Consider the following 56,781-nt stretch of genomic DNA (forward strand, 5'->3'; position numbering starts at 1 on the left):
GCTGGAGCGCGCGCCTGGCCTGGAACTGGCGCGACGAATACCTGATCGCGGCCAACCAGAACGGCTCCAGCCGCAACCCGTACTACGTCGAGCCGTACCGGCAGCTGGACCTGAGCGTCAGCTACGCGATCACCGACAACCTGTCGGTGGGCTTCGAGGCGATCAACATCACCGCCGAGGACGTGCGCTGGCACGGGCGCTCGGAGAAGCAGGTGATCAAGGTGATCGACCAGAGCCCGCGCTACACGCTGGGGGTGCGCTACAACTTCTGAGCCCGGCAGGCCGCGCGCGGCGGCGGCCGCGTGCGGCAACGGCAGGTGCGCCGCACCGCGTCTTGCGGGCGCGGCGCTTTGCTGCAATGGTCGCGTGGCGCGGCGCCTGCCGGATTCGCCACCGACCCGCTGGAGGACAGATGGCCCGATACGAACTGCTCAACAACGTCGCCCACCAAGACCTGCGCGTGATCCTGCGCTTCGGTCCGGAGTTCGGCGACGCCACCGGCGTGGTCCAGGCGTTCCCGACCGAATTCGCCGAGCTGCAGCGCGAATACCCGATCCTGCTGCGCAAGGACCCGGACACCGGCGCCTTCCAGTCGGTGGCGCTGCTGGGCTTCGAGCAGCAGGAAAACCTGTTCCTGCAGGGCGCGCACTGGAACGCGGCGTACCTGCCCGGCATCGTCGCCAAGGGGCCGTTCCTGATCGGGTTCCAGGAACGGCACGAGGGCGGCGAACTGCGCCGCGAACCGGTGATCCACGTCGACCTGGACCACCCGCGGGTCAGCTTCGGCGAGGGCGAGCGGGTGTTCCTGCCGCAAGGCGGGCACAGCCCGTACCTGGAGCACATCATCACCGTGCTGCGCGGCATCCGCGACGGCGTGGAAGGCGGCAACGCCATGTTCGCCGCGTTCGACGCGCTGGGCCTGATCCAGCCGCTGCGCATCGACGTGCAGCTCGGGCAGGCGCACAACGTGCACCTGGCCGGCCTGTACGGCATCGATCGCGAACGGCTGGCCGCGCTGGATGCGCCGTCGCTGCACGGGTTGCACCGCGCCGGCTACCTGGAAGGGGCCTACCTGCTGCTGGCCTCGCTGCACAACATGCGCCGGCTGATGGCTGAGAAGCAGCGCCGCCTGCAGCACCTGGACGCCGCCGCGGCCACCGCCGGGCAGGCCGCCTGAGCGGCATGGCGGCGGTGGCGGCGATCGCCGAGCGCAGCGACTGCCGGCCCGGCGCATTGCCGCTGGCCGACCTGCTCGCTGCCGGCGAGCCGGTGGTGCTGCGCGGGCTGGTGCGCGACTGGACGCTGGTCCAGGCCGGGCTGCGCGGCACGGGCCAGGCGATGGACCTGCTGCGCAGGCACGACAACGGCCGCGCGCTGCACTATTCCTACGGCGCGCCGGAGATCGCCGGGCGGCCGTTCTACGACGACACCTTCACCGCGCTCAATTTCGAGGTGCGGCGCGGCGACCTGCCCGGCCTGCTGGACGCGATCGCCGCGCACCTGGACGATCCGCGGCCGCCGGCCTACTACCTGGCCTCGCTGCCGGTGGACGACAGTCTGCCCGGGCTGCGCGCCGGCAACGACGTGGACTTCGCCGCGCACGGCGTGCAGACCCGGCCGAGCATCTGGATCGGCAACCGCATCACCGCGTCCTGCCACTACGACGCGCCGAACAACCTGGCCTGCTGCGCGGTCGGCCGGCGCCGCTTCACGGTGTTTCCGCCGGAGCAGATCGGCAATCTCTATCCCGGTCCGCTGGAGCCGACCCCGGGCGGGCAGGCGATCAGCGTGGTCGACTTCGACGCGCCCGACTTCGCGCGCCATCCGCGCTTCCGCGAGGCGCTGGCGCATGCCCGCAGCGCGGTGCTGGAACCGGGCGATGCGCTGTTCCTGCCCGCCATGTGGTGGCACCACGTGCAAGGGCTGGAGGCGTTCAACGTGCTGGTCAACTACTGGTGGAGCAGCGCCCCGGCCTGGCTGGCGGCGCCGCTGCCGGCGCTGTACCACGCGATGTGGGCGCTGCGCGACCGCCCGCAGGCGGAGAAGGCGGCCTGGCGCGAGGTGTTCGAGTACTACGTGTTCGGGCCGTCCGAACGCGCCGGCGAACACCTGCCGGCGCCGGCGCGGCAGCTGCTCGGGCCGATCGACGACACGCGCGCGCGGCAGCTGCGCGCGATGCTGCTGGCCAAGCTCAACCGCTGACCACACGCCGGGTCCCGCGCGCGCCGGCGTGCGCGCCCAACATTCACGACTGCAGGAGAGACGACGCAATGGGCCAGATACGCAAGGTGGTGATCGCAGGCGGCGGCACGGCGGGCTGGATCGCCGCCTGCGCGCTGTCGCACCAGTTCCGCGGCCTGCTGGACATCACCCTGATCGAATCCGAGCAGATCGGCACGGTCGGCGTCGGCGAATCCACGGTGCCGCCGATCCGCAGCTTCCACCGCTTCGTGCAGATCGACGAGCAGGAGTTCCTGCGCGCCGTGGCCGGCACCTTCAAGCTCTCCATTTCGTTCGAGAACTGGCCGCGGCATGGCGAGCGCTACATCCACCCGTTCGGCCTCACCGGGCAGAGCACCCTGGTCTGCGCGTTCCACCATTTCTGGCTGGAAGCGCGGCGCCGCGGGATGGGGTCCGAACTGGGCGACTACTGCCTGGAAACCGTGGCCTCGCGCGTGGACCGCTTCGCGCTGCAACAGTCGCCGCCGGTCAACTACGCCTACCACCTCGACGCCGGGCTGTACGCGCGCCTGCTGCGCAGCCATGCCGAGCGCTACGGGCTCAAGCGCGTGGAAGGCAAGATCCAGCAGGTGCGGCAGCACGCCGAAAGCGGCTTCGTGGAGGCACTGCTGCTGGAAGACGGCACGCTGGTCGAAGGCGACCTGTTCATCGACTGCACCGGGTTCCGCGGCCTGCTGATCGAGCAGACGTTGCACAGCGGCTACGAGGACTGGAATCAGTGGCTGCCGTGCGATCGCGCGGTGGCGGTGCAGACCGAGGCGGTGGCGGCGCCGGTGCCGTACACCCGCGCCATCGCCCATGCCGCCGGCTGGCGCTGGCACATCCCGTTGCAGCACCGGGTCGGCTGCGGGCTGGTGTTCTCCAGTGCGCACATGTCCGACGACGAGGCGCGCGCCAAGCTGCTGCACGACGCCGCCGCGCCGCCGATCAAGGATCCATGGCTGGTGCCGTTCCGCAGCGGCCGCCGGCTCAAGGCCTGGAACAAGAACGTGGTCGCGTTGGGCCTGGCCAGCGGCTTCATCGAGCCGCTGGAATCCACCAGCATCCACCTGACCATCGCCGCGGTGATGCGGCTGATCACCCTGTTCCCGACCGACGGCATCGCCCCGTCGATGGCGGACCTCTACAACGACGTCAGCCGCGCCGAGATGGAACACGTGCGCGACTTCATCATCCTGCATTACCACGCCAACCAGCGCGACGAACCGATGTGGCGGGCCTGCCGCGAGATGGCGCTGCCCGAGTCGCTGCAGCAGCGGCTGCGTGCCTGGCGCGAGCGCGCGCATGCCTGGCAGGGCAGCGACGAACTGTTCCGGGTGGATTCGTGGATCCACGTGCTGCTCGGCCAGGGCATCGTGCCGGCGCAGCACCACCTGCTGGCGCGCGCGCTGCCGGACCAGGAGCTGCGGCGCTTCCTCGACGCGATCCGCCAGCCCATCGACCGCGCGGTGGCGCAGATGCCGTCGCAGGAGGCGTTCATCGCCGGCTACTGCCAGGCCGGGCCGGAGGTGTGGGCGGGACGCACGCCCGCCAGGGCGGCGGCGCCGGCATGACGCGGCGTGCGGCCTGCGTCGGCCTGCGGCCGCTGGCGCGGCGTGCACGCCGCATGCGCACGGCCGACCGCATCCCCCGAATCCGCGCGGCCTGACCCGGCAGGGCGGCAAGCGTCGCCGTCCCGATATGCGTCCCTGCCCGCGTGGCATGGCCCGGCGGACGCGGCATGGCCATCACATGGCTATCATCGGGACGCCGCCCTTTCGAGAACCCGCGCATGACGCTGCACACCCTGTGTCTTTCCGTGTCGCTGGCGCTGGCCGCGGCGCTGCCGGCGCACGCCGTCGACTTCAGCAAGGCGGAACTGGCGCGCGCCACCGCGCTGCAGCAGCGGCTGCTGACCCTGGATTCGCACCTGGACACGCCGGCCAACTTCGAGCGCGGCGACTTCGACATCATGACCGCGCATGCCGGCAACCGGCTGGCGCAGGTGGACTATCCGCGCATGGTCGCCGGCGCGCTGGACGGCGGCTTCTGGGCGATCTACACCGACCAGGGCGACCGCAGCGCGCAGGCGCACCTGCACGATCGCGACGCCGGGCTGCAACGGTTGATGGCGATCCACGCGCTGCTCGCGGCGCACCCGCAGCAGTTCGGCCTGGCCACCACGCCGGCCGACGCGGCGCGGCTCAAGGCCGCCGGCAAGCGCGTGGTGTACCTGAGCATGGAGAACGCCAGCCCGCTGGTCGCCGATCCGACGCTGCTGCGCTTCTACCACGCGCAGGGCCTGCGGCTGATGGGCACCGCGCATTTCCTCAACAACGAGTTCGCCGATTCGGCCACCGACCCGAAGGGGCCGGAATGGCACGGCCTGAGCCCGGCCGGCCGCGAACTGGTGCGGCAGGCGCAGACGCTGGGCATCGTCATCGACCAGTCGCACGCCTCCGATGCGGTGTTCGACCAGCTGATCGCGCTGTCGCCGGTGCCGATCCTGCTCTCGCACAGCGGCGCGCGCGCGCTGCACGACCATCCGCGCAACATCGACGATGCGCGGCTGAAGGTGCTGGCCGCGCACGGCGGGGTGATCCAGCTCAATTCCTACGGCGGCTACCTGATCGACAACGGCGCCAGCCCCGAGCGCAAGGCCGCCGAGCAGGCGCTGCTCGCCAGATACGGCGGCTGGGAGCACCTGCAGTTGGCCGACGGGCTCAAGCTCGGCGAGGAGATAAAGGCGCTGGACGCCAGGTATCCGGTGCGGCAGGCGACGCTGGACGATTTCTTCGCGCACCTGGAGCACGTGCTGGCGCTGGTCGGCCCCGAGCACGTGGGCATCGGCATGGACTGGGACGGCGGCGGCGGCGTGGCCGGCATGGAGGACGTCGCCGACCTGCCCAAGATCACCGCCTGGCTGTTGCGCAAGGGCTACAGCGAGCGGCAGATCGCCGCGATCTGGGGCGGCAACGTGTTGCGGGTGATGCAGCAGGCGCAGGACTGGGCGGCGGCGCAGGCGCGCGCCGGAGCGCCCTGAAGGCCGCTGGGTGCAGGCCGCCTGGCGCCATGGCGTTGCGTCGTCGCGCCGCTGCCACCGCGTCTGGCCTGGCGCCGGCCGGCGGCCGAAGAACCATCCCGGCCATCGAACGGCGCAGTGCGGCATGCGCTGAACCGGCGGCACGGCATCGGCTAGCATCGGGGCGGCCATGAAGATCGTCATCGCACCGGATTCGTTCAAGGAAAGCCTGTCCGCGCTGGAGGCGGCCACGCAGATCGAGGCGGGGTTTCGCGAGGTGTTCCCGGCGTGGACCTACGTCAAGGTGCCGGTCGCCGACGGCGGCGAAGGCACGGTCGCGGCGCTGGTCGCGGCCACCGGCGGGCGCGTCGTCGGCCGCACCGTCAGCGGGCCGCTGGGCGCGCCGGTCGAGGCCTTCTTCGGCCTCGCCGGCGATGGCCGCACCGCCGTCGTCGAGATGGCCGCGGCGAGCGGGCTGGCGCTGCTGCCGCGGGCACGGCGCGACCCGCTCGCCGCCACCAGCTACGGTGTCGGCGAGCTGATCCTGGCGGCGCTGGACGCCGGCGCGCGGCGCATCGTGGTCGGCCTCGGCGGCAGCGCCAGCAACGATGGCGGTGCCGGCATGGCGCAGGCCCTGGGCGTGCGCCTGCTCGATGCGCAGGGCCATGCGCTCGCCGCCCGCCTCGGCGGCGGCGCGCTGGCGGCGCTGGCGCGGATCGATGCGAGCGGCCTGGATCCGCGCCTGCGGCACTGCGCGATCGAGGTCGCCTGCGATGTCGATACCCCGCTGACCGGGCCCGCCGGCGCCTCGGCGGTGTTCGGCCCGCAGAAGGGCGCCACGCCGGCGCTGGTCGCGCAGCTCGACGCCAACCTGCGCCATTACGCCACGGTGATCGAAGCCGACTTGGGCATCGCGGTCGCCGACGTGCGCGGCGGCGGGGCCGGCGGCGGCCTGGGCGCGGCGCTGGTCGCGTTCCTGGGCGCGCGGCTGCGCCCGGGCGCGGACCTGGTCGCCGACGCGCTGGGGCTGGAGGCGTTGGTGGCCGGCGCCGACCTGGTAATCACCGGCGAGGGCCGCCTCGACGGCCAGAGCGCGCACGGCAAGGCGCCGCTCGGCGTGGCCCGGGTCGCCAGGCGCCACGGCAAGCCGGTGATCGCGATCGCCGGCGGGCTGGGCGCCGGTGCGGCGTCGCTGCATGCGCATGGCGTCGCTGCGATGTTCGGCGCGGTGCAGCGCGCCTGCACGCTGGAGCAGGCGCTGGCCGAGGCGGCGGCGAACCTGCGCATGGCCGCCCGGAACGTGGCCGAGGCGATCCGGATCGGCCGCGACCTGGGGAACTGAGCGGCGCGCAAGCGCATGGCCGCCCCAGGCCGATGCGCGGGGCGGCGCCTGCCCTGCCTGCGCAGGACATCGGCCACGGCCCGATGCGCAATAGCTCCGCTGTGGCGCATCGCCGCCGAGCAGGCATGCCGACGGCGCCATTCGGATGCCGGCATGGCGGGGCTTCGCGCGTCCAACGCATCGTAGAAGGGTGTGCGGGTCGCAGCGTGCCGACCGGCGGACATTGGCGCTTCGGAGCCCTATTCAGCTACAATGAAAACGATTACAAAAGGGAATTGACCTCCATGAGCACCCAGAATCTCCCCGAGCGCGCGCCGCTCAGCCCGAAGTGGCAGTTCCGCTTCGATTTCTTCGACCGCCACGGCGGACCGACCTCGCCCGACTTCAAGCCGGCGTTCAAGGCCCTGTCGTTCGGCGAGCGGCTGAAGGTCAACATGAACTTCTTTGCGTTCTTCTTCGGCTGGATCTACTTCTTCATCCTCGGCCTGTGGCGCAAGGCGATCGTGCTGATCGCCATCTCGGTGCTGATCGGCGTGCTGTCGTTCTTCCTGCCGAAGGTCGTGGTCAACGGCCTGGGCGTGGCCTATTCGGTGCTGGTCGGCATGATCGCCAACTACGCCTACTACCTGGAAGTGAGGAAGGGCAGCACCAGCTGGAACCCCTTCGAAGGCATGCGCTGGTGGTAAGCGGGACGTAGCCGGGACTCGGGACTCGGGACCCGGAAAAGCGGCGCGGCGTTTGCCTTATGCTTTGCTCTTCCGGGCCCCCACTCCCCAGTCCCGAGTCCCCGCTTCAGGCTCTCCATGTCCCCACTCGCTTCCCAGGCCGATGCGGCACCCGCGGGCCTGTCCTCCGGCCTGATCGCGCTGTTCGCCGCCGCCTGCGGCCTGGCGGTGGCCAACATCTATTTCTCGCAACCGCTGATCGGCATCATCGCGCCGGAACTGCGCCTGCACGCGGGCCTGGCCGGGCTGATCGTGGCGCTGACCCAGCTCGGCTACGGCGCCGGCCTGCTGTTGCTGGTGCCGCTGGCCGACGTGGCCGAGAACCGGCGCCTGGCGATCGCGCTGCTGGGCGGAGTGGTGCTGGGCCTGCTCGGCATCGGCCTGTCGCAGTCGGCGGCCGGTTTCCTGATCGGCTCGTTCGTGGTCGGCGTGTGCGCGGTGGCCACGCAGATCCTGGTGCCGTTCGCCTCGCACCTGGCGCCGGAGGCCAGCCGCGGCCGCGTGGTCGGCACGGTGATGGGCGGGCTGCTGGCCGGCATCATGCTGGCGCGGCCGTTCTCCAGCTTCGTCGCCGCCACCCTGGGCTGGCGCGCGGTGTTCTTCCTGTCCGCCGGCATGATGCTGCTGCTGATGGCGGTGCTGCGCTGGCGCCTGCCGCAGCGCCGGCCCGCGCAGCGCGCGTCCTATGCGGCGGTGCTGGCCTCGCTGCCGCGCCTGTATGCCGCCACCCCGCTGCTGCGCCGGCGCGCGTTCTACCAGGGCATGATGTTCGCCGCGTTCAATGTGTTCTGGACCGGCTCGCCGCTGCTGCTGGCGCAGTCCTTCGGCATGGACCAGCGGCACATCGCGCTGTTCGCGCTGGCCGGCGCCGCCGGTGCCCTGGTCGCGCCGCTGGCCGGGCGCATGGCCGATCGCGGCTGGACTCGCCCGGCCACCGGCTGGGCGCTGGCCGCGGCGGCGCTGTCGTTCGGCATCGGCGCCTGGGCCGCGCACGCGCATGCGCTGGCGTGGCTCGTGGTCGCCGCGCTGGTGCTGGATGCGGCGGTGCAGGTCTGCCAGGTGCTCAGCCTGCGCAGCATCTACATGCTGGCGCCGGAGCAGCGCGGCCGGCTCAACGGCCTGTTCATGACCTCGGTGTTCCTGTGCGGCGCCACCGGCTCGGTGCTGGCCGCGGCGGTGTTCGCCTACGCCGGCTGGCCGGGGCTGTCGCTGCTCGGCGCCGGCTTCGGCACGGCCGCGCTGCTGTTCTACTTCAGCGAGTTCAGGCGGGCAGCGGCGCCGGCGCATTGAGCGCGTGCCGGTGCCTTCTGCTTGGATCGGATGAAGCTCGCATCCGTTCCGAGGCATGCGTTTATCGCAACCGGCAGGCCGCGGCCGGGAAATTTGTCCCTTCTCCCACCGGGAGAAGGTGCCCCGAAGAGGCGGATGAGGGCACGGGCGAAGCCTCGGGCATCCCGATTCCGCGAGACGCTTCGTGCCGTACCCTCACCCCAACCGCTCTCCCGGGAGAGGGGCTGAGCGTGGCGGTGTTACCTCTTCCAGAACTGCCATTTCGGCGCCGGCTTGGCCGCCGCCGCCGTGGCGGCTTGCTGCGGCGCCAGGCTGCCTTGCAGTCGGGCCAGGCGGCCCAGCGCATCGAAGTCGAGCGTGATCCGGCTGCCGTCGCGCATGGCGACGGTCTGTCCGGGCTCGCGCCGCAGCGCATACCCCTGGTCCTCGAGAAAGCCCTCGGCCATCGTCCGGTGGTCGAGCGGGAACTGCGCGACCAACTGCCCGAGCAAGCGCAGCACGCGCGCATCGTCGCAGGGCGCGAACACGGCGGCGGGCACGTCCTCGAGCAGGAAGAACAGCGCGCCGCCTCGATACGGGCCGCGGTAGTAGCACCGCGCGCTCAGCGCGGCGGCGAGCAGGGCCAGCATGTGGCCGTCGTCGTCCAGCGGCAGCGACGCGGTGGCCAGCTCGGCCGGTCCCTCGCGCTCGCCGCGTTCGCGCAAGGCATTCGCCGCGACCAACAGGTTGTCCGGCAGATTGCTGGCGGTGTTGGCCCAGGCCCACAGCCAACTGGCACTGTCCTCGGCGGCGCTGCCCAGCAACTGCACCGGGAAGTGCAGGTCGTCGCCGAAGTGCGCGATCCCTTCGGCCAGATCCAGGCTCCAGCCGCGCTCGCCGAGCAGGTCGGCCAGCGCCAGTTGGCGGGCGAAGGCGGTACCGATGTGGCGCGCCAGGGTGGTCTGGAAGGCCGGCGTCACGGCCGCGGCGCCTCGCGCTGCAGCAGGCTGTGGCGACGCCCGTACAGCAGATAGGCGGCCACGCCGATCGCGTTCCACAACGCGAACCATTTCTGCGTGGTGTGTGGCAGGCTCCAGAAGAGGTACAGGCAGCCGCCGATCGCCAGCGGCGCGACCACCCAGGCCAGCGGCGTGCGGAACTTGCGCACGCGGTCCGGTTCGCGCACGCGCAGCACCAGCAGGCACGCGGCCACCGCGATGAACGCGGCCAGGGTGCCGGCATTGGCCAGTGCGGCGATCTCGTCCAGCCGCGCCACCCCGGCCAGCGCCGCCACCAGCAGCGCGGTGAACAGCGTGGTCGCCACCGGCGTGCCGGTGCGCGCGCTGACCTTGGACAGCCCGCGCGGCAGCAATCCGTCGCGCGACATCACGAAGAAGATCCGGCTCTGCCCGTACAGGAACGCCAGCAGCACTGTCGGCAGCGCGATCACCGCGGCCGCGGCGATCAGCGTCGCCGCCTTGCCCTGGCCGAGTTCGCGCAGGATCAGCGCCAGCGGCTCGGCGCTCTGCCCGAACACCGTGTAGCTCATCGCGCCGACTGCCGACAGCGCCACCAGCACGTAGATCAGCGTGCAGCCGACCATCGAGCCGAGGATGCCGATCGCCAGGTCGCGCTCGGGCTTCTTGGTCTCCTCGGCCGCGGTGGAGATCGCGTCGAAGCCGTAGAAGGCGAAGAAGATGATCGCCGCGGCGGCCATCACCCCGCGTTCGACGCCGTCGGCGCCCATCGACTTGGCGAAGCCGAACGGCATGAACGGCTCCATCCGCGCGCTGTCGAAATGCGGCAGCGCGATCACCACGAACACGGTCAGGGCGATGATCTTCACCGCCACCAGCACCGCGTTGACCGTGGCGCTGGCCTGGGTGCCGAGCATCAGCATGCCGGCGACCACGAAGGTGATCAGCACCGCCGGCAGGTTGACCACGCCGCCGGCGTGCGGCCCGGCGGTCAGCCACAGCGGCAGGTCCACGCCCACGCCCTTGAGGAAGCCCACCGCATAGCCGGACCAGCCCACCGCCACCGTGCTGACCACCAGCGAGTACTCCAGGATCAGGCTCCAGCCGACCACCCAGGCGATGCTCTCGCCGAGCGCGATGTAGCTGTAGGTGTAGGCGCTGCCGGCGGCCGGCATCAGCGTGGCCATCTCCGCGTAGGCCAGCGCGGCGCAGGCGCAGATCGCCCCGGCCACCGCGAAGGACAGCAGCACCGCCGGCCCGGCCAGGTGCGCGCCGACTCCGATCAGGGTGTAGATGCCGGTGCCGACGATCGCGCCGATGCCCAGCGCCACCAGATGCGGCCAGCTCAGCGTAGGCACCAGCCGGCGCCCGGCTTCGTGGACGGTGACCAGATCGAGCGACTTGCGCCGGAACAGGAACGACATGCGGGCCTCGGGGAACGACAGGACAAGCCCGCGAGTGTCGCCGAATGCGGTGCAGCAAAGCTATGCCCGGCGGCCTTGCCCGGCCGGCCGGTCGCGCGGCGGCAGACAACGCGCGCCATGCGGCCTGCGACAGCCGCCGCCGCGCGACCGCCCGTTCCGCGCGGTTACGGGAGGCCGTTGCGCCCGTGCGCCAGAAAGCCCGGGCGTGCCGACAGCCGTTCGTAGTAGGCGGCCACCGCCGGCAGCGGCGGGCGCTGCATGGGCGTGGCCATCCAGCGCTGGGTGGACAGGCCGAGCACGATGTCGGCCAGGGTGAAGTCCGCGCCCGCCGCATAGGCGCCGGTGCGCTGCAGCTGCGCGTCGAGGATGCCCATGTGCCGGTGCCAGCCGGCCACGCCCTGCGCCAGCGCCTGCGCATCGCGATGTGCGGGACTGTCGCGGACCAGCGCCATGAACGCGTAGCGCCAGGCGTTGTTGAGTTCGGTGGCCTGCCAGTCCATCCACTGCTCGACCAGCGCCCGCGCCTGCGGCGCGGCCGGCAGCAGGTCCGTGCGCTGCTGGCGCGCCGCCAGGTAGCGGCAGATGCTGTTGGATTCCCACAGCACGAAGTCGCCGTCGCGCAGCACCGGCACCAGCGCGTTCGGGTTCAACGCGCGGAACGCCGGCGTGTCCACCGCGGCGAAGCCGGCGCCGTAGGGATGCTGGTCGATCGCCAGGTCCAGTTCCGCGCACAGCCACAGCACCTTGCGCACGTTGATCGAAGAGGACTTGCCGTAGAGGGTGAGCATGGCATTCGGGTCGGGGGCGAGCATGCAGCGTGCATCGGCGCGCGTCCCGGCGCAATGCGGCCATGCCTGGCAGGGATTGCGCAGGGGCATGGCTCCGGCGCAGCGCCTGAGACACGGCCGGCTACACTGGCGGCATGCAAACCGATTTCCATTTCCTGATCCTGGCCGGCCTGCTGTGCGTCGTCGTCGTGCTGCTGGTGGCGCTGCTGCTGCGCCGGAACGACCCCGCGGCGCTGGAACAGGCGCTGCGCGAGGAACAGCGCAACGGCCGCGGCGAACTGCGCGAGCAGCTCGACAGCCTGGCGCGGCAGCAGGACGCGCGCAGCGAGGGCTTCGCCCGCCATCTGGCCGACCTGTCCACCCGCACCGACCAGCGCCTGGACCTGCTGCGCGAGGCGCTGACCGAGGACGCGCGGCGCGGCCGGGCCGAGGCCGGCGAGGCGCAGCAGCGCGTGGCCGAACTGCTGAACCAGCGCCTGGTCGAGATGCGCGGCCAGCTCGACGCGTTCGGCCAGCAGCAGGACGCGCGCATGCTGCACTTCGGCCAGCAGCAAGCCGAACTGATCGCGCGCATCGACGCGCACCTGGGCGCGCTGCGCGAGACCCTGGTCGAGGACGCGCGCAAGGGCCGCCTGGAAGGCGCCGAGTCGCAGCAGCGCTTCGCCGACACGCTCGGCCAGCGGCTCAACGAACTGATCCAGCGCAACGAGCAGCGCATCGGCGAGATGCGCGCCACCCTGGAAGAGCGGCTGAAGGAACTGCAGGCCGACAACGCGGCCAAGCTCGAGCAGATGCGCGGCACCGTCGACGAGAAGCTGCAGACCACGCTCAACACGCGCCTGGACGCCTCGTTCAAGCTGGTCTCCGAGCGGCTCGAGCAGGTCCAGCGCGGGCTGGGCGAAATGCAGCAGCTGGCTACCGGCGTGGGCGATCTCAAGCGCGTGCTGAGCAACGTCAAGAACCGCGGCGGCTGGGGCGAGGTGCAGCTGGAGAACATCCTCGAGCAGACCCTGACCCAGGAGCAGTACGCGCGCGGCGTGCGGGTGCGCCCGGAGCGCAACGAAATGGTCGATTTCGCGGTGCGCCTGCCCGGCCGCGGCCACGAGGACACGCCGGTATGGCTGCCGATCGACGCCAAGTTCCCACGCGAGGACTACGAGCGGCTGCTCGATGCGCAGGAGCAGGGCGAGCCGGACCAGGTGCTGGCGATGGGCGCGCAGCTGGAGCGCGCGATCCGGGTACAGGCCAAGTCGATCAGCGACAAGTACATCGCGCCGCCGCACACCACCGATTTCGCGGTGATGTTCCTGCCCACCGAAGGCCTGTACGCGGAAACCCTGCGCCGGCCCGGCCTGGCCGACCTGCTGCAGCGCGAGCACCGCATCGTCGTCGCCGGCCCCACCACCGTCACCGCGCTGCTCAACAGCCTGCAGATGGGCTTTCGCACGCTGGCCATCGAGAAGCGCTCCAGCGAGGTGTGGGGCGTGCTGGCGGCGGTCAAGAGCGAGTTCGGCAAGTTCGCCGGCATCCTGGAAAAGGCCGAGAAGCAGATCAGCACCGTCGGCAAGAGCCTGGGCGATGCCAGCCGCAAGACCCGCACCATCGAGCGCCGCCTGCGCGGGGTGGAGACGCTGGCCGAGGCGCAGCTCGCGCCGCTGCTCGATCTGGAGCTGCCGATGGCCGATCCCGATCCGGACGAGGATGCCGCGCGCGACGAACAGGAGTGAGCGCATCGCGCACGGCCATGCATCTGCTGCAACACGCGCGCTGCGATACTGGGCGCCGCCGCCCTGCCCGAATGGAGATGCCGATGTCGATGCGATGGTGCACCCTGTTGTCCTGCCTGTTGCTGGCCGCCTGCGCCAGCGGCCCCGCCCCGCAGGCGACGCCCGCCGCGCAGTCCGGCAGCGCCGGCGCCGAAGCGGCGCCCGATGCCGCGGCCTGCACCGCGCAGGGCGGCAGCCTGCGTCCGCTCGGCCGCCGCGGCCTGCTCAAGTGCGTGGTCCCGTTCGCCGACGCCGGCAAGACCTGCAGCGACGGCGACCAGTGCCGCGGCGATTGCCTGGCGGTGACGCCGGTGGCCACCGGCACTGCCGCCCAGGGCGTGTGCCAGCGCGACATCAGCGAGAACTTCGGCTGCCGGCAGCAGGTGCAAGGCGGCGTCGGCGCCGCGCAGATCTGCATCGACTGATGCACGGCGCGCAATGGCCGCCGTGCGGCCATTGCGCCTATGCTTGCGCTCCCCATTCTCGTTGCAGGAGCCGCGCATGCACCAGTCGATCCAGGACATCCCGCTGACCACCATCGAAGGCCAGCCCGCGTCGCTGGCCGGGTATCGCGGCAAGGTGCTGCTGCTGGTCAACGTCGCCTCCAAGTGCGGGCTGACCAAGCAGTACGAAGGCCTGGAGGCGCTGTACCGCGAAAAGCGCGCCGACGGGCTGGAAGTGCTGGGTTTCCCGGCCAACGACTTCAAGGGCCAGGAGCCGGGCAGCGAGGCGGAGATCCAGCAGTTCTGTCAGCTCACCTACGACGTGACCTTCCCGATGTTCGCCAAGATCGCGGTCACTGGAGAGGCGACGCATCCGTTGTACCGCGCGCTGATCGAGGCGCAGCCGCACACCGAGGGCGAGGGCCCGATGCGCGAGCGGCTGCTCGGCTACGGCATCGCCCCCAACCCGGTGCCGGGCGTGCTGTGGAACTTCGAGAAGTTCCTGGTCGGCCGCGACGGCCAGGTACTCGGCCGCTTCGCCCCGGACGTGACCGCCGAGGACCCGCGCCTGCGCACGGCGATCGAGACGGCGCTGGCGTAACGGCTTGCGGCGTTCGGGTGCCTACGCGGCGATGCCTGGCGATCCGGATGCGCTGTGGAGGCTCCGGGTGGCTTGGCCATCGGACCGAAAGGCTTCGAGGCCGTGGCGGTTCCGGGCTCCGTTCGTCTCGGTTAATGGCCCAAGGCCGCCGAAGCCGCTCCTACAAAAGGCGCACAGCTGACTCGATGGCTGCACCGTAAAAGTGATCTGATGGCCTTGAGCCATCGGTTTTGGCAGAGCGTCGAAGCGTTAGGACTCCCACTCCGTTCGTCGCGGCTGAAGCCGCTCCTACAGGAGGCGGTTGGCTTGCGTAGTGCGCTGTAGCAGGGCGCCGGCCATCAACACCGGCATAGCCGGGCGGTGCCATTCGCGCGCCGCGACGGAAGGTCCACGCATCTGGAGTCGTTCCACGGCGGCTGGGCCAATGTCATGGCCGGCAATCTGGTGCGAAGGCGTCCCGATGCTGCGAGCACGCAGTTGGCTGGATTCTTGCCGCGGCCGCCACCGTCACCATTGCCTGTAGTTGTAGTTGTAGTTGTAGTTGTAGTTGCAGTTGCTTTGGCTTTGGCTGTTGCCGTTGCCGTTGCTTTTGACTTACCGGGTTCCCTTCCGCAGCGGCGGATGGACCGGGGAAAAACCCCGAAGGGGCGGCGCACAGGGATGTGCGCCGTTCGCGGCAGGGGCAGGATGCCCCTTCCGCGAATCCCCGGTGCATCCGCGGACCCGGAGCGCGCAGCGCGGAGGGCGCAAGGCAGGGCGCGCTTTCTTTTGGTTACTTTTCTTTGCGCGAGCAAAGAAAAGTGACCCGCCAAAGGCGGAAGCCTTTGCTTTGGTGCCTTTCTGTAGGAGCAGCTTCAGCCGCGACCGAGACATTCCCGTGAGGCCCCGGTCGCGGCTGAAGCCGCTCCTACAGTGATTCGGCTGCCGCCACTGCAGCAAGTACAAGTGCAAAGCTTTCGCCTTGCGGCGAGTCACTTTTCTTTGCTTGTGCAAAGAAAAGTAACCAAAAGAAGCGCTTTACCACAGCCGAAGGCTGGTCAAGCACACCCCGCAGCGCGCCCTCCGCGCTGCGCGCTCCGGGTCCGCAGGCACGACGGGAATTTTCGATGGCGCATCCATGTGTCAACGAAAAACGTCGCGCATCCTGCGCGCCGCCCTTCGGGTATTCGCCCGCCCGCCTGCCGCGCTGAGGGGGGCCGGTAAATCAAAAGGAAAGCAACGGCCAGGAGCAACAACCAAGAGCGACAGCAACAACAGCAACAGCAACAACAGCAACAGCAACAGCAACAGCAACAGCAACAGCAACAGCAACAGCAACAGCAACAGCAGGGGGAGCCTGCTGCGTGCGTGACGTCCGCTGCGGCCAAGGGAGCGCGCCCGCATGTGTCGGGCGGCGAGGCTAGCCCACGATCACGATGCTCCTACGGTGGGCATGGCGGGAAAAACCCAGCCAAAAAAAACCCGGCCGACGCCGGGTTCTTTCGTACCGCCGGAAGCGCGCCAGACTCAGCGGCTGCCGCCGCGCCATTCCGGGATCGGCATCGCGTCCACCGGCACGGTCGGATTGGTCTCTTCCTCGCGCAGATAGTCGGGCAGATCGTTGTCCTGGCGCTTGTGCGTGTGCAGGTCGCCTTCGATCTGGTAGGTGCGGCGCTGCATCCACGCGTCGCGGGTCAGCTGGTACTCGTCCGGCGCCTCGTCGCGCAGGCTGTCCAGCGACAGCAGCTGCGCGCGGGTGTCGACCAGCTGCAGGCCCTGCAGGCCGACGCGCACGGTGTCTTCCTCGATCTGCCGCAGCGGCGACAGCGGCGCGTCGCCGGCCAGGCCGAACACGTCGCGTACCGTGCGCGGCCCGAACAGCGGCAACTCCACGTAGCGCGAACGGCGCCAGCCCCAGGCGCCCAGGGTCTGGCCGAAGTCCTCGCTGCGCCGCGGCAGCTTGGCGTCGCTGGCCGGGTCGAAGATGCCGGCGATGCCCAGCGTGCTGTTCATCAGGAACCGGCCCAGGGTCTGCCCGGCCTGCAGCGGACGGCCCTGCAGCAGCTGGTTGACCATGGTCAGCGGCGAGCTGAGGTTGTCGAAGAAGTTGGTCACGCCCAGCCGCACCGGCCGCGGCACCACGTTGACGTAGGCGCGCGCCAGCGGCCGCGCCACGGTGCGGTCGACCACGTTGTTGAACTTGTGCACCTTGCGGTTGAACTTCTCCCACGGATCATAGCTCTGCGGCACGGCGACGCCGGCCGGCAGGGTCGGATCGGCGACCGGGTTGTACGGGTCGCCGCCGTACAGGGCGGCGTAGTCGTCCTCGGCCGCGGTCGCCGCGCCGCCGGTCGGCGGCACGCTGGCCGGTGCGGCCGTCGCCTCGCCAGGGACGGCCGCGGTCTCGGGCGAGGCCTGCGCAGCGGCGGCCGGCGCGGTGTCGCCGACGGCGGCGCGCGTGTCGTCCGCAGCGGCGGCATCGGCAGTGGGCATCGCCTCGGTCGTGGCGACCGCGGGCGGCGGCGGCGTGCGCTTGGGGGCGCCGGCGCAGGCGCCCAGGGCGGCGGCCAGAGCCAGGGAGGTGAGGATACGCAACACGTTCATGGGGTCAGCTCGCCGCCGGGGGAGATTGGAAATCCAGGGTCGAGGCCAGCCGGTAGGCGGCGCTCAATTCGGTCAGGCCGGCCGGGGCGCCGTGAATGGCGACCTCGGCCTGGCCCTGCGCACGCAGGCGTGCGGCCAGTTCGGCAAGCAGCGCCAGGCCGGCGCTGTCCACCCGCGACACCTCGCGCAGGTCCAGCGCGCGCGCGCCGGCCAGCAGCGGCAGCGCCGCCGGCCACAGCGCGGTGGCCGCGGCGCGGTCGAGCGCGCCGCTCAGCGCGAGCGTGTCGCCGTCGCGACGCAGGCGTGGCTCACTGCTTGCCACTGCTGCTCGCCGGTGCGACCTGCAGCGCGCCGTTGCGCAGGTCGGCCGCGACCTGCGGGATCGACTTGGTGCGCAGCGGGGTGTCGAACTGGTTGCGGAAGGTCTGCACGTACGACACGCCTTCCACCATCACGTCGAAGATCTTCCAGCTGCCGCCGGTATTGCGCACCAGGTAGTCGACCGGGATCGGGTCGCCGCCGCTGCGCAGCAGTTCGGTGGAGACCTTCGCGCCGCGGCCGCCCGGCAGCGGGGTTTCCGACTTCACCCGCACCTGCGGCTTGCCTTCGAAGGTCAGCAGCGAGCTGCCGTAGCGCTGCATCAGGTTGTCGGCCATCGCATCGGCGAACAGCTTGACGTCGGCATCGGAGGCGCCGCGGCCGTGCACGCCCAGCACCAGGCGCGCGGCGTAGTCGCGGTCGAAGGACTTGTTCATCTCGCTGTCGATGAACTGCTTGAGCGCGGCGTTGTTGCTCTTGAACTCGGCGCGGCGCTGTTCCAGCGTGGCCAGGATGCGGGTGCTGTTGTCGAGCACGACCTTGCTGGCCGACCCCTGCTGGGCGGCGGCGCCGGCGGGCGCGGCCTGGGCCAGCGCGATGGCGGGGGCGGCGACGGCCAGCGCGGCGGCGAGAGCGGCGGAGAGCAGTTTGTTGGTCATGGCTTGGGTTCCGTTTCCGTAGAGGGAGTGGGGCTGTTCGCGGAGGATGCGGCAGCGGGTGTCGCGCCGGTGTTACTTCCGCCGCTGCCGCCGCCGAACATGTACTTGCCGACCAGCTGGATCAGGTCCACCGCCGGCTGGGTGAAGGCGATCTCCTGGCCGGGCTTGAGCGTGTCCGGATCGCCGCCGGGCTGCAGCCCCACATAGCTTTCGCCGAGCAGGCCGCTGGTCAGGATACCGGCCGAGGTGTCCGCCGGCAGGTCCTTGTAGCGGTCGTCGATGGCCAGGGTCACCACCGAGTCGAACTTGGCCGGGTCCAGCTCGATCTTCGCCACCTGGCCGATGATCACCCCGCCGATCTTCACCGGCGCCTGCTGGCGCAACTGGCCGATCTGCGAGAAGCGGGCGGTCAGCTCGTAGCGCCCGCCGCCGAAGCCCCACTGGCGGTTGGTGGAGGCGAGCGCCAGCACCAGCAGCGAGGCCAGGCCCAGCAGCAGGAAGGCGCCGACGGCGAACTCGAGACGGGGACCACGGATAGCCATAACGTGTCTACCTTGTTGATTCATCCGGGCCGCGGCGACAGTGCCGTGGCCGTAAAACGCGGCCCGCCGGCGACGGCAGGCTTCGCTGCGGCGTGCGGTCCCTTACTGGAACAGCAGCGCCGACAGCACGAAATTGAACATCAGCACCAGCAGCGAGGCGTTCACCACCGCGCGGGTGGTGGCCACCGAGGTGCCCTCGATGGTCGGCTCGGCATGGAAGCCGACGTACGAGGCGACCAGCGCCGCGGTCCCGCCGAACACCGCCGACTTCAGCATCGCCACGCCGAAGTCGTCCCAGAAATCCACGCTGCTCGACAGCGCCGACCAGAACGTGCCGCGGTCCAGGCCCAGCACGTGCACCGCTTCGAAGTAGCTGGCGCTGATCGCCAGCGAGCAGAAGATGCCGGTCAGCAGCGGCACGGTCAGCACCGCCGCCCAGAAGCGCGGCGCCACCGCCTTGGCCACCGGATCGATCGCCATCAGCTCCAGCGCCTTGATCTGGTCGGTGGCGCGCATCAGCCCCAGTTCGGCGGCGATCGAGCTGCCGGCGCGGCCGATGAACAGCAGCGCGGTCAGCACCGGCGCCAGTTCGCGGTACAGCGACAGCCCCAGCAGCGTGGACAGTGCGTCGGAGGCGCCGTAGGTCTGCAGCGTGCGGTAGCCCTGCAGGGTCAGCACCAGGCCGACGAAGGCGCCGCCGACGGCGATGATCGGCAGCGAGCGCGCGCCGACCTTGTAGATCTCGCGGACCAGCTCGGCCAGGAAATCGCGGGTCGGCAGCGAGCCGCGCAGCACGGTCAGCGAGAACAGCCCGGCGCGGCCCAGCGCGCGGATCGAGGCGACGGCGCCCATCAGGCGGCGCTCCGCGCGCGTGGCGGCGCATCGAACGGGATCGGGCCGTCCGGGCGGCCATGCAGGAACTGCTGCAACAGCGGGTCGGCGCTGGCCTGCAGCGCGTCCGGGGTGCCGGCGAAGACCACCCCGCCGTTGGCGATCGCCACCGCCTGGTCGCAGATCGGCAGGGTCTCGTGGACGTGGTGGCTGACGATGATGCTGGTCAGGCCGAGGGTGTCGTTGAGGCGCTGGATCAGGCTCATGATCACCCCGGAGGCGATCGGGTCCAGCCCGGTCAGCGGCTCGTCGTAGATCATCAGCGGCGGGTCCAGGGCCAGCGCGCGGGCCAGCGCCACGCGCCGCGCCATGCCGCCGGACAGTTCGCGCGGCCAGGCGTCGGCGGCGGCGAGCAGGCCCACCGCGTGCAGCTTCAGCGCCACCAGCCGCTGCAGCACCGGCTCGGGCAGGCGGGTGTGGGCGCGCAGCGGCAGCGCCACGTTCTCGGCCACGCTCAGGTCGGTGAGCAGGCCGTTGCCCTGCAGCAGCACGCCGATGCTCTTGCGCGTCTCGCGCAGCGCGCGGCTGCCGCGCGGCAGCGGCTGGCCGAACACCTCGACCGTGCCGGCGACCGGGACCAGCTCGCCGGTCAGCGCCGCCAGCAGCGTCGACTTGCCGCTGCCCGACGGGCCGAGCACGGCGGTGATGCTGCCGCGCGGCACCGCCAGCGAGACGTCGCGCAGGATCGCGCGGCCGCCGCGGTCGATGCGCACGCCGGACAGCTGCACCACATTGGATTCGGAAGACGCCATCGCGGCCTTTAACGAAAAATCAACACAGGATTGAACCAGTCCGCTGAACTTAACCGAACTGGGCCGTGCAGTATTGTCGCATCCGTGACGCCCGCGTGCGCGTGGTCCGGGAACGCCGTACATGCAACAGCGTGTCTTGGGTCTGGAGGGACCGGTTCCCTGGCGGCGCCGGCCGGTACGGCACGCGCTGCGGCCTTGTGCTGGCGGCGGCTGGACTGCTCCAGTGCCGCGGTTCAACCTGGCGCGCGCCCGCGGCGTTGCGCAGTGCCGCTTGTATGCGCTGCCGCGCACCGCCACGATGCGCAGGGGCGATGGCGCCGCGACAGGGAGTGGTACATGGAATTGCTGACCTTGGAACATTTCGCCGGAAGCGTGAACGAGACCTTCGCCGCGGCCCTGAACGACGGCGAGGTGCCCTTCGTGCTGGTCGAGGCGCGGCCGCTGCCGGCCAAGACGGCCACACACCGCGCGCCGTTCTCGCTGCTGTTCCGCAACACCTCCGCGTTCCTGTTCCCGCAACAGACCTACCGCATGCGGCATGCGCGGCTGGGCGAGCTGGGCATCTTCCTGGTGCCGGTGGCGCGCGAGCGCGACGGCTTCCTGTACCAGGCGGTCTTCAACTGACCGCCGGCGCCGCGCAGGCGGCGCGCCAGTGCATTTCCAGGTGGGAGTCGCCGGCGTCGCCCGGCACGAAGCCCAGGCGCGCGTACAGGCGCTGCGCGGCGGGATTGGCATGCAGCACGTGCAGCGACAGCGGGCATCCGGCCGCGGCGGCCAGCGCCTGCGCCTGCGCGATCAGCGCGGTGCCCACACCCTGCCCGCGCCAGACCGGCAGCAGGCTGATGTCGACCAGCACGTGTCTCGCTGCGCCGCGCTGCAGGTACAGCCTGCCCAGCGGCGCCTGCGCGGTTTCCACGATCAGGAAGTCGGCGTCGGCGAAGTGCGCGAGGTAGTGCGCGTGCTGCAGGGCGAACTGCTGGTCGAGGAACGCGCGCTTGGCCTGCTCCGGCCACGGTACCGCCGCGAGCTCGGCGCTGCGGGTGCTGGCGTACAGGTCGCGCAGCCAGGGCAGATCGGCGTCGCGCGCGGCGCGCAGGCCGATGCCGCGCGCGCGCAGCGCCGCCGGTGCGGCGGGGCCAGCGCGTCGGTCCGGAAAGCCGGTCGCGGCCACGGCGCCGTGCTCAGTCGAACGCCGGGTAGTCTCCCGACAGCGCGATGCAGAAGTTCACCGCGAGGTAGGGTTGCTGGTTCTCGTGCGCCTGGCCGTTGCCGGTGGGCAGCAGCGCCGTTGGAGAGAACTGCGCCTCGGGCTGCTGTACCGTCGCGAAGGGACGCGCCGTGCTGCTGCCTAGCGCCGACAATCCCGCGCCGTTTGCGGGCGTGCCGCTTTTCTTGGTCCGATCCGTTTGCGAGAACGAGACGATGCCGTGGTCGTGCGGCGGGATCTGCGTGCTCAACAGGCTGACCCCGACGCTGCCGAAGGCGTCGCCGCGCTGGCGGTTGGTCAACCCGCCGCCCTGGCCTTGCTCGCAGCCGGCGCGCGTGCAGAAGTTCGGCAATTGGAACGTGCTGGAGCCGTTGCCGCCATAGGCGACGCCGAGCAGCGAGTACAGCACGGTGTTCTGCGTGATCGGCAGCGTGGCGCCATTGCACAACGCCCAGCCGACGGGATTGAAATCGAAGCCGAACAGCTGGATTTCCCCGATATAGGGTTCGGTCATGAACGCATTCCTCCAGTGGAATGGACGGGCGCCGCGGCGAGCGCGGCGCGCCGAACGGGATCAGCTCTGCTGCGGGAAGATGCCGGCGGTGGCGATGCAGTACTGCACCGTCAGCGTGGGCATGGTGTTCTCGTGCGGTTGGCCGCCACCGGTGATCGTGGTCGATTGCGTGGCCATCGGCGTCACGGTGGCGCCGGCGCTGTCGGTTACATAGAACACGTCGCCGGCGACCGTGCCGGGCAACAGGCCGGACGGCGCGGTCGCCGTTGCCGCGGCAGTGGTGGCGACCACCGTGTGGGTGTGCGCGGGCATCTGCAATTCGGTCAGCGTCACGGTCTCCGTGCCTGCGCGTTGGGCAATGACGTAGTTGCTCAGGCCCGGTCCCTGGCCTTGGTGCAGCGGCACGCGCCCGCGCAGGTCCGGTACCGCAAACGTGGTCTGCCCGTCGCCGCCGTAGAGCGTGCCGATCAGCACGAACAGGGTTTCGTACTCGGAGATCGACAGCAGGGTGCCGTCGCACGCCTGCCAGCCCTGCGGGGTGCGGCCGAAGCCGAACATGCGGATCTCGCCGATGAATGGAGTGGCCATGGTGTCCTTCCTGGTCGGTGATGCGCCGCGCGCCGCCAACGGCGCGCCGCGTACATGAAGTGCCGGCGCCCTAGCTGCGCGAAGGGAAGATGCCGGACAGCGCGATGCAGAAATTGATCGTGGTGTACGGCTGCAGGTTCGGATGCGGCTGGCTGCCGCCCGCCGGGACGGCGGTTGCCGGATCCAGCGCCACCAATGTGCCCGGAGCTGCATACAGCGCCGTGGCCGGACCCGAGGTGCTGGCGTTGTTAGCGAACGAGCGGCTGGCAGGATTGCGACTGTTGCCTGCGGTGTTGGTGCACTCGAGCAGATGGTTGTGCGCCGGCAGGTTGCCGGGCAGCAGCGAGACGTTCTCCGCGCCGCCGCTCTGGCCCAGCGGCGGCGGCGAGGGTTGCCAGTTCGGATCGGCCGAGGGTCCGAAGCCGACGGGCGTGCGCCCGCGCATGTCCGGCAGCGCGAAGTTGGTGCTGCCGTTGCCGCCGAAACGGGAACCGATCAGGCTGAAGAGCGCCTGATTCTGATTAACCGGCAGCAGCTGCCCGTTGCACTGCGCAAAATATTTGGGCGCGAAAACGAAACCGGTCAGCATGATCTGACCGACGAAGAACTCGCTCATGCGGATCTCCCCCCGGATTGTTTGGCGACGGACATCGTGTCCGACGCCGGCCACTTAACCACGTCTTTTGCGCGATGCAAGTCTTGATAATGATGAATCAGACAGCCAGGGCGCATTTGTTGCTTTACCAATATCTGAATTTCCTGTTCAAATGCCGCCGCAGCGTGGAGGGGAATACGCCTTGTCAGGCCTATATCCGCGCTGTCTGAGGCACCAGGAGCGTTGCCGGCGCCAGCGGGGTGGCGCGATCTTCCGGGGAAATGGAATATGTCTACAAATTGCACCAGTATGTTCGCGAGCATGCGCGTCGCTTTGCGTTGGCCGCTGGTTTTTGCGCTGCTGCTGTTGAGCGCGCTGCATTCCGGCGCGGCCGCAGCGGCAGCATCCCAGTATTGCCCGACGTTGAATGCCACCGTGGTGCAAGGCGGATCGGTGCAGATCGACGTCACCACCTGCGATGGCACGGGAGCGGACGATATCGGTATCGGCTGGAACGGCGTACAGCCCCCGCATGGCACGCTCATCGTGCCCAATCCGAGCGGAGCGCAGGGCACGCAGATCGTCACCTATACCCACAATGGCGATAGCGCCACCAGCGATACCTTCCCGCTGGAGGATGGCGCTGGCGACACTATCACCGTCAACATCACCATCACCCCGGCAATTTCGGCCAGCATCGCGGTGAGCCCGGCCAGCCGCAACGAAGACAGCGGCGCGGCCTTCACCTACACGGTGACGCTGAGCCAGACCAGCGGTTCGGCGACGACGGTGAACATCGCGTCCAGCGGCACCGCCAGCAGCGGCGTGGACTACACCGGCGCGGTGAGCAGCGTCGTGGTTCCGGCCAACACCACCACCGCCACGTTCGCCGTCACTCCGGTGGCCGACGGCACGGTGGAAGCGGACGAGACGGCGATCATGAGCGTGGCCAGCGGCAGCGGCTATTCCATCGGCAGCCCGTCCAGCGCCACCGCCACCATCCTCAACGACGACGTGCCCACCGCGTCGATCGCCGTATCCCCGGCCAGCGTGCCCGAGGATGGCGCCACCAATCTCACCTACACCGTCACGCTCGACCAGGCGCCGGTGAACGCGGTGTCGGTCGCCTTCGGCGTCGGCGGCAGCGCGACCTCGGGCAGCGACTACGCGGCCGTGTCCTCGCCGCTGGTGATCGGCGCCGGCCAGACCAACGGCACCATCACCATCAACCCGACCGTCGACGGCACCGTCGAACCCGACGAGACGGTCGTCATCAGCCTGAACGCCGGCAGCGGCTACAGCGTCGGCTCGCCGGACAGCGCCATCGGCACCATCCTCAACGACGACCAGCCGTCGCTGACGATCGGCGATGTCTCCGTGAACGAGGGCAACGCCGGCACCACCAACGCCACCTTCACCGTCTCGCTCAACCAACCGGCCGGCGCCGGCGGCGTCAGCTTCGACATCGCCACCGCCGACGGCACCGCCACCGCGGGCGTGGACTACGCCGCCTCCAGCCTCACCGGGCAGACCATCGCCGCCGGCAGCAGCAGCGCGACCTTCACCGTGCTGGTCAACGGCGACACGCTCAACGAACCGAACGAGACGTTCTTCGTCAACGTCGGCAACGTCACCGGCGCCACCGCCGCCGATGCGCAGGGCCAGGGCACGATCGTCAACGACGATGCGCTGCCGACGCTGTCGATCGACGACGTGAGCGTGAACGAAGGCAACAGCGGCACCACCACGGCGACCTTCACGGTGAGCCTGAGCGCGGCCAGCGGCCAGACCGTCTCGGTCAACTACGCCACCGCCGACGGCACCGCTACCGCCGGCAGCGACTACGTCGCGCGCTCCGGCACGCTGACCTTCGCGCCGGGCGTCACCGCGCAGGGCGTGGCCATCACCGTCAACGGCGACACCGCGGTCGAGCCCAACGAGACCTTCAGCGTCGGCCTGTCCGGCGCCAGCAACGCGGGCATCGCCCGCGCCACCGGCACCGGCACCATCAGCAACGACGATGCGGTGGTGACGGTCGGCCCGGCATCGCTGCCGGCGGCGACCGCGGGCAGCGCCTACAGCCAGACGCTGAGCGCCAGCGGCGGCACCGCGCCCTATTCCTTCATGGTCAGCGCCGGCGCGTTGCCGGCCGGGTTGACGCTGAGCAGCGCCGGCGTGCTGTCCGGCACGCCGACCGCCAGCGGCAGCTTCAACTTCACCGCGACCGCCACCGACAGCGGCGGCAGCCCCACCAGCGGCAACCGCGCCTACACGCTGACCGTGGCCAGCCCGACGATCACCCTGCCGGCCACCGCTCTGGCGGCCGGTACCGCCGGCCAGGCGTACACGGCCGCCGTCAACCCGGCGACCGGCGGCATCGCGCCGTACACTTATGCGCTCAGCGCCGGCGCATTGCCGGCCGGCGTCACGGTCAACAGCGCGACCGGTGCGCTCAGCGGCACCCCCACCGTGGTCGGCAACTTCGCCTTCACCCTGACCGCGACCGACAGCACCACCGGCGCTCCCGGGCAGGCGAGCCAGAGCTACAGCCTGAGCATCGTGTCGCCGACGCTGGCCATCGCCCCGCCGACACTGCCGGCCGGCACGGCCGGCAGCGCCTACAGCCAGACGCTGAGCGCGAGCGGCGGCACCGCGCCGTACAGCTATGCGTTGAGCGCCGGCGCGTTGCCGGGCGGGCTGAGCCTGGCGGCCGGCGGCGTGCTGTCGGGCACCCCGACGGTGGCCGGCAACTTCGCCTTCACCGTGACGGTCACCGACGCCGGCGGCTTTACCGCGGCGCAGGCCTATACGCTGGCGATCGCCTCGCCGACGCTGAGCATCGCGCCTCCGGCGCTGCCGTCAGGCACGGTCGGCAATGCCTACAGCCAGACCCTGAGCGCCAGCGGCGGTACCGCGCCGTACAGCTACGCGGTCAGCGCCGGCACCTTGCCGGCCGGTCTGACCCTGGCCGCGGGCGGCCTGCTCTCGGGCACCCCGACCGCCATCGGCAGCTCCGCCTTCACCGTCAGCGTCACCGACGCGCACGGCTTCACTGCCGCGCAGGCCTACACCGTGGCGATCGCCGCGGCGGTTCCGGCGCCGGTGGCGGTGAACGATTCCGGCGCCACGCTGGTCGATACCGCGCTGACGCTGGCGGTGACCGAGAACGACACCGGCAGCATCGACACGATCGCGGTGACCACGGCGCCGACCCACGGCACCGCGGTGGTGAACGGCATGCAGCTGGTGTACACGCCGGCGGCCGGCTACGTCGGCGCGGATACCTTGAGCTATACCGCGACCGGCGCCGGCGGCACCTCGGCACCGGCCACGGTGGCCATCACCGTCAACGCGCGCCCGGTGGCGGCGTCGGCGACGGCGACGGCGGTGCCCGGCGAAGCGCAGACGGTGGACCTGACCCGCAATGCGACCGGCGGGCCGTTCGTGGCCGCCACGCTGGTGGCGGTGTTGCCGGCCAATGCCGGCACCGCGACCATCGCCCGCAGCGGCGGCGCGTCCGCCGCCGGCACCGGTACGCCCACCGCCGCCGCCGATGGGCCGAGCTTCCTGCTGACCTTCACCCCGAACCCGGCCTTCTCCGGCCAGGCCACGGTGCGCTTCACCCTGTCCAATGCGGTCGCGACCTCGGCCGCCGCGGACATCGTGTTCGTGGTCGCGCCGCGCCCGGATCCGACCCTGGATGCGGAAGTGCGCGGACTGATCGATGCGCAGGCCGAGTCGACCCGGCGCTTCGCCAAGGCCCAGATCGACAACTTCCAGCGTCGGCTGGAGGCGACCCATCGCGGCGATCGCAGCTTCGACAACAGCCTGCGCTTCCAGGCCACGTCGCACTGCCGCCAGGCCGAGCGGGGCGTGGCCGCGCAACCGTGCAGCCAGCCGACCTGGGACGCGGATGCGAACATGCAGGCCGGCGACCCGGCGACGCAGCCCCCGACCGCCAGGACCGCGGTCGACGGCGACCTCGGCCTGTGGGTGGGCGGCGCGATCCGCTCCGGCAGCCTGGACAAGCAGAGCCAGCGCGCCGGCGTGGACTTCCAGTCCGACGGCCTGAGCGTGGGCGCCGACTACCGGGCGTCGGACTGGCTGGCGCTGGGCGCGGGCCTGGGTTGGGGCCGCGACGACAGCGACGTCGGCAGCAACGGCAGCCGCAGCAAGGCCACCGCCTACACCCTGGCGCTGTATGCCAGCATCCACCCCGGCAAGCATTTCTTCTTCGACACCTTGCTCGGCTACCAGCTGCTGTCCTACGACCTGCGCCGCTACGTGACCGACAACGGCGAACTGGCCGAAGGCGGCCGCGACGGCAGCCAGTGGATCGCCTCGGTGTCCACCGGCGCCGACCTGCAGCGCGGCGACTGGCAGATCACCCCGTATGCGCGGGTGGACATGGCCCGCGCCACGCTGGACGCGTACAGCGAAGCGGCGATGGCGCCGTACGCGCTGCACTACGACGACATGGACGTGTCCACCACCACCGGCAACCTGGGCCTGCGCCTGGAGTGGCGGCGCGAGATGAGCTGGGGCCAGTTCACCCCGCAGCTGCGCGTGGAATACCAGCGCGACTTCCAGGGCCGCGGCGATGCCACGCTGAGCTATGCCGACATCGTCGGTGCCGGCCCGATGTATCGGACCGGGCTGAGCGTGTTCGACCGCAACCGGCTGATGCTGGGGCTGGGCGCGGTGTTCACCACCGAGCAGGGCCTGTCCACCCGCGTCGAATACCGCGGCGTCACCGACGGCGACAGCGGCAGCGACCAGACCTGGATGTTCAACGTGGAGAAGAAGTACTGACGCGGCGCCTGCTGCAGGCAGGCGGAGGCTGCGTCCGTCCCTCATCCGCTCCTGCGGGCACCTTCGCCCGAAAAAGGGGCCATGGTCCCGATGGAAGAAGGGACAGCCGCACGCGCGTTAGCCCCTCTCCCCCGGGAGAGGGGTTGAGGTGAGGGTCCGGCGCGAAAGCGTCTCGCGAAGTTGGGAGCACAACACTCCGCCCGCACCTCATCCGGCTCTGCAGGTCAATTCCCCTGAACATGCGGCCATGGCTCCCTGGAAGATGTGCCGGCTTCGGTAAAGCGCAGCCATAACGCAGCGCACATGCACGCCCAACGACGGCAGCCATCGTCCACCCGGCATCGCGAACGACGCGCCGCGCGCGCATCCGGCACAATGCCGCACGCATGCACGCCACTTCCGCGCCCGACTTCCGTCTGTATCCGTCCAACGCGCTGGATACCCTGGCCGCCCTGCTCGCCGAGGAACTGCGCCGGCCGGTGCCGGGGCAGCCGCTGCTGGCGCCGGAGACAGTGCTGATCCCGCAGGTGGCGATGCGCCGCTGGCTGCAGTCCACGCTGGCCGCCGCGCACGGCGTCGCCGCCAACCTGGAATTCCTCACCCCCGGCGAATTCGTCGCGCGCGCGCTGGAGGCCAACCTCGGCCCAGCCGCCGACGACCTGGACATGGCCACCACGCAGTGGCGCCTGTACGCAGCGCTGCAGGCCGATCTCGGCAGCGATGCGGCCCTCGCCCCGCTGGCCGGCTACCTGGCCGACGGCGATGCGCTCAAGCCCTGGGCGCTGGCCGGCGAGCTGGGCAGCGTGTTCGAGAAGTACCAGGCCTGGCGCCGCGACTGGCTGCTGCGCTGGGAAGGCGGCGCCGACCCGGACGATCCGCAGGCGCGGCTGTGGCGCCGGATCGCCAGCGGCCGCCAGTACCGCGCGCGCCGCATCGGCCAGTACCTGGATCGCTACGCGCGGCCCGACGGCCCGCTGCCGCAGGGCCTGCCGCGGCGGCTGTTCGCCTTCGCCATCCTCAACGTGTCCCCGGACGTGCTGCGCGTGCTCGCCACCCAGGCGCGGGTGGGCACGCTGCATTTCTACCTGCCCACGCCGACCCAGGGCTACTGGGGCGACCTGCAGACGCTGTGGCAGCGCCGCCGCGAAGACGGCGCGGTCGACCTGTTCGCCGCGCAGGTGCAGGAAAACCCGCTGCTGCAGGCCTGGGGCGCGGCCGGGCGCGACTTCATGGCGCTGGTCGGCGACTACGAGGTGGTGCACCCGCTGGCCGAGATCGCGGTCTACGCCGATCCGCTGGATCCCGCGCGCCTCCCGCTTGCCGCAGGTGGCCTCGGCGACAGCCTGCTGCGGCGCATGCAGAGCGACCTGTTCCACCGCCGCGCCCCGGCCGTGCCGGCGCCGTTGCCGCAGGTGAACCTGGCCGACCCCAGCCTGCAGGTGCATGCCTGCCACACCCGCCTGCGCGAGCTGCAGGTGCTGCACGACCAGCTGCGCGCATTGCTCGACGATCCGCGCTTCGACCCGCCGCTGCAGCCGCGCGAGATCGCGGTGCTGTCGCCGGACATCGATCCGTACGTGCCGTACCTGGACGCGGTGTTCGGCCGCCACGGCAGCGACGACGCGCTGCCCTACGCGCTGGCCGATGCCAGTCCGCTGGCCAGCGAGCCGCTGGCCGAGGTGTTCCTGACCCTGCTCGGCCTGCCGCTGTCGCGCTTCGGCCTGCACGAGATCCTCGACCTGCTGGCCACCGCGCCGATCGCCGAGGCGGCCGGTCTGGACGAGACCGGGCTGGAACGCCTGCGCGGCTGGCTGCACGCCGCCGGCGTGCGCTGGGGCCTGGACGCGGCGCACCGCCAGCAGCACCAGGCGCCCGGCGACGACGCCTACACCTGGCGGTTCGCGCTGGACCGGCTGTTGCTCGGCCACGCCAGCGGCGCCGAGGACGACATCGCCGGCGTGGCGCCGTGGCCGCAGCTGGAAGGCAGCGCGCTGGCCGCGCTGGACACCTTGCTGCGGCTGCTGCGCGTGCTCGACCGCCACCAGGCCGCGCTGGCCGAACCGATGGCCCCGGCGGACTGGCGCGAATGCCTGCTCGGCCTGCTCGACGCGCTGATCCCGCAGGCGCCGTCCGCGCCGCGCGCGCAGCGCGCGCTGGAACGGCTGCGCACCCTGATCGACCAGTTCGCCCGCGACGCGCAGCGCGCCGACTACGCCGGCACGGTGCCGGCCGAGGTGGTGCGCGCGCACTTCGCCGCGGTGCTGGGCGAATCGGACACGCGCGCGCCGCTGCTCACCGGCGGCATCAGCTTCGGCCGCATGGTGCCGATGCGCCTGCTGCCGTTCCGCGCGATCTGCCTGCTCGGCATGAACGACGGCGACTTCCCGCGCCGCGACCCGGCCGCCGGGCTCAATCGCCTGACCGCCGAACTGGGCAGCGCGCGCCGCCGCCACGGCGACCGCTCCACCCGCGAGGACGACCGCTTCCTGTTCCTGCAGCTGTTCGCCTCGGCGCAGGACGTGTTCTACCTCAGCTACCTCGGCGCCGACGCGCGCGACGGCAGCGCGCGCGAGCCGTCGGTGCTGGTCAGCGAGCTGCTGGCCAGCGCCGCGCAGTACCACGCCGACCCCAAGGCGATCGAACACCTCGTGGTGCGGCATCCGCTGCAACCGTTCGCCGCCGCCGCGTTCGGCGCGCTCGGCGAGGACGGCGCCGATCCGCGCCGCTTCAGCTACCGCCGGCAGTGGCGGCCGGCGGTGGACAGCCTGGCCGGGCAGCGCCAGCCGCTGGCGCCGTGGGTGGCCGGCGCATTGCCGGCGGACGACCTGGCGCTGCCGGCGAGCCTGTCGATCGACGACCTGCGCCGGCTGTTCGCCGATCCGGCCGGGCAGTTCCTGCGCCATCGCCTCGGGCTGCGCCTGCCCGATCCGGCCGGCGAGGACAGCGACCTGGAGCCGCTGCTGGCGCCGAGCGGCGGGCTGGACCAGTACGGCCTGCAGCAACAGGTGCTGGAAGCCGTGCTCGCCGACGCCGCCGACGGCCTGTACGCGCGCCTGCGCGCGCGCGCGCTGCTGCCGTCCGGCCCGCTCGGCCGGCGCCTGCTCGACGAGCGCCTGCGCCAGCTGCGCCCGTACGCCGAGGCGTTCGCGCAGTGGCGCGGCGCCGCGCCGGCGCAGTCGCAGCGGCTGCAGGTGCGGATCGACGGCATCGACCTGCACGGCCGCCTGCCCGGCTGGTACGCCAACGGCGTGGGCCGGGTGCAGGTCGGCGCGCTCAGCGGCCGCGCGGCGATCCGCCACGGCCTGGAATGGCTGCTGCTGCGCGCCGCCGGCGAGCGCGCGCCGTACGTGCGCTTCTTCGAACACGACGACAGCCTGGGCCCGCATCCGATGGAGGCGAACGCGGCCGAACCGCTGTCGCCCGCCCAGGCGCAGGCGGCGCTGGCCGAGTTGCTGCAGCTGTACCGGCATGGCCTGCAGGCGCCGTTGGCGTTCGCCCCGTACAGCAGCTGGAAGTACCACCAGGCCGCGCGCGAGGACGACCTCGACAAGGCGGTCAAGGACGCCGCCGCGCAGTGGCAGGCCAGCTTCGGCTGGAGCGAGGCGGCGAGCCCGGAACTGCGCCTGGTGCACCGTGGCCGCGACCCGTTCGCCGACGCGCAGCGCTTCGCCGACTTCGCCGCCACCAGCCACCGGCTGTACGCGCTGCTCGAACGCGGCAGCGCCGGCAGCGCGCTGGATCCGGCGCGGCTGGCCGAGAGCTGGCGGCAGTGGCGCGGCGCGCAGGAGGAGGCCGAATGAGCGCCCCGCTCGCCGAGGACCCGTACCTGAGCCTGCCGCTGCGCGGCGTGCGCCTGATCGAGGCCAGCGCCGGCACCGGCAAGACCTTCACCCTGGCCACGCTGTTCACCCGGCTGGTGGTCGAGCGCGGGCTGCGCGTGGGCCAGATCCTGGCGGTCACCTTCACCGAGGCCGCCACCCAGGAACTGCGCCGGCGCATCCGCGAGCGCCTGGCCCTGGCCGCGGCGCTGGTGCCCGACGCCGCCCCGCTTCCTGTAGGAGCGGCTTCGTCGGCGACAGAGCGTTCGGAGGACCGGTCGCCGGCAGCGGTCGCCGACGGCCGGTCGCGGCCGAAGCCGCTCCTACAGGAAGCGCCGGACGCCGTCCTCACCCGCGCCATCCTCGCCGCGCACCTGGCCGCCAGCGAGGAATCCCCCGCCGCGCTGCGCCGCCGCCTGCAGCAGGCGGTGGAGGAGATCGACCTCGCCGCGATCTTCACCATCCACGGTTTCTGCGCGCGCGTGCTGCGCGAACACGCGCTGGAGAGCGGCCAGACCTTCGCCGCGCCGGAACTGCTGGCCAACGACCGCGAGCTGCTGGCCGACGTCGCCGCCGATCTGTGGCGCCTGCGCGCCGCCGATGCGGCGACGGCCGAGGACCTGGTCGCGCTGTGGCCGGGCGGCCCCGAGACGCTGGCCAGCGACCTGCGCGAACTGGTGCGGCATCCGCGGCTGCTGCCGGCGGTCGCCACCAGCACCGACGATCCGGCCGCGTTGCTGCAGGCGGCGCAGGACGCGGGCAACGCCTTGGCGGCCGCGTTCCATGCGCACGGCGTCGCGTTCTTCGACGCCATCATGGCCGCGATCGACGGTGGCGTGCTGAGCAAGGTCAGCTACAAGCCCGACTGGCTGGCGGCGCTGTGGCATTGGTTCGACGGGTTCGCCGCCGCGCCCGCGCCGGGCCTGCCGCCGCACCCCAAGCTCGCCAAGCTGACCGCCGCGGACCTGGCCGCCGGCACCAACAAGAAGTTCGTCGACCGCACGCCCGCCTCGCCGCTGAGCCACGCCATCGACGGCTATCTGGCCGCGCTGGCGCGCGTGGAGGAATGGCGCGCCAGGCGCCGCATCCGCCTGCTGCACGCACTGCGCGACGACGCCAGCGCGCGCCTGGCCCTGCTCAAGCGCCAGCGCCGCGTGCAGACCTACGACGACCTGGTCGATGGCGTGGCGCGCGCGCTGCAGGGCGCGCAGGGCGAGGCGCTGGCGCAGCGGCTGCGCGCGCAATACGCCATCGCGCTGGTGGACGAATTCCAGGACACCGACGCACGCCAGTGGTCGATCTTCTGCCGCGTGTTCGGGCCGGCGGCCACAGGCGAAGGCCACGCGAGCGGCGATACCGCCAGCGCCGCATCCGACGACCAAGCGCAAGCGCGCTTCCTCGCCCTGATCGGCGACCCCAAGCAGGCGATCTACGGCTTTCGCGGCGGCGACGTGCAGACCTACCTGGCTGCGGCCGCCACCGCCGAACCGGCCCCGCCGCTCGGGCACAATTTCCGTTCGCGCCCGGCGCTGCTGGCGGCGATCGAGGCGCTGTACGCGCAGGCCGGCCATGCGCAGGCGTTCCTGACCGACGGCATCGCCTTCCACCCGGTACAGCCCGGCACCAAGCGCGCCGATGCCGACCTGCAGCGCGGCGGCGCCACCGCGCCGGCGCTGACCCTGTGGCGCGCGCCGGAACCGCCGCCCCCGGACAAGGGCAAGCCCAGACCGTGGAGCGCCGGCCGCGCCCGCGCGCTGTGCACCGCCGCCTGCGTCGCCGCGATCCGCGGCTGGCTGGCGGACGGCCGCGCCGGCACCGCCACCCTTTCCGGCCGCCCGGTGCAGGCCGGCGACATCGCGGTGCTGGTGCGCAGCCATGGCGAGGCCACCCGCATCCAGCAGGCGCTGGGCGCGGTCGGCATTCCCGCCGTGGCCGCCGGCAAGCAGAGCCTGTTCGCCACCGACGAGGCGCTGGAACTGCTGACCCTGCTGCAGGCGCTGCTCGACCCCGGCGACGACAGCCGCCTGCGCGCGGCGCTGGCGACGGTGCTGATCGGCGAGGACGCCGCGGCGATCGCCGCGCTCGAGCACGACGGCGACCGCCACCGCCGCTGGCAGCAACAGGCGCTGGACTGGCGCGAGCGCTGGCAGCGCGGCGGCCCGCTGGCGCTGATCGGCGACCTCGGCGCCGCCAACGCGCAGCGCCTGCTGGCGCTGGTCGACGGCGAGCGCCGGCTGACCAACTACCTGCAGCTGGCCGAACTGCTGCAGGAAGCCGACACCCGCGCGCTCGGCCCGCACGGCCTGGTCGACTGGCTGGCGCGGCGCATCGCCAATGCCGACGACAGCGACGAGACCCAGCAACTGCGCCTGGAATCGGACGCGCGCCGGGTGCAGATCGTGACCCTGCACAAGAGCAAGGGCCTGGAATATCCGCTGGTGTTCCTGCCCTACGTCGGCATCGGCCGCAGCGACCGCGGCGCCGGCCGCCACTGCGCCGTGCATGCGCCGCCGGACGGCCGCCAGCTGCACTGGAATACCTCGAAGTGGGGCGGCGACGATTCGGCCTGGAGCGCGACCGAGACCGCATGGAAGCAGGAACAGCGCGCCGAGGATGCGCGCCTGCTCTACGTCGGCCTGACCCGCGCCGAACACGCGCTGTGGATCGCCACCGGCGCGTTCCACCAGCACGAGCGCACCGCGCTGGCGGCGATGGTCGGCGACCTGGAAGCGTTGCAGGCCGCCGCAGGCGAGGGCGCGATCGCCATCGACACCACGCCGCCGCCCACCAGCGTGCCGCGCCTGCCGCCGGCCGATGAGATCCAGGTGCCGCCGGCGCGCGTGCCGCAGCGGCACATCGCGCCGGACTGGTGGGTGTACAGCTTCACCCAGCTGGCCAATGCCGATGCCGGCGCCGCCACCGACCCGATGGCCAGCGCCACCGTGGTCGGCAGCGGCGGCAGCGACGAGCCGTCCAACGAGGCGGTGGCGACGGTGCTGGACGTGGAAGCGTTCGACCGCCGCTTCGCCGGCAACCGCTTCGGCGTGGCGATGCACGACGTGTTCGAACGCTGCGACTTCGCCGCCTGGCGCGACTGGCGCCCCGGCCAGCCGGCGCCGGACGGGCAGACCGCGGCCATCGTCGAAGCGCTGCAACGCGGCGGCTACGCCCAGGACGAACTCGACGACGGCGCGGCCATGCTCACCGCCCTGGTCGGCCACACGCTCACCGTCGCACTGCCCGAAGGCACCCACCTGGCCGCGGTGCCCGAACCGCAGCGCCGCAACGAAATGGAATTCCACTTCGCCATGCGGCCCACGCGCGTCGACGCGCTGCTGGCGCTGCTGCACCGTTTCGGCGTGGTCGGCGAACGCCAGGCCTTCGGCGCGCGCCAGCGCCTGGAAGGCCTGATGACCGGCCTGATCGACCTCACCTACCAGCACGATGGGCGCTGGTACGTGCTCGACTACAAATCCAACCGCCTGCCCGGCTACGACGCCGACGCACTGGCGCGCGCGATGGCGCACAGCGAGTACGAATTGCAGGCACTGATCTACACCGTGGCCCTGCACCGCTGGCTGCGCTTCCGCCTGGGCGATGCCTACGCCTACGCCCGCGACTTCGGCGGCGTGCGCTACCTGTTCTGCCGCGGCCTGGACGCCACCCGCGATCCCTCGCCGGGCATATACGCCTGGCGCTTCGACCCGGAACTGGTCGAGTCCGTCGACGCCCTGTTCGCCGGCGCCCCGCCCGAGCCCGTGTCCCCTCGGCGACCGCAGGAAGTCCCCGCGGGAGAGAGGGGGTGGGGTGAGGGTACGTCCGCCCAAGGCGCCTCCGAACACGGAGCGCCCACCTCATGACCCAGCCCAACCTGCTCGACGCCCTGCAACGCGCCGGCACCTTGCGCACTCTGGACCTCGCCTTCGCCCAGAGCCTGCAACGCCTGGCCCCGGACACCGACAGCCTGGTCCTGTCCGGCGCCGCCCTGGCCTCGCTGGCCGTCGCCAGCGGCCACGCCGGCCTCGATCCGGACCGCGCCGGCATCCTGCTCGACCCACGCGACGGCCCGCCGCCCACGCTGCCGGACCCGGCCGACTGGCACCGCGCCCTGGCCGCCTCGCGCTGGATCGCCCAGCCCGCGCCCGAGGACCCGGCCGCCGCCGACTGCCCGCTGGTGCTGGAACACGGCCTGCTCTACCTGCGCCGCTACCGCGAATACGAACGCCGCCTGGCGCAGGGCCTGCGCCGCCTCGCCGCGCAACCGCTGCCGGCCTTCGACGCCGCCACGCTCGCCCCGCTGTTCGCGCAGCTGTTCCCGCTCCCCTCGGCGACCGCCCGAAGGGCGGGCGAGGGTCCGTCCGCCGCAGACCACCCCGCCGACCGCCAAGCCCAGGCCGCCGCCCTGGCCCTGCGCCGCGGCCTGCTGCTGGTCACCGGCGGTCCCGGCACCGGCAAGACCACCACCATCGCCCGCCTGCTGCTGCTGCGCATCGCCCAGGCCCAGGCCACGGGCACCGACGCCCCGCGCATCGCCCTGGCCGCGCCCACCGGCCGCGCCGCCGAACGCATGGCCGAGAGCCTGCGCAGCGCCGTGGCACGCGCCACCGAAAGCGGCATCGATCCAGCCCTGGCCGGCGCGCTGCCGGCCGGCGCCAGCACCCTGCACCGCCTGCTCGGCGTGATCCCCGACCTGCCGCGCTTCCGCCACGACGCCGACAACCCGCTGCCGTTCGACCTGATCGTGGTCGACGAAGCCTCGATGGTCGACCTGCCGCTGATGTGCAAGCTGGTCGAAGCCGTCGCCGACGGCACCCAGCTGATCCTGCTCGGCGACGCCGACCAGCTGCCGTCCGTCGAAGCCGGCGACGTGCTCGCCGCGATCCTGCAGGCCGCCGGCCCCGGCGACGCGCTGCAGCCGGACGACGCCCAGGCCCTGCAACCGCTGCTCGGCGCCAGCGCTGCCGACCCCCGCCGCGGCGGCCTGGCCGGCCACCGCGTGCACCTGCTGCGCGGCTACCGCCAGGCGCAGGGTTTCGCCCTGGCGCCGCTGGCCGACGCCGTGCGCGCCGGCGATGCCGACACCGCCCTGGCCCTGCTGCGCAGCGGCGAGCTGGCCGGCGTGCACTTCCACGAAGACGGCGAAGACCCGCTCGCCGCCCGCCGCGACGCCCTGCTCGCGCACTGGCGCGGCCTGGCCGACGCCGCAGATCCCGCGGCCGCCCTGCGCGACGCCGCGCGCCTGCGCCTGCTCAGCGCCGTGCGCGCCGGCCCGCAAGGCGCGCGCGGCCTCAACGCCCGCATCGAACAGCTGCTGGCCGACAGCGGCGCCGGCGCCCGCCGCCTCGGCGCCGCCTCGCCCTGGTTCCACGGCCGGCTGCTGCTGATCACCGAGAACAGCTACCGCCACGGCCTGTTCAACGGCGACGTCGGCATCTGCCTGCGGGACACGCATGGCGCGCTGGTGGCCTGGTTCGAAGGCGAGGGCGACGGCCAGGTCCGCGGCTTCCACCCCGCCGCGCTGCCCGCGCACGAAAGCGCCTTCGCGATGACCGTGCACAAGGCGCAGGGTTCGGAGTTCGAGGAGGTCTGGCTGCAACTGCCGACCCGCGACGTGCGCGTGCTCAGCCGCGAACTGGTCTACACCGGCATCACCCGCGCGCGGCAGACCTTGCACCTGGCCGCCAGCGAAACCGTGCTGCGCGCCGCGCTGGCGCGGCACGCGGCGCGGATCTCGGGGCTGGCGTGGCGATTGGGCGAAGAAGACGTTCCGGCCGCCGTCGAGGCATCCCAGGTGCCCACCACACCCACGCAGGGCACGCTGTTCTGAACAGGTGCGGATACCGTGTCAGGGGCAAAACCCCGGTGAGGACCACCCACCCACCTTCGAGACGATCAGAAGGCGCCACTCCACGAAACGATCCCGTAGGTCACCATCGATGCTTGGTAATTCAATTGGAGCAGGAACGACATGACTCAGATAGCGGACTGGACTCTGAGCCGAGTCGCAGTCTTCGACAAGAACCGCGTTTATGTGCTCGCCTACTCCAAGCGCGAGCCCGGCACCCGGGTCTTTCGATGGACCGGAGAATGGAATAACTACCACGTTCAAGCGATTTCCGCCGGTATATGCGCAATTCGCGGCGCCGCTCCCGAAATCCTGACGCTTGGCGCCAATGGTAGCGTTCATCGCGCTGCACCCGATGGCCAGGCCTATGAGGACATAGTCGAGGAGAAACCCAGCAAGCACGGCCTGCTGCGCGACATCCGCGCGATCGGTGGACGTGTCTATGCCACGGGCGTCGGCCGCCAGGTCCATAGTCGAAAGGACAGAACCTGGCAGCGCTGCGATCAAGGAGTGGTCGAAGATCCGACCGCCGCCAACCTCAGTGGCTTCGAATCCATCGATGGCTTTGGCGAGGATGAAATCTATGCCGCCGGCAACCAGGGCGAGATCTGGTGCCGCCGACAGGGTGCCTGGCAGCGAAGCGAAAGTCCGACCAAAATCGTGCTGGAAAACGTTCTCTGCGCACCCGATGGCGTCGTTTACCTCTCAGGTCAGTCGGGCGTCGTCATACGCGGCCGTGCCGGTCGCTGGGAACTCGTTGAGCATGGGCTTACCGAAGATACGTTCTGGGACATGGCCTGGTTCAATGATCGACTCTGGCTGTCAACCACCGAAGCACTCTACATGCTGCAAGGCAGCGAGCTGGCGAGGGTCGAGACAGGGCTTCCCCGCGACCAGACTTTCAGATACCTGGACGCGAACGAGCAGTGCCTGTGGTCATCCGGTGAACGACATCTTGCAGCGTTTGACGGAGCGGCCTGGACACGCATACCCAGTCCCTAAGGCAAATGTGGAGACGTACATGAACAAGCCTGTCGTCGATCCGGGCCAACCATGAACCGCGCGGCGTCGACGGTACTTGTGGCGTGATGTTCCCTGCCGGACGGCGATGCGCGACGTCCGGCATGAGAGGACCCGCTACGCCGGCGCCGACGATCTGCGCGACGCGCGGGCCAAGGGCCGCGAGGCTCGGTGAAGCGTGCAAGCCGCGTCGGCGGACGGCCTAGACGGCCATGACCCCGCCATCGACGAACAGTTCGTGCCCCGCGACGAAGCTGGCCGCGTCCGAGGCCAGGAACAGCACCGCCTCGGCGGTCTCCTCCGAGCTGCCGAGGCGGCCGAACGGGATCATCTGCTTGAAGGCGTCCTCGGCGCCGGCATTGCGCTCCAGGTAGGTCTGCATTGCCGGCGTGTGGACCATGCCGGGCGAAACCACGTTCACGCGGATGCCGCGGTGCTTCAGGTCGGTCGTCCAGGTGCGCGCCAGGGAGCGGATGGCCGCCTTCGTCGCGCTGTACACGGACAGCGCGCCGATGCCCTTGCTGCCCGCCACGGAGCCGGCCAGGATCACGGCGCCACCGGTCGTCATCAGCGGCAGCGCCTTCTGCACGGTGAAGACGGTGCCCTTGACGTTGGTCGTCAGCAAACGCTCCAGGTGCGCCTCGTCGATCTCGCCGAGCGCCGCGGACTCGGAAACGCCCGCGTTGGCGAAGACGACATCCAGTCGGCCATGGTCCTGCTGGATGCGCGCGTACAGCCGGTCCATGTCCTCCGGCACGCCGACGTCGCCCTGCACGCCCACGGCGCCGCGGCCGATCTCCGCCACGGCCGCGTCCAGCCGGTCCTGCCGCCGTCCGGTGACGTAGACCTGCGCGCCTTCCGCCGCAAACGCCTTCGCCGTCATCAGCCCGATGCCGTCGGTGCCACCGGTGATCGCGACAACCTTGCCCTCGAATCGACTGTTCATCTCGTTCCCTTTCCGTATAAGTGGAGGATTGCTCCACTTAGTATATGGAGGTAGCCTCCGTTTCCACAAGCCATTCCTGAAAGAGCCTCCGTGACTGCCGATACCCCCTTGCGCGCCGATGCCCAGCGCAACCGCGAGCGCCTGCTCGCCGCGGCCGAGGACGTGTTCCTGGAGCGCGGCGCCGAGGCATCGATGGAAGACGTCGCCAAGCGCGCCGGCGTCGGCATCGGGACGCTCTACCGGCGCTTCCCCACGCGTGAGTCGTTGTTCGCTGCGGCATACAGCGCGCGCTTCCTGTCGCTCGCCGCGGCCAGCCACGCACGCGCCGGCACGCTCGATCCATTGGCCGCGCTGCGCCTGTATCTCGAGGACCTGGTGCTGCACACCAGCGTCTACCGGGGGCTTGCCGCTTCGCTCGGCGCGATGCTGCAGAGCGGTACCCCGGGTTGCGATGCCATCGGCAAGGAGGGACGGCGACTGTTGCGGCTCGGGCAGAAGTCCGGCGTCGTCCGCCGCGATGTCACCTTCGACGACCTCGTCGCCGTGTCCATGGCGACCTCGCTGGCCACCGAGCAGCTAGGCTCGCCGAAAACGCGCATCGCGCACCTGATCGGGCTGTTCCTCGGCGGGATCGAAGCGCGCACACCGCACGCCTAGCCGCTGAGGCGAGAATCGCCCTCAGGCTTCCGCCGGTAGTCCGATGCGGCGCATTACCATGCGCACGGTGCCGCAGCCGAAGCGCTCATGTCCCGGCCTCGCCCCCAGCAGACCCACTCCGCGAGCGCGCCGCGAAATAGCGCGTCGGCGAAAGCCCGAGCGTCTTCTTGAACATGGTGATGAACGCGGTGACGGACTCATAGCCAAGGCGCTCTGACACCCGCTGCACCGAAGCGCCGGCGGCAAGCTCGCGGATGGCGACGAGCAGATGCAGCTGTTGCCGCCACCGGCCGAAGGACAGGCCGGTTTCGCGGGCGATCAGGCGGGTCAGGGTCCGCTCTCCCAGCGCCAGGCGCTGGGCCCACTGGGTGATGGTGCTGCGATCCGCCGGATTGGCGGCCAGCGCATCGGCCAGCGCCCGCACCTTCGGATGCTGGCTGACCGGCAGGTACACGCGTTCGACCGGCATCTGCACCAGTTCGTCCAGCAGCACCCGCGCGAGCCGTTCGGTGTGCCCGTCGCGCGGGGAGTCGAGCGGCGCATCGGCCAGGTGCAGGATCATCTCCCGCACCATCGGCGAAATGGACAGGGTCACGCAGTGCTGCGGCAAGGCGACGAGGCCGGGCTCGACGAACAGGTAGCACAGCCGCGCATTCGCGGTGGCGCGGTTGCTGTGCGGCATGCCGCCGGGAATCCACACGCCGCATTGCGGCGGAACGATCCACAGGGCGCGTTCGACCTGGCAGGTCACGGCCCCGTGCAGGGCAAGGATCAACTGCCCCTTGCGGTGCTCGTGCACCGGGATCTCGGCAGCGTGGTCGGCCACCAGCAGGCGGCTGGCGATCGCAGGCCGATCCGTCGCATCCGGGTCCAGATCGAAACCGGGGAGCGTAACGCGCGTCATTTTCAGTTGACCGGTTTTAGCGAAACATTGTCATTCTAGCGAAATTCGGCGACCGGGGCCGCTGAATACGATGCGCCCATGCAAACGCCGCCCCCCGCCCCTGTCCGCTCCTTCCTCTCGCGGCCGCGCGCGCTGCTGCAGGCGCCGGCGCTGAAGGCCGATCAGGAAGCCGCGCTGTTCTCCCTCAAATGCCTGGTCGCCGCGATCCTCGGGCTGTACCTGTCGCTGCGGATCGGCCTGACCCGTCCGTTCTGGGTGATCGGCACCGTCTACCTGGTGTCGCAGCCGCTGGCCGGGGCAACGCTGAGCCGCGGCCTGTTCCGCCTGCTGGGAACGCTGGGCGGCGCGGTCGCCACGGTCGCGCTGGTACCGCGGTTCGCCAACGCACCGCTGGTGCTGAGCGTGGCGCTGGCCGCCTGGATGGGGCTGTGCCTGTACCTGGCGATGCTCGACCGGACACCGCGTGCCTATGCCTTCCTGCTGGCCGGGTACACGACCAGCCTGATCGGGTTCCCCAGCGTGATGGTGCCCGGCGAAGTCTTCACCATCGCCATCACCCGCGTGCAGGAAATCGCCATCGGCATCCTGGCCGCCACGCTGGTCCATGGGCTGGTGCTTCCGCGCAAGGTCTCGCACCGCGTCCAGGCGCGGGTCGCATCGATCCTGTCCGACGCGGAGCGCTGGACCCGAGACCTGTGCGCGGGCGCGAAGGCCACGGTGCTGGCGCAGGACCGCGCGAAGGTGGCGGTGGACCTGCTCGAGCTGCACACGCTGTCCATCCACCTGCGCTTCGAGAGCGCCTATGGCCCGGCCCAGGTCGAGATGCTGCGGGCGCTGCACGACCGGATGCTCGACGTGCTGATGCTGTCCAGTGCGGTGGACGATGCGATGGTCGAGCGGCGCACGCTGGAGCGCGGTCCGCAGACCGCGGACACCGCCGACCCGAACGGCTGGCGCGCATCGCTGCAGGCCAACCTGGCATCGAACCTCGCCGAGCTGGACACCGCGCAGCGCGACTGCCGCTTGCTGGAAGCGCAGTTGCGCGCCGCCAACCCGCACTGGCGCCGGCAGGTTCCCGCGCGGCTCGCGCACAAGGCGCACGGCCACGTCCTGCACCGCGACCACCGCCTCGCCCTGCGCGGCGCGGTCGGCGCCTTCGTCGGCATCGTGCTGAGCTGCGGCCTGTGGATCGCCACGGCCTGGTCCGACGGCGCGACGGCGGTCTCCATCATCGGCACGGCGTGCCTGCTGTTTGGCACCACCGAGGCCCCCGCCGGCCACGTCATGCGCTATCTGGGCGGGTCGTCCATCGGGGTCGCCGTCGGCCTGCTCTACGGCCTGGTGGTCTTTCCGGGCCTGTCCGATTTCACCGGCCTGGTAAGCGTCCTGGCGCCCGTGCTGCTGGTGTGCGGGTCGTTCCTGGCGCGGCCGCCTTTCATGATGGGCGCGCTGGGCGTGGTGCTGACGTTTCCGCTCATCGCGGGCCTGGGCGCCACCAATGCCACGAACGCCGTCGGCGCGCTCAACAGCAGCGTCGCGCTGTTCGTGGGCACCGCAGCGGCGCTGTGCAGCATGCGCCTGTTCCAGACCATGGACCCCCATCGCGGCCGCAAGCGGCTGCTGGAGACGATCGAGCGCGCCATCGCGCGCCGCGTTCGCGGGCGTGGACGCAACGCCACCGACTGGACCAGCCGCATGGTGGACCGGCTCGGGCTGCTCGCCCCGCGCCTGCGCGGCCGACCGGAGGCAGCGCACACCCTGCGCACGCTGTTCGCGGACATGCGCGCGGCAGGCGCCGTGGCCGAGCTGCGTGTGATGGGCAGGGCGCTGAAAGGGCAAACCGCCCGTGCCTGCCATGCCGCGTTGATCGACGCGGCGGTCGTCCATTTCCGTATCCGCGCCATCCCCCAGCGCGCGCTGGACAGTCGCCTGCTGGACTCGCTCGACCGCACGCGCAAGGCGGTCATCGCCGACCAGGAGCCCGAACGCGCACGCATGCTTGCGCTGCTTTCGGACCTGCGCCGCGACCTGCTGGCGCCGCTGATCGCGCATGGGGGCTAACGCCATGTTCGCCGACCTCTCCATCGATGGCGTCTTCGTTCCCGGCCTGCTGGCGGTGGCGCTCCTCGCGCTGGCGCTGGCGTTGCTGGCATCGGGGCTGCTGGCGCGCCTCGGCCTGTACCGGTTCTTCGCCTATCGGCCGCTCGTGGGCCTGTCGCTGTTCGTGATCCTGGTGGAGCTGCTGATCCGGCTCGCGCCCCTGATGTGGGAAATGAAATGAAGCACATGCTTGCCGTCATCGGGCGTTGGAGCGCAACGCTCGGCCTGTTCGTGATCGCCGTCGTCGCGGCCCTGTCCATCTGGAACCGATACGAACAACGCCCATGGACGCGCGACGGCCGGGTGCGCGCGGACGTGGTGCGCGTGGCATCGGACATGGGCGGGCTGGTCACGCAGGTCCCGGTGCACGACAACCAGCGCGTGAAAGCCGGCCAGCTCCTGCTGGTGCTGGACCAGCCCCGCCTCGCCGCCGCGCTGGAGCAGGCGGATGCACAGGTGCGCAGCGCGCAGGCCACGCTCGACCTGGCCCGCCGCGAATCGAAACGGGACGTCGCCCTGGGCGATCTGGTCGCCTCCGAGACGCGCGAGCGCAACGCCGCCAAGGTCGCGACGGAGCTGGCCAACCTGGCGCAGGCCCATGCGGAGCGGCGGGTGGCGCTGCTCAACGTGCAGCGCACCGAGGTGCGCGCCACCGCCGACGGCATCGTGACCAACCTCGACCTGCACCCGGGCGACTTCCTGCAGCCGGGGGCGCAGGCCATGGCCCTGATCGCCGCCGACAGCCTCAGGGTCGAAGGCTATTTCGAGGAAACCAAGCTTGCGTGCATCCGCGAAGGCGATGTCGCCATCGCCCGGCTGATGGGCGACGGCCGCGAGGTGCGCGGGCATGTGGAGAGCATTGCCGCCGGCATCGCCGACGACCAGCGCTCGAGCACGCACAACCTGCTGCCGGCCGTCGCGCCGACCTATTCGTGGGTGCGGCTGGCGCAACGCATCCCGGTGCGCATCCGGATCGACGAGATCGCCCCGCACACCCGGCTCATCATCGGCAGGACCGCGAGCGTGACCATCGCCCCGAGTGCGGCGGGGGCCTGCAAGTGAGCGGCACGCTGTCCCGCGCCGGCGCGATCGCGTTGGCGCTGTCGTTGGCCGGCTGCGTGTCCGGCCCGGACTACCGCCTTCCGCCCAACGCGGTGGCGGCCGCCCCGGCGGCCAGGCGCGCGTTCGTCTCGGGCCAGGATGCGGCGTTCGCGCCGGCCGAGCCGCCGGATCGCTGGTGGCAGCTGTACGACGACCCCAGGCTCGACGCCTACGTCGCCGAAGCGCTGCAGGCCAACACCGACCTGCGCACCGCGGACGCCAACCTGCGGCGCGCCTCGGCGGCGGTGCTCCAGTACCACGCCCAGGGCGCGCTGCGCACCGACGCCAACGCCTCAGCCACGCTGGCCCACGCCGGGGGATACACCGCGTCCTCGTCGTCGCCGCAGGTGTACGCGCTGGGCATCGACCTGTCCTATCCGATGGACCTGGCGGGCGGCATCCGCCGCGCCATCGAAGCGGCCAGCGCGGGTGCGCAGGCCGTCGCGGCGGCCCGCGACCACGTCCGCGTGACCGTCGCCGCGGCGGTCACCCGCGCCTACGTCGGCACCTGCTCGGCCAATCTGACCCTGGCGGCCACGCAGCGGGTGCTGCAGACGCAGCGCGCCACGCTGGACGCCACCCGCAGGCTGGCCGCGGGTGGGCGCGGCACCGCATTCGACGTCAGCCGGGCCCAGGCCGCGGTCGAGCGCAGCGCGGCGGAGATCCCGCATCTGGTGGCCGCGCGCCAGGCGTCCCTGTTCGAGTTGGCCGCGCTGATGGGCCGGCTGCCGGCGGACTACCCGCAGGACGTGGCCGGCTGCCAGCAGCCGCCGCGCCTGAAGCGCGCCATTCCGGTCGGCGACGGCTGGCAGCTGCTCCAGCGCCGCCCGGACCTTCGCGCGGCAGAGCGCAGCCTGGCGGCCGCCACCGCCACGATCGGCGTGGAAACGGCGAACCTCTACCCGCAGGTGCGCATCGGCGTCTCCGCGGGCATGGCGAACGCGCTGGACAAGCTGCTGTCCGGGGACAGCTTCGGTGCCAGCATCGGCCCGTTGCTGTCGTGGAGTTGGCCCAATCGCAGCCTGGCCAGGGCGCGCATCGACGCGGCGGGCGCCAGCGCCGATGCCGCGCTGGCGTCGTTCGATGGCGCGGTGCTGCAGGCCCTGCGGCAGACGGAAACCGCGCTGTCGGCCTACGCCCAGGAGGTCGAGCGCGAACACAGCCTGGCCCAGGCGCGCGACGCCGCCGCACGCGCGAGCGGCCAGGCGGGGCGGCTGTACCGCTTCGGCAGGATCGGCTTCCTCGATGTCCTGTCCGCCGAGGCCGCGCTGGCGCACGCCGAATCGGCGCTGGCGGCGTCGCGCGCGCAGCTGGTCGACCGCCAGGTGGATCTGTTCCTGGCGCTCGGCGGTGGCTGGTCGGATCCAGGGTCGGAGGTCGGTCGGGCGGGAACACGCCGATAGGCGCGATCCACCACCGGCGCACGCCCGGTGCGGGCGTCCGAAGCCCGGCGATGCCGGCGCCCATGCCGCGCGTCCGGCAGTGCCGTCAGGGCACCCAGAGCCGCCTGGACTGGCTTATGATCCGCCCCTCTCCCCTCCGCACCGGCATCATGGACCGAGCCCGTACGCGCCTCGCCTGGCACCCGCGTCCGTTCGCGTGGATCGCCACGCTCCTGCTGCTGTTGGGATGCAGCGCGCCTGCGCTGGCGCAGACCGCCCGCAAGCCGTCGCCCTACGAATACCGCCAGGGCAGCGACGCCGCCCCCGTGCAGCCGGCGGAGGGGCCGGATTACCTGCCGCACATCGACAGCCGCGCGCAGTTCATGCAGCTCGCCCGCGTCTACAACCCCGGCACCGCGCTGGAGATGCCGCACCTGATCTTCGTGATCGACCGGCACAACGCCGCGCGCATCTACTACGTCAACACGCCGCGCCATGCGCTGCACGAGCAGTTCGTGCTGCGCCAGCGGCTGGTGCGCGCGATGGACAAGGCCACGCTCAACGCGCAATACCGCGACCCGCAACGGCGGTTCCTGTTCGGCACGCTGAGCTGGCAGCGCGACCTGCCGGGCTACACCTACGAGTTCTGGGAGGGCGACCAGCTCACCGCGCCCCTGCTGCGGCAGACCGACGAAGTGGTGCGTGCCTCGTTCCGCGACCCGATCCGCTTCAAGACCAACTCCACCCAGCACGAGCAGCTGGCCAGCGCCATGGGGCTGGCCTACGTCAGCCAGGAAGCACTGCTGCGCGAGCAGCGCTTCCTGCCGCTGAACACCGGCCGCGCCGAGGGGCGGCTGCGCATCGTGCGCTCCGAGGAGCAGCTGCGCACCCTGTCGCCGCGCGACATCCCGGTGCTGGACGAAGTGCCCATCGCCCTGGCGCCGGTCGCGGGCCTGGTGACGCAGCGCCCGTCCACCCTGCTGTCCCACGTCAACCTGCTGGCCAAGGGCTGGGGCATTCCCAACGTCTACGTGCGCGACGCCCAGAACGCCCTGCGCCAGTACGACGGGCGCTGGGTGGCGCTGGAGGTCACCCACAACGACTACCGGGTGACGCCGCTGGCGCGGCCGGCCAGGACGCCGGCGGCCACCGCTGCCCGCCCGGTGGCGCGCAACAACCTGCCGCGCCCGGACCTGACCGTGGTCGCGCTCAAGCCCCTGGCGGCCCTGCGCGCGCGCGACAGCAGCCACTGCGGGGTGAAGGCGGCCAACCTCGGCACGCTGAAGGCGGCGCTGCCGCCCGCCGCGCGCGTGCCCGATGGCTTCTGCATCCCGTTCGCGCATTACCAGGCGACGATGCAACGGCTGCGGATTGCGGAGCGCCTGCGCGAACTGCAGCGACGCCCGGGGTTCGATACCGATTCGAACGCCCGCCGCGACGCGCTGGCCGCGTTGCGCGCCGAGATCGCCGACGCCGCGCCCGATCCCGCCTTCGTTCGCGCGCTGGACGCGCAATGGCGGGATCAACTGCGCGGCGGCGCCGTGTTCGTGCGCAGCTCGTCCAACTCCGAGGACCTGCCCGGCTTCAGCGGCGCCGGCCTGTACACCACCGTCCCCAACGTGACCCGCGCCGACGCCCTGGCCAAGGCCGTGCAGACGGTATGGGCGTCGGTCTACAACTTCGAGGCGTACGAGGCGCGCACGGCGGCCGGGCTGCAGCAGAACGCGGTGGCCATGGCGGTGCTGGTGCAACTGGCCGCGCCCTCGGACAGCTCGGGCGTGATGATCACCCGCGACCCGTTCGACGCCGCGCGCCGCCACATCACCTACATCTCGGCCAAGCGCGGGCTCGGCATCCGCGTGGTGGAGGGCAAGCGCCAGGCCGAACAGGTGATGTACTCGACCTGGTCCAAGGCGGTGCAGGTGCTGAGCCGGTCGGCCGAAGACACCCAACTGGTGGCCAACGCAGGCGGCGGCGTGCGCGAAGTGCCCATCACCGGCTCGCGCCAGGTACTGACCGACGCGCTCATCGCGCGGCTGGCCCGGATCGGCGCCTCCACCAAGCAGGCGCTGGGTGGCGTGGACCAGGACATCGAATGGGCGGTGGTCGGCGACGAAGTGCTGGTTTTGCAGTCGCGGCCGTATGTGGATCGGAGTGCGCGGTAGCGGGCGGTTGCCCGGTCGCGTCGCACCGATGCGTGGGCCTGCTGCAATCCGCGGTTGGCATGGCGGGAGCCAGCCAGCCTGCGGAGCAGGCCGCCCCAGGCGCTACGGTAGAGCTGTCCGGAGACCGGCGGCCAGCGCAATCCGCTCCTCGGTGGCGTAGGGCACTTTCTGCCCCGCATGCAGCCCGTCGTTCGCGTAGCGCGGGAACACGTGCAGGTGGTAGTGCCACACATCCTGATTGCCGGCCGGCCCGTTGTGCTGGCGCGTGGAGATGCCGTCGCAGCCGAAGGCCGCCAGCATCGCGTGCGCCAGGCGCCGCGTGGCGCGGAAGACCTCGATGCCCAGGTCGTCCGGCATGTCCAACACGTTCTCGTAGTGGCCACGCGGGATCACCAGGCAGTTGCCTTGGATGCCGGCGTAGTGGTGCGTGGGCACCAAGGCGAACACGTTGGCATCCACCAGGACAACGGCCGATTCCGGTGCAGGCGAGGGCAGCGTGGCGGCGATACCACAGAACGGACAGTCGTACCCGGGGGGAGCATGCTGCATGAGGCGCAACGGCGAAGAGAGCCCACTGTGAGGCGGGAACGAATTCTGTGGGGTGCTCTGGCTAACCGTCAATCGGACAGCCGGGGGTGGGCTGGAGCCGTCGTCCACGCCGCTAGGCGATGGCGGCTGGGGAGAAGTGGACTCTGACCCCAGCTTTCTGACCCCAGTTTTCCGATATGTCGACCGGCGTTCTGTGGGTCGGAACGCATACGCTAAAGGGCAATTTTTCGGGCGTCTACGAACCAGAGCCGCCGCCACTGCCATTCTTGTCACCGGATCGCTGTCAGGCGGTACTGGCCAGCGTGCGCAGGCACGTGTCGGAGGCAAGCTATTTCACTTGGCTCGATGCGATCAAGCCCTATGCCTACCTGGAGGCGATGCTTGGCAGCATGCCGAGTCGCTTTGCCGAAACTTTCGATATCGACTAGAAGCTCTGCCTCTGTCCGAAGCGGAGTGAGGTAACGGGCATCGGGCAGTAGGAAGTGAACCTGACCCCGTTTCTCTGCAGGGGCAGGGCGTCAGGCGCCGGCGGCTACGCCCGCGCTGCGCGCCGCAGCGCCTGGGGCGCGGTGCCGTACTGGCGCATGAACACTTCGCGCAGGTGGCGGCGGTCGCGGAAGCCGGTCTGCCGCGCGACCTCTTCCAGCGAATGCCGGCTCTGTTCGATCAGGCCGCGCGCCGCTTCCACGCGCAACTTCTCGATGGCCTTGGCGGGCGACTGCCCGGTCTCGGCGGTGAACACGCGACTGAACTGGCGCGGGCTGAGGTGGGCCACTTCGGCCAATTGCTCCACGCCCAGCGGCGCGGCCAGGTGCTGACGTGCGTGCTCCAGCGCCTGCTGGATGCGGTCCGATCGCGGTGCCAGCGCCTGCATCTCAGTGTGCTGCGACTGCCCGCCCGCGCGGCGGTGGTGCATCACCAACCGGTGCGAGACCGAGCGGGCCATGTCCGGCCCCAGGTCCTTTTCCACCATGCCCAGCGCCATGTCCATGCCGGCGGTCATGCCCGCCGAGGTCCACACCGGGCCGTCGACGATGAAGATGCGGTCGGCTTCCACCTGCAGCGCTGGGTGGCGCGCCCGCAACGCCTCGGCATAGGCCCAGTGCGTGGTGGCGCGGCGCCCATCGAGCAGCCCGGCCCGGGCCAGCACGAAGCCGCCGGTACACAGCCCGGCGATGCGGCGCGCGCGCTTCGCACTGCGCTGCACGAAACGCACCACGCCCGGCGACGGCGCGCACGACAGCGGATCGATCACCCCGGCCACCATCCAGGTATCGGCGTTGGCGCGGCTGGAGAGCGCGCGCGTTTCCACGCGCATGCCGATGGACGAGCGCACCGGGCCGCCGTGCTCGGACCAGGTCTCCACCGCATAGAACGTCCGCCCCACGACCACGTTGGCGAACTCGAACACGGCCTGCGAGCCGATGGCCATCACCTGGAAGCCGTCTTCGATCAGGTAGCCGACGCGATGCATGGGAAATGTCCGGAAAGGGGTTGCGGCATGAATCATACCCATAAACGTCATTTGCGTCATGGGTGGGCGGCTGCATCATTTTTCTGCACCGCGGCATCGCCGCCCAACGACAGGAACACTCCCATGCAAACCCCTGGTACCGCGCTGGTCACCGGCGCCTCTTCGGGAATCGGCGCCCTCTACGCCGACCGCCTGGCCCGCCGCGGCTACGACCTGATCCTGGTGGCGCGCAGCCGCGAGCGCCTGAACGCGCTGGCGGCCGACATCAGCAACCGCACCGGCCGCGCCGTGCAGGTGCTGGCCGCGGATCTGGCCGACGCGCGGCAACTGGCCGAAGTGGAAGCCACCCTGCGCCAGGACGCCAGCATCCGCTTGCTGGTCAACAACGCCGGCATCGGCACGCACACGCCGCTGCTGGAAAGCGATGTGGAGCGGATGACGCACATGGTCGCGCTGAACGTCACCGCGCCGATGCGCCTGGCCTATGCCGCGGTGCCGGCCTTCGTGGCGCGCGGCCAGGGCGCGGTGATCAACATCGCCTCCATCGTCGCCCTGGCGCCGGAACTGCTGAACGGTGTCTACGGCGGCAGCAAGGCGTTCGTGCTGGCCTTCAGCCAGGCGCTGCAGCGCGAACTGGGCGGCACCGGCGTGCAGGTGCAGGCGGTGCTGCCCGGCGCTACCGCCACCGACTTCTGGCAGACCGGTGGCCTGCCGCTGGAACACCTCGATGGCCGCATCGTGATGCGCGCCGAAGACCTGGTCGATGCCGCGCTGCTGGGCTTCGACCGCGGCGAGGCCGTCACCCTGCCGTCCCTGCACGACCTGCAGCGCTGGGACGCCTACGAATCGGCGCGCCAGGCGATGGCCGCGCAACTGTCCAGCAACACCCCCGCACCGCGCTACCGCGCTGCCCACTGAATCCCGCGACAGGACACTCCCCATGAAACTCACCGGCAATACCGTCTTCATCACCGGCGGCACCTCCGGCATCGGCCGCGGCCTGGCCGAAGCGTTCCACCAGCGCGGCAACCAGGTCATCATCGCCGGCCGCCGCAAGGCCCTGCTCGAGGCCGTGGTTGCGGCTAACCCCGGCATGCAGGCGGTGGAACTGGATATCCGCGACGCGGCCCAGATCCAGCAGGTGGCGCGCGAACTGACCGCCCGCTACCCCGGCCTGAACGTGGTGATCAACAACGCCGGCATCATGCCTTTCGATGACGCTGCCGGGGCGCTGGACGACGCGCAGGCCGTGGGCCTGGTGGAAACCAACCTGCTGGGCCCGGTGCGCGTCAGCGCCGCCTTCGTCGACCACCTCAAGCGCCAACCCGAAGCGTGGATCATCAACAACAGTTCGGTGCTGGCGTACGTGCCGCTGGCGGCCACCGCGCTGTACTCGGCCACCAAGGCGGCCATCCATTCCTACAGCCTGTCGCAGCGGTTCATGCTGCGCGACACCGCGGTGGGCGTGCTGGAAATCGCGCCGCCCTGGGTGGACACCGACCTGGTGCACAAGAGCGGCGACCCGCGCGCGATGCCGCTGGCGGACTTCATCGAGCAGACGATGGCCAAGCTGGCCACCGCCACCACCGAAGTGCTGGTGGACGCGATCGCGCCGATGCGCGCCAACCCCGGCCCCAACGAGCACGCGCTGGTGCATCAGTTCAATCAGGCCCTGACCGACAATCCGATTCCGGTGGCATGAGCCGCCGCGCCCTCCAAGGAGCGCGACGATGCTATTCGGCTGGACAAGCTGCGTTCCGGCGGTGAAGTCCGCCTTTGCCAAACTGGCAAGTCGCGGTTCCCTTATCCGGTTCCTCGACATCGCGGGAATTGACTGCAGCCAAGGAAGGCCTCGCCCGTGCGCCTGTTGGTCCGCTGTACCACGTCACTCCCGCACCGCCGGCACGCGGGCGCTTGCGGGGCAGCGTCGATAGCCGGGACAAGCACAGGTTCGATCCCAAGTTCAGGAGAGGGCCTGGCAACGCCATAGCGTTTCGCCGCCTGGATCATCTCCAACAATCGCTCGCCATCGATCAGTTCCATTGGTTTGCCCTGTGCAAACCGTGCCGCATCTTTCGTATAGCTCCCGATGCAAGCGATCTTGACGGCGTGTGCCTGATGATGCGCGAGCAGCCCATACATCTCGCGCACGACGTTGACGCCGACTTGCTGCCGCTTCCACTGCTTGCATTGCACCAGCGTGCGGCGGCCATCCTTGCGCAGGATCAAGTCGATACCGCCGTCGGCGCCGCCCAGGCCGGTTTCCTCCACGCTGTAGCCCTGGCGGCGAAAGGCTTCGCCGACGAGTAGTTCGAATTGGCGCCAGCCTCCGGCGGCCAGGCTCTCCAGAGTGGTGCGGGTATCCAGCAGGCGGCGGCGATGGCGTGCGCCGAGGAAGGAGAACAGCGCAGCCATCCAACAGACCAGCAGCACGATCCACGCGAACGGCCCGAGCGTGCTGTCCGGGTGTTGCGCGATGCCTTGCGCCAGCATGCCGCCGTGTTGGGAGAGCCACCATGCGAGTCCATAGCGCACGACAAGAAAGCCAGCGATGCCGACCGCGAACCCAAGCGGCCACGGCAACGCAGCCAGCGCGGTAAAAGCGGTATTTCCCCGTTTTCTTCCCATGCGACCCCCGTCCCAGAAACAAACATAGCGCCAGAATCGGCGGTTGTCCGCTGGCGATTGCGTCGTCTACGGAACGAGACATGAGGTGCTTCAGGACGGCGGTCGAGCGGACGGCACCGGTTCGGGTGACGGTCACGAGAGTAATTGCGCAGCTGAACCTCGTAGCGAATATCCTGGTTTTTGAAGCGCGCGCTACGGTGGTTATGCGGACACCCGTACCCACGTCGAGGACGGATGCCATGACGACTTCGAAAGCCCGCACCACGCCATGCCCTCTCCCTCCGCGCCCGCGCTCCGGCCGTGCGTCCATGTTAGCGTTCCGCTGCCGAGAGCAGGCTGGCAGAGGGAGCGGGGCATGCGGGTCGACCCGATACGCGAGGATGTCGAAGTGCGCCGCGGCAGGCCTGCTGCGCGCGTGGCGTGGGCGCTGCTGTGGCTGGCGCTGGCCGTGTTCGCCTCCGAGTTCGTCCGTCACGTCTACTTGAAGTACGCGGCGCTGGATTCGCCCGCCTATGCCATGTTCCTGACCCGGCGCGGTTGGTTGTGGTGCCATCTCGGCGGTGGGGCGGTGGGCCTGTTGCTGGGGACGCTGCAGTTCGCCACGCAGCGCTGGCGCAGGTTTCCGCGGTTGCATCGCTGGATGGGGCGCGCGTACTTCGTCGGCATGCTGGTGGCGATGGTCGGGGCGGCCGGGCTGATCGCCACGTCTCCGGCGCCGCCGGCGATCCGCATGGCATTCGCCGCGACCAGTCTGGCGTGGCTGGTCACGGGCTCGGTCGGGTTCGTGGCGATCCGGCGCGGCCAGGTGGAGCGGCACCGGCAGTGGATGGTGCGGGCGTCTCTGGTGACGTTGGCACCGGTGGCGTTCCGGCTGGCGCTGCCTGGCGCGATCGGGTTGGGCATGACGCCGTCGCCGGGCCTGATCGCGCTCTTGCTGTGGAGCAGCTGGGTGGTGCCGTTGCTGCTGTATGCCCTCGGTCGCCGCGTGGCACAGGGTGCGCGCCGGCCCGCGCAGCCCATTTCGCTACGGGCCGGTGCCGGTATCGGTGGCGATGCCGGCTGAGGTGGGGCGGGTCTGTCGCCAGCAAAGGCACGGCACCCGCTCGGAAAAGACGAACTGACGCTGCTTTCCCGAGGCGTAGACCGGCTGGCGTCAGCGGACCTTGTACAGCACCGCCGCGCCCGGCTTCGGTTCGAACATCGGCACGGTCTGCTGTTTGAGCGCGGCGCCCTTGGCGTCCCACACCAGGGTCTCGGCGGGGTATTCCTCGTTGCGGGTCATGGTGTCGATCTGCTTGACGATCACCGCCGAGCCGGCCTTCACTTCGGGGTTCCAGGCGAACACGCCGAGCCTGCCGTAGAACACGGCCGGCGCTTCGGCGTCCAGGCGCCGGTCGGGGCACATGACCAGGCCGCGGTCGAGCATGACGCGCAACGCGCCGACCGGCACGGCCTTCACCGTGGGCGAGGTGCGTTCGGTGCTGTGGCCCGGGCAGACGTTGGCCGAGCGGAGCAGCATGTCGTCGACCACTTGCCGGTCGGACTGGGCGAAGGCCGGCAGGGCGGCGGCGGACAGGGCGAGCAGTGCGAGCGTGGACTTCCAGGGCATGTGACACCTCCTCATGAGAACGAACGACTCCAACGATTGCAGCCCCGCCACGTGCGCGGCGAGCCGCTGCCAGGGACGCCGCGGACTCTAGCAACATCGCGCAAGGCGAATGCAAACCGGGCGTTACGGCCGGGTGGGTTCGGTGTGCCGGGCTCACATGCGTGTTGCGGCTGGTTTCCGAAGCTTTTGCAGGCCTGGAATTGCGCGTCGGCGTTCCAAGCACTGCCTGCATAAGGAATAGAGCGCACACCCTTGACGTTGGCAATCGTGCGTTTACGGATTTTTTACCGGGGTTTCATGGCGCGGGCGCCTTGGCGCGCGCGCAATGGACGCTCATCCGTTGTGGGAGAGGGACGATGAAACACAGACGCTTCATTGCCGTGGCGGCTGCGCTGCTGCTGTCGGCAGGTTCGGTCATGGCGGCGACGGTGTACGTCAGCGGCAGCGGCCAGAGCCACGACGCGGGCGCGGCGCTGGAGAGCGCCCGCGCCGATGCGGTGGCCAAGTGCACGGCGCAACAGGGCATCCCCATCCAGGAAGTCCACAACAACCTGACCCGCGCCGCGCTGTGGATCGCCTCGTCGGTCTGGTCGTGCGACGTGCCGTGACGCATCCGCGCTGGGGTTGGTTGCCCTTGTAGCGCCTCTTGTGGGAGCGACTTCAGTCGCGACGGGATTCACCGGTAGCGCCCGTCGCGACTGAAGCCGCTCCCACACCATTGCGGGACGGACAGTGGCTTCGACATGTGCGCCTGGGGTTTGGCGCGAACGCTCCGATGAGGCGCGTTCTTCCTCCGTTCCGTGCGGTGCCCGGTGTGCCTGCGACAAGCCGCGCCGCTCGGCGAGGTTGCCAGCCTATGCGCCTGCAGGAGCGACTTCAGTCGCGACAGGCGCTACCGGTACGGTCCCGGCCCACGCCAGACCAGTTCGCCCTGCCTGTAGACCTGCAGCATGGTGATGACCTCGCGGGCGTCGCCGATGGCCTTCAGTTCCGGGGAGTCCGGCGGCAGCGCGCGGCATTTGCCGGAGCCGCGCTTCATCGCGATCTCCAGCGGGCAGGCCATGCGGTACTGGGTGCCGGGCAGCAGGATGAAGAACTCCTTCATGCCCTGGTCCATCCAGGCGCGCAGCAGGGTTTCGCTGCGCAGGTCGTAATAGACCAGGTAGCCGCCCAGTTCCATGCTGGGGCCGGCATCGCTCTGGTCGCCGCGGCGGCCGCCACGACCGGCGCCGTCACGGACCAGTCCGGCGTCGGCGGGGCCGAGGTCCTGGTCGATCGCGCCTGGCGGCCGTCCGGTCCAGGTCTCGCGGCGCTGGGTCGGTTCGGGTTCGCTGGCGGCGGCCTGGGCCGGTTGCTGCGTGGCGGGGTCCGGTTGCGGCGGGGCCGGTTGCTCGGCAGGCGTGGGGGTGGGCGCCGTTGGCGCGCTGGCGGTGGCGACCGGATCGGGCGGCGGCACCGGGTCGTCGGCCTGCGCGACCAGGGTGGACTGCACCGGGGAGGTCGCCGGGCGGGCTTTGGCCGGCGCGCGCTTGCGCTCGGGTTGCGGGTCTGGCGGCGTCTTGGGCGCAGGCACGGGTTGGCGCGTGGCGCCGATGAAGTCCACCTTGGTCCGGCCGCCGCTGGCGCCGCCTTGCGGGGTGCTCATGGTGGGCGGGTCGGCCAGCAGCAACAGCAGCACCATCAGCAGGTGCAGCACCGCGCTGACGATCGCGGCAATCCAGGGCTCCAGGCGTTCGCCCCGGGATTCCGCCCGAGGCTCCACGCGGTTCGACGCGTTGCTCATGCCGCCGAGGATGCGCGGGGATTGCGGGGCGTCATGGGGGTCTGCGGGGCGTGGCCGGGGGAGGGCGGCATCGTAACGCGTCCCCGGCCTGGTTCACTTGTCGGGCGTTGCACGCTGGAGCGGAAACCGGCGGTGCGGCGGCGGCTTGTTCAGCGGCCATTGCGCGCTAGGCCCTCGCTGGCCGCGTCGATCGCGTCCAGCGCAGGCGGAGCGGCCGGCGTCGCGCGGTGGCAGCGACCGCGCCGGCAACCGCGCTACTGGCTGGCGCGGATGGCCATGGCCGGTTTGCGCCAGGGCGCGGCGAACGGCGGTTTCTGCGGGGCGCGCGGCTGCACCCACATCTCGCCCATGATCCGGTCCAGCCCGCGATCGAGCCCGGTGACCAGGCCGGCGCCCGGAGTGAAGGTCAGTTCGCCGAAATAGATCCGGCCTTCCTGGATGTACCAGTCCACGCGCACGTAATCGAAGTCGGTGGCGAGCGTCTTGCTGAGTTCCAGCGCCTGCTGCAGCAGCGCCTGCCCGCACGGCGGCGATTGCCCGGCGTCGCGGATGCGGTGGTAGGGCTCGTCCAGGTTGTTGACGAAGAAGGTCATCGCCAGCGGCGGTTGCAGGCGGTTGTAGATCACCTGCAGGACGTACTGGAAGCTGCCGTCGGGCTGCTTGAACATGTGGAACTTGTAGTCGACCGGCGCCTGGGTGCCGTCGCCGATGTACTGCTCCACCAGGATGCACGGCGGGATGCCGCGGTAGTGGATCTCGCGC

At 71.0% G+C, this 56,781-nt stretch carries 50 protein-coding genes (2 of these 50 only partly in view); 28 read left to right on the forward strand and 22 right to left on the reverse strand.

What is annotated here, in order from left to right:
- The 8 genes from OCJ37_RS00485 to OCJ37_RS00520 form a co-directional block, all read left to right on the forward strand.
- On the forward strand, positions 1–272 hold the end of the coding sequence (locus tag OCJ37_RS00485) for a TonB-dependent receptor (RefSeq protein ID WP_263111701.1). The gene continues 2,896 nt to the left of window position 1, outside the view; 272 of the gene's 3,168 nt are visible here — the last part of the coding sequence; the start codon falls outside the window, past its left edge; its stop codon occupies positions 270–272.
- 140 nt (positions 273–412) lie between these two features.
- Complete coding sequence (locus tag OCJ37_RS00490) at positions 413–1,177, forward strand: SapC family protein (RefSeq protein ID WP_263111703.1); 765 nt, start codon at positions 413–415, stop codon at positions 1,175–1,177.
- A gap of 5 nt (positions 1,178–1,182) precedes the next feature.
- Entirely contained in the window at positions 1,183–2,202 is a 1,020-nt protein-coding gene (locus tag OCJ37_RS00495) for a cupin-like domain-containing protein (protein WP_263111704.1), read from the forward strand.
- Between the two features lie 68 nt (positions 2,203–2,270).
- Positions 2,271–3,794 carry a tryptophan halogenase family protein gene (locus tag OCJ37_RS00500; protein WP_263111705.1) on the forward strand — a complete coding sequence of 508 codons (1,524 nt, stop codon included), beginning with the start codon at positions 2,271–2,273 and terminating at the stop codon, positions 3,792–3,794.
- 218 nt (positions 3,795–4,012) lie between these two features.
- Positions 4,013–5,263, forward strand: coding sequence for a dipeptidase (locus OCJ37_RS00505; RefSeq protein WP_263111706.1), 1,251 nt, complete (start codon positions 4,013–4,015; stop codon positions 5,261–5,263).
- A gap of 169 nt (positions 5,264–5,432) precedes the next feature.
- Positions 5,433–6,584 (forward strand): glycerate kinase, encoded by a 1,152-nt coding sequence (locus OCJ37_RS00510; RefSeq protein ID WP_263111707.1) that lies wholly within the window; start codon positions 5,433–5,435, stop codon positions 6,582–6,584.
- Positions 6,585–6,868: 284 nt separating this feature from the next.
- Positions 6,869–7,270, forward strand: a complete 402-nt coding sequence (locus tag OCJ37_RS00515) for a DUF2628 domain-containing protein (protein WP_263111708.1) — start codon at positions 6,869–6,871, stop codon at positions 7,268–7,270.
- A 117-nt stretch (positions 7,271–7,387) separates the two neighbouring features.
- Positions 7,388–8,599, forward strand: a complete 1,212-nt coding sequence (locus tag OCJ37_RS00520) for an MFS transporter (protein ID WP_263111709.1) — start codon at positions 7,388–7,390, stop codon at positions 8,597–8,599.
- A gap of 239 nt (positions 8,600–8,838) precedes the next feature.
- Here the strand turns inward: OCJ37_RS00520 and OCJ37_RS00525 are convergent, their stop codons facing one another.
- The 3 genes from OCJ37_RS00525 to OCJ37_RS00535 form a co-directional block, all read right to left on the reverse strand.
- Positions 8,839–9,558 (reverse strand): DUF6882 domain-containing protein, encoded by a 720-nt coding sequence (locus OCJ37_RS00525; protein ID WP_263111710.1) that lies wholly within the window; start codon positions 9,556–9,558, stop codon positions 8,839–8,841.
- Entirely contained in the window at positions 9,555–10,979 is a 1,425-nt protein-coding gene (locus OCJ37_RS00530) for an amino acid permease (RefSeq protein ID WP_263111711.1), read from the reverse strand. Before OCJ37_RS00530 ends, OCJ37_RS00525 begins: the two co-directional genes overlap by 4 nt.
- Positions 10,980–11,143: 164 nt before the next feature.
- A complete protein-coding gene (locus OCJ37_RS00535; RefSeq protein WP_263111712.1) occupies positions 11,144–11,767 on the reverse strand; it encodes a glutathione S-transferase family protein in 624 nt (207 codons plus the stop codon).
- Positions 11,768–11,901: 134 nt separating this feature from the next.
- On the opposite strand from OCJ37_RS00535, the gene rmuC reads away from it, so the two are divergent.
- The 3 genes from rmuC (at position 11,902) to OCJ37_RS00550 (ending at position 14,577) form a co-directional block, all read left to right on the forward strand.
- Complete coding sequence (rmuC, locus tag OCJ37_RS00540; protein WP_263111713.1) at positions 11,902–13,494, forward strand: DNA recombination protein RmuC; 1,593 nt, start codon at positions 11,902–11,904, stop codon at positions 13,492–13,494.
- 83 nt (positions 13,495–13,577) lie between these two features.
- Entirely contained in the window at positions 13,578–13,958 is a 381-nt protein-coding gene (locus OCJ37_RS00545) for a hypothetical protein (protein ID WP_263111715.1), read from the forward strand.
- Positions 13,959–14,034: 76 nt separating this feature from the next.
- The gene (locus OCJ37_RS00550) at positions 14,035–14,577 is read left to right on the forward strand and encodes a glutathione peroxidase (protein WP_263111716.1); all 543 of its coding nucleotides are present in this window, start codon (positions 14,035–14,037) and stop codon (positions 14,575–14,577) included.
- A 1,122-nt stretch (positions 14,578–15,699) separates the two neighbouring features.
- Here the strand turns inward: OCJ37_RS00550 and OCJ37_RS00555 are convergent.
- The 7 genes from OCJ37_RS00555 to OCJ37_RS00585 form a co-directional block, all read right to left on the reverse strand.
- Complete coding sequence (locus OCJ37_RS00555; RefSeq protein ID WP_263111717.1) at positions 15,700–15,900, reverse strand: hypothetical protein; 201 nt, start codon at positions 15,898–15,900, stop codon at positions 15,700–15,702.
- Positions 15,901–16,083: 183 nt separating this feature from the next.
- Positions 16,084–17,049 carry an MlaA family lipoprotein gene (locus OCJ37_RS00560; RefSeq protein ID WP_263113764.1) on the reverse strand — a complete coding sequence of 322 codons (966 nt, stop codon included), beginning with the start codon at positions 17,047–17,049 and terminating at the stop codon, positions 16,084–16,086.
- A gap of 115 nt (positions 17,050–17,164) precedes the next feature.
- On the reverse strand, positions 17,165–17,482 hold the full coding sequence (locus OCJ37_RS00565; RefSeq protein WP_263111718.1) for an STAS domain-containing protein: 318 nt from the start codon (positions 17,480–17,482) through the stop codon (positions 17,165–17,167).
- Positions 17,469–18,137: an MlaC/ttg2D family ABC transporter substrate-binding protein gene (locus OCJ37_RS00570; protein ID WP_263111719.1), complete on the reverse strand. Its 669-nt coding sequence runs from the start codon at positions 18,135–18,137 to the stop codon at positions 17,469–17,471. Before OCJ37_RS00570 ends, OCJ37_RS00565 begins: the two co-directional genes overlap by 14 nt.
- Positions 18,134–18,679 carry an outer membrane lipid asymmetry maintenance protein MlaD gene (gene mlaD, locus OCJ37_RS00575; protein WP_263111720.1) on the reverse strand — a complete coding sequence of 182 codons (546 nt, stop codon included), beginning with the start codon at positions 18,677–18,679 and terminating at the stop codon, positions 18,134–18,136. The genes OCJ37_RS00570 and mlaD overlap by 4 nt, the downstream gene beginning before the upstream one ends.
- 102 nt (positions 18,680–18,781) lie before the next feature.
- Positions 18,782–19,531, reverse strand: a complete 750-nt coding sequence (locus OCJ37_RS00580; RefSeq protein ID WP_263111721.1) for an MlaE family lipid ABC transporter permease subunit — start codon at positions 19,529–19,531, stop codon at positions 18,782–18,784.
- Positions 19,531–20,322 carry an ABC transporter ATP-binding protein gene (locus tag OCJ37_RS00585; protein ID WP_185814754.1) on the reverse strand — a complete coding sequence of 264 codons (792 nt, stop codon included), beginning with the start codon at positions 20,320–20,322 and terminating at the stop codon, positions 19,531–19,533. Before OCJ37_RS00585 ends, OCJ37_RS00580 begins: the two co-directional genes overlap by 1 nt.
- 336 nt (positions 20,323–20,658) lie before the next feature.
- On the opposite strand from OCJ37_RS00585, the gene OCJ37_RS00590 reads away from it, so the two are divergent.
- The gene (locus tag OCJ37_RS00590) at positions 20,659–20,946 is read left to right on the forward strand and encodes a DUF6916 family protein (protein ID WP_263111722.1); all 288 of its coding nucleotides are present in this window, start codon (positions 20,659–20,661) and stop codon (positions 20,944–20,946) included.
- On the opposite strand, the gene OCJ37_RS00595 is transcribed toward OCJ37_RS00590, so the two are convergent.
- From OCJ37_RS00595 to OCJ37_RS00610, 4 genes are all read right to left on the reverse strand, one after another.
- On the reverse strand, positions 20,939–21,439 hold the full coding sequence (locus OCJ37_RS00595) for a GNAT family N-acetyltransferase (protein WP_263113765.1): 501 nt from the start codon (positions 21,437–21,439) through the stop codon (positions 20,939–20,941). The two genes, OCJ37_RS00590 and OCJ37_RS00595, sit on opposite strands and share 8 nt — an antisense overlap.
- A 64-nt stretch (positions 21,440–21,503) precedes the next feature.
- Complete coding sequence (locus OCJ37_RS00600; protein WP_263111723.1) at positions 21,504–22,043, reverse strand: phage tail protein; 540 nt, start codon at positions 22,041–22,043, stop codon at positions 21,504–21,506.
- Between the two features lie 60 nt (positions 22,044–22,103).
- A complete protein-coding gene (locus OCJ37_RS00605; protein WP_263111724.1) occupies positions 22,104–22,631 on the reverse strand; it encodes a phage tail protein in 528 nt (175 codons plus the stop codon).
- A 70-nt stretch (positions 22,632–22,701) separates the two neighbouring features.
- Positions 22,702–23,247, reverse strand: coding sequence for a phage tail protein (locus tag OCJ37_RS00610; protein WP_263111726.1), 546 nt, complete (start codon positions 23,245–23,247; stop codon positions 22,702–22,704).
- A gap of 267 nt (positions 23,248–23,514) precedes the next feature.
- Here OCJ37_RS00610 and OCJ37_RS00615 point away from each other — a divergent pair, with 267 nt between their 5' ends.
- The 5 genes from OCJ37_RS00615 to OCJ37_RS00635 all read left to right on the forward strand — a co-directional run bounded on the left by OCJ37_RS00615 (position 23,515) and on the right by OCJ37_RS00635 (position 38,703).
- Positions 23,515–28,038: a putative Ig domain-containing protein gene (locus OCJ37_RS00615; RefSeq protein WP_263111728.1), complete on the forward strand. Its 4,524-nt coding sequence runs from the start codon at positions 23,515–23,517 to the stop codon at positions 28,036–28,038.
- 386 nt (positions 28,039–28,424) lie between these two features.
- Positions 28,425–31,838 carry an exodeoxyribonuclease V subunit gamma gene (gene recC, locus OCJ37_RS00620; protein WP_263111729.1) on the forward strand — a complete coding sequence of 1,138 codons (3,414 nt, stop codon included), beginning with the start codon at positions 28,425–28,427 and terminating at the stop codon, positions 31,836–31,838.
- Entirely contained in the window at positions 31,835–35,716 is a 3,882-nt protein-coding gene (gene recB, locus OCJ37_RS00625; RefSeq protein WP_263111730.1) for an exodeoxyribonuclease V subunit beta, read from the forward strand. Before recC ends, recB begins: the two co-directional genes overlap by 4 nt.
- Entirely contained in the window at positions 35,713–37,683 is a 1,971-nt protein-coding gene (recD, locus tag OCJ37_RS00630) for an exodeoxyribonuclease V subunit alpha (RefSeq protein WP_263111731.1), read from the forward strand. The genes recB and recD overlap by 4 nt, the downstream gene beginning before the upstream one ends.
- 141 nt (positions 37,684–37,824) lie before the next feature.
- Complete coding sequence (locus OCJ37_RS00635; protein ID WP_263111732.1) at positions 37,825–38,703, forward strand: hypothetical protein; 879 nt, start codon at positions 37,825–37,827, stop codon at positions 38,701–38,703.
- A gap of 220 nt (positions 38,704–38,923) precedes the next feature.
- On the opposite strand, the gene OCJ37_RS00640 is transcribed toward OCJ37_RS00635, so the two are convergent.
- Entirely contained in the window at positions 38,924–39,667 is a 744-nt protein-coding gene (locus tag OCJ37_RS00640; RefSeq protein ID WP_263111733.1) for a glucose 1-dehydrogenase, read from the reverse strand.
- Positions 39,668–39,757: 90 nt separating this feature from the next.
- Here OCJ37_RS00640 and OCJ37_RS00645 point away from each other — a divergent pair, with 90 nt between their 5' ends.
- A complete protein-coding gene (locus OCJ37_RS00645) occupies positions 39,758–40,324 on the forward strand; it encodes a TetR/AcrR family transcriptional regulator (protein ID WP_263111734.1) in 567 nt (188 codons plus the stop codon).
- 85 nt (positions 40,325–40,409) lie between these two features.
- Here the strand turns inward: OCJ37_RS00645 and OCJ37_RS00650 are convergent, their stop codons facing one another.
- Positions 40,410–41,228, reverse strand: a complete 819-nt coding sequence (locus tag OCJ37_RS00650) for an AraC family transcriptional regulator (protein WP_263111735.1) — start codon at positions 41,226–41,228, stop codon at positions 40,410–40,412.
- A gap of 78 nt (positions 41,229–41,306) precedes the next feature.
- On the opposite strand from OCJ37_RS00650, the gene OCJ37_RS00655 reads away from it, so the two are divergent.
- The 5 genes from OCJ37_RS00655 to OCJ37_RS00675 all read left to right on the forward strand — a co-directional run bounded on the left by OCJ37_RS00655 (position 41,307) and on the right by OCJ37_RS00675 (position 47,976).
- Positions 41,307–43,289 (forward strand): FUSC family protein, encoded by a 1,983-nt coding sequence (locus OCJ37_RS00655; protein WP_263111736.1) that lies wholly within the window; start codon positions 41,307–41,309, stop codon positions 43,287–43,289.
- A gap of 4 nt (positions 43,290–43,293) precedes the next feature.
- On the forward strand, positions 43,294–43,509 hold the full coding sequence (locus OCJ37_RS00660; protein ID WP_263111737.1) for a DUF1656 domain-containing protein: 216 nt from the start codon (positions 43,294–43,296) through the stop codon (positions 43,507–43,509).
- Positions 43,506–44,390, forward strand: coding sequence for an HlyD family secretion protein (locus tag OCJ37_RS00665; RefSeq protein ID WP_263111739.1), 885 nt, complete (start codon positions 43,506–43,508; stop codon positions 44,388–44,390). The genes OCJ37_RS00660 and OCJ37_RS00665 overlap by 4 nt, the downstream gene beginning before the upstream one ends.
- Positions 44,387–45,832, forward strand: coding sequence for an efflux transporter outer membrane subunit (locus OCJ37_RS00670; protein ID WP_263111740.1), 1,446 nt, complete (start codon positions 44,387–44,389; stop codon positions 45,830–45,832). Before OCJ37_RS00665 ends, OCJ37_RS00670 begins: the two co-directional genes overlap by 4 nt.
- 149 nt (positions 45,833–45,981) lie before the next feature.
- Positions 45,982–47,976, forward strand: coding sequence for a PEP/pyruvate-binding domain-containing protein (locus OCJ37_RS00675; protein ID WP_263111741.1), 1,995 nt, complete (start codon positions 45,982–45,984; stop codon positions 47,974–47,976).
- Between the two features lie 102 nt (positions 47,977–48,078).
- Here the strand turns inward: OCJ37_RS00675 and OCJ37_RS00680 are convergent, their stop codons facing one another.
- On the reverse strand, positions 48,079–48,525 hold the full coding sequence (locus OCJ37_RS00680; RefSeq protein ID WP_263111743.1) for an HIT family protein: 447 nt from the start codon (positions 48,523–48,525) through the stop codon (positions 48,079–48,081).
- A 176-nt stretch (positions 48,526–48,701) separates the two neighbouring features.
- On the opposite strand from OCJ37_RS00680, the gene OCJ37_RS00685 reads away from it, so the two are divergent.
- On the forward strand, positions 48,702–48,953 hold the full coding sequence (locus tag OCJ37_RS00685; protein WP_263111744.1) for a hypothetical protein: 252 nt from the start codon (positions 48,702–48,704) through the stop codon (positions 48,951–48,953).
- Positions 48,954–49,057: 104 nt separating this feature from the next.
- Here OCJ37_RS00685 and OCJ37_RS00690 read toward each other — a convergent pair whose 3' ends face one another.
- Positions 49,058–49,999: a GlxA family transcriptional regulator gene (locus tag OCJ37_RS00690; RefSeq protein WP_263111745.1), complete on the reverse strand. Its 942-nt coding sequence runs from the start codon at positions 49,997–49,999 to the stop codon at positions 49,058–49,060.
- Positions 50,000–50,122: 123 nt separating this feature from the next.
- On the opposite strand from OCJ37_RS00690, the gene OCJ37_RS00695 reads away from it, so the two are divergent.
- A complete protein-coding gene (locus tag OCJ37_RS00695) occupies positions 50,123–50,917 on the forward strand; it encodes an SDR family NAD(P)-dependent oxidoreductase (protein WP_263111746.1) in 795 nt (264 codons plus the stop codon).
- Between the two features lie 22 nt (positions 50,918–50,939).
- Complete coding sequence (locus OCJ37_RS00700) at positions 50,940–51,701, forward strand: SDR family oxidoreductase (RefSeq protein WP_263111747.1); 762 nt, start codon at positions 50,940–50,942, stop codon at positions 51,699–51,701.
- A 101-nt stretch (positions 51,702–51,802) separates the two neighbouring features.
- On the opposite strand, the gene OCJ37_RS00705 is transcribed toward OCJ37_RS00700, so the two are convergent.
- Positions 51,803–52,627 carry a restriction endonuclease gene (locus OCJ37_RS00705; protein ID WP_263111748.1) on the reverse strand — a complete coding sequence of 275 codons (825 nt, stop codon included), beginning with the start codon at positions 52,625–52,627 and terminating at the stop codon, positions 51,803–51,805.
- A gap of 355 nt (positions 52,628–52,982) precedes the next feature.
- On the opposite strand from OCJ37_RS00705, the gene OCJ37_RS00710 reads away from it, so the two are divergent.
- Positions 52,983–53,690, forward strand: a complete 708-nt coding sequence (locus OCJ37_RS00710; RefSeq protein WP_263111749.1) for a DUF2306 domain-containing protein — start codon at positions 52,983–52,985, stop codon at positions 53,688–53,690.
- A 90-nt stretch (positions 53,691–53,780) separates the two neighbouring features.
- Here OCJ37_RS00710 and OCJ37_RS00715 read toward each other — a convergent pair whose 3' ends face one another.
- A complete protein-coding gene (locus OCJ37_RS00715; protein WP_263111750.1) occupies positions 53,781–54,236 on the reverse strand; it encodes a hypothetical protein in 456 nt (151 codons plus the stop codon).
- A gap of 356 nt (positions 54,237–54,592) precedes the next feature.
- Here OCJ37_RS00715 and OCJ37_RS00720 point away from each other — a divergent pair, with 356 nt between their 5' ends.
- Positions 54,593–54,844, forward strand: coding sequence for a hypothetical protein (locus tag OCJ37_RS00720; RefSeq protein WP_263111752.1), 252 nt, complete (start codon positions 54,593–54,595; stop codon positions 54,842–54,844).
- 284 nt (positions 54,845–55,128) lie between these two features.
- Here the strand turns inward: OCJ37_RS00720 and OCJ37_RS00725 are convergent, their stop codons facing one another.
- Together OCJ37_RS00725 and OCJ37_RS00730 are read right to left on the reverse strand one after the other, a co-directional pair.
- On the reverse strand, positions 55,129–56,019 hold the full coding sequence (locus tag OCJ37_RS00725; protein ID WP_263111753.1) for a type II toxin-antitoxin system RelE/ParE family toxin: 891 nt from the start codon (positions 56,017–56,019) through the stop codon (positions 55,129–55,131).
- Positions 56,020–56,273: 254 nt separating this feature from the next.
- Positions 56,274–56,781, reverse strand: the 3' portion of a protein-coding gene (locus tag OCJ37_RS00730; protein WP_263113766.1) for an ATP-grasp fold amidoligase family protein. The gene runs 464 nt beyond the window's last position; only the last 508 of its 972 coding nucleotides appear in the window; the start codon falls outside the window, past its right edge; its stop codon occupies positions 56,274–56,276.

It is taken from the genome of Xanthomonas sp. AM6 (assembly GCF_025665335.1).
Lineage (GTDB): Bacteria > Pseudomonadota > Gammaproteobacteria > Xanthomonadales > Xanthomonadaceae > Xanthomonas_A.

Coding starts and splice junctions, on each gene's coding strand:
- OCJ37_RS00490 (WP_263111703.1), top strand. CDS start 413: ATGGCCCGATACGAACTGCTCAACAACGTCGCCCACCAAGACCTGCGC.
- OCJ37_RS00495 (WP_263111704.1), top strand. CDS start 1,183: ATGGCGGCGGTGGCGGCGATCGCCGAGCGCAGCGACTGCCGGCCCGGC.
- OCJ37_RS00500 (WP_263111705.1), top strand. CDS start 2,271: ATGGGCCAGATACGCAAGGTGGTGATCGCAGGCGGCGGCACGGCGGGC.
- OCJ37_RS00505 (WP_263111706.1), top strand. CDS start 4,013: ATGACGCTGCACACCCTGTGTCTTTCCGTGTCGCTGGCGCTGGCCGCG.
- OCJ37_RS00510 (WP_263111707.1), top strand. CDS start 5,433: ATGAAGATCGTCATCGCACCGGATTCGTTCAAGGAAAGCCTGTCCGCG.
- OCJ37_RS00515 (WP_263111708.1), top strand. CDS start 6,869: ATGAGCACCCAGAATCTCCCCGAGCGCGCGCCGCTCAGCCCGAAGTGG.
- OCJ37_RS00520 (WP_263111709.1), top strand. CDS start 7,388: ATGTCCCCACTCGCTTCCCAGGCCGATGCGGCACCCGCGGGCCTGTCC.
- OCJ37_RS00530 (WP_263111711.1), bottom strand. CDS start 10,979: ATGTCGTTCCTGTTCCGGCGCAAGTCGCTCGATCTGGTCACCGTCCAC.
- OCJ37_RS00535 (WP_263111712.1), bottom strand. CDS start 11,767: ATGCTCACCCTCTACGGCAAGTCCTCTTCGATCAACGTGCGCAAGGTG.
- rmuC (WP_263111713.1), top strand. CDS start 11,902: ATGCAAACCGATTTCCATTTCCTGATCCTGGCCGGCCTGCTGTGCGTC.
- OCJ37_RS00545 (WP_263111715.1), top strand. CDS start 13,578: ATGTCGATGCGATGGTGCACCCTGTTGTCCTGCCTGTTGCTGGCCGCC.
- OCJ37_RS00550 (WP_263111716.1), top strand. CDS start 14,035: ATGCACCAGTCGATCCAGGACATCCCGCTGACCACCATCGAAGGCCAG.
- OCJ37_RS00560 (WP_263113764.1), bottom strand. CDS start 17,049: ATGCCCACTGCCGATGCCGCCGCTGCGGACGACACGCGCGCCGCCGTC.
- OCJ37_RS00570 (WP_263111719.1), bottom strand. CDS start 18,137: ATGACCAACAAACTGCTCTCCGCCGCTCTCGCCGCCGCGCTGGCCGTC.
- mlaD (WP_263111720.1), bottom strand. CDS start 18,679: ATGGCTATCCGTGGTCCCCGTCTCGAGTTCGCCGTCGGCGCCTTCCTG.
- OCJ37_RS00580 (WP_263111721.1), bottom strand. CDS start 19,531: ATGGGCGCCGTCGCCTCGATCCGCGCGCTGGGCCGCGCCGGGCTGTTC.
- OCJ37_RS00585 (WP_185814754.1), bottom strand. CDS start 20,322: ATGGCGTCTTCCGAATCCAATGTGGTGCAGCTGTCCGGCGTGCGCATC.
- OCJ37_RS00590 (WP_263111722.1), top strand. CDS start 20,659: ATGGAATTGCTGACCTTGGAACATTTCGCCGGAAGCGTGAACGAGACC.
- OCJ37_RS00600 (WP_263111723.1), bottom strand. CDS start 22,043: ATGACCGAACCCTATATCGGGGAAATCCAGCTGTTCGGCTTCGATTTC.
- OCJ37_RS00605 (WP_263111724.1), bottom strand. CDS start 22,631: ATGGCCACTCCATTCATCGGCGAGATCCGCATGTTCGGCTTCGGCCGC.
- OCJ37_RS00610 (WP_263111726.1), bottom strand. CDS start 23,247: ATGAGCGAGTTCTTCGTCGGTCAGATCATGCTGACCGGTTTCGTTTTC.
- OCJ37_RS00615 (WP_263111728.1), top strand. CDS start 23,515: ATGTCTACAAATTGCACCAGTATGTTCGCGAGCATGCGCGTCGCTTTG.
- recC (WP_263111729.1), top strand. CDS start 28,425: ATGCACGCCACTTCCGCGCCCGACTTCCGTCTGTATCCGTCCAACGCG.
- recB (WP_263111730.1), top strand. CDS start 31,835: ATGAGCGCCCCGCTCGCCGAGGACCCGTACCTGAGCCTGCCGCTGCGC.
- recD (WP_263111731.1), top strand. CDS start 35,713: ATGACCCAGCCCAACCTGCTCGACGCCCTGCAACGCGCCGGCACCTTG.
- OCJ37_RS00635 (WP_263111732.1), top strand. CDS start 37,825: ATGACTCAGATAGCGGACTGGACTCTGAGCCGAGTCGCAGTCTTCGAC.
- OCJ37_RS00640 (WP_263111733.1), bottom strand. CDS start 39,667: ATGAACAGTCGATTCGAGGGCAAGGTTGTCGCGATCACCGGTGGCACC.
- OCJ37_RS00650 (WP_263111735.1), bottom strand. CDS start 41,228: ATGACGCGCGTTACGCTCCCCGGTTTCGATCTGGACCCGGATGCGACG.
- OCJ37_RS00655 (WP_263111736.1), top strand. CDS start 41,307: ATGCAAACGCCGCCCCCCGCCCCTGTCCGCTCCTTCCTCTCGCGGCCG.
- OCJ37_RS00660 (WP_263111737.1), top strand. CDS start 43,294: ATGTTCGCCGACCTCTCCATCGATGGCGTCTTCGTTCCCGGCCTGCTG.
- OCJ37_RS00665 (WP_263111739.1), top strand. CDS start 43,506: ATGAAGCACATGCTTGCCGTCATCGGGCGTTGGAGCGCAACGCTCGGC.
- OCJ37_RS00675 (WP_263111741.1), top strand. CDS start 45,982: ATGGACCGAGCCCGTACGCGCCTCGCCTGGCACCCGCGTCCGTTCGCG.
- OCJ37_RS00680 (WP_263111743.1), bottom strand. CDS start 48,525: ATGCAGCATGCTCCCCCCGGGTACGACTGTCCGTTCTGTGGTATCGCC.
- OCJ37_RS00685 (WP_263111744.1), top strand. CDS start 48,702: ATGTCGACCGGCGTTCTGTGGGTCGGAACGCATACGCTAAAGGGCAAT.
- OCJ37_RS00690 (WP_263111745.1), bottom strand. CDS start 49,999: ATGCATCGCGTCGGCTACCTGATCGAAGACGGCTTCCAGGTGATGGCC.
- OCJ37_RS00695 (WP_263111746.1), top strand. CDS start 50,123: ATGCAAACCCCTGGTACCGCGCTGGTCACCGGCGCCTCTTCGGGAATC.
- OCJ37_RS00700 (WP_263111747.1), top strand. CDS start 50,940: ATGAAACTCACCGGCAATACCGTCTTCATCACCGGCGGCACCTCCGGC.
- OCJ37_RS00705 (WP_263111748.1), bottom strand. CDS start 52,627: ATGGGAAGAAAACGGGGAAATACCGCTTTTACCGCGCTGGCTGCGTTG.
- OCJ37_RS00710 (WP_263111749.1), top strand. CDS start 52,983: ATGCGGGTCGACCCGATACGCGAGGATGTCGAAGTGCGCCGCGGCAGG.
- OCJ37_RS00715 (WP_263111750.1), bottom strand. CDS start 54,236: ATGCCCTGGAAGTCCACGCTCGCACTGCTCGCCCTGTCCGCCGCCGCC.
- OCJ37_RS00720 (WP_263111752.1), top strand. CDS start 54,593: ATGAAACACAGACGCTTCATTGCCGTGGCGGCTGCGCTGCTGCTGTCG.
- OCJ37_RS00725 (WP_263111753.1), bottom strand. CDS start 56,019: ATGAGCAACGCGTCGAACCGCGTGGAGCCTCGGGCGGAATCCCGGGGC.